Source organism: Campylobacter sp. CNRCH_2016_0050h (genome assembly GCF_025772605.1).
GTDB classification, from domain to species: Bacteria; Campylobacterota; Campylobacteria; order Campylobacterales; family Campylobacteraceae; genus Campylobacter_D; species Campylobacter_D lari_D.
In genome coordinates this window covers 1-56,687 of record NZ_JAKMSK010000010.1, presented here as the reverse complement: position 1 = coordinate 56,687, position 56,687 = coordinate 1, and the positions used below count along the sequence as shown (strand labels likewise).

At 29.3% G+C, this 56,687-nt stretch carries 63 protein-coding genes and 1 pseudogene; 45 read left to right on the top strand and 19 right to left on the bottom strand.

What is annotated here, in order from left to right:
• The first annotated feature begins 111 nt into the window (after window positions 1–111).
• Window positions 112–1,818, top strand: a complete 1,707-nt coding sequence (locus L8X28_RS06215; RefSeq protein WP_263665830.1) for a flagellin A — start codon at window positions 112–114, stop codon at window positions 1,816–1,818.
• 27 nt (window positions 1,819–1,845) lie between these two features.
• Here L8X28_RS06215 and L8X28_RS06210 read toward each other — a convergent pair whose 3' ends face one another.
• From L8X28_RS06210 to pseI, 4 genes are all read right to left on the bottom strand, one after another.
• Window positions 1,846–3,726, bottom strand: a complete 1,881-nt coding sequence (locus L8X28_RS06210) for a motility associated factor glycosyltransferase family protein (protein WP_263665829.1) — start codon at window positions 3,724–3,726, stop codon at window positions 1,846–1,848.
• Window positions 3,727–3,758: 32 nt separating this feature from the next.
• Complete coding sequence (locus tag L8X28_RS06205; protein ID WP_263665828.1) at window positions 3,759–5,606, bottom strand: motility associated factor glycosyltransferase family protein; 1,848 nt, start codon at window positions 5,604–5,606, stop codon at window positions 3,759–3,761.
• A gap of 2 nt (window positions 5,607–5,608) precedes the next feature.
• Window positions 5,609–7,345 carry a motility associated factor glycosyltransferase family protein gene (locus L8X28_RS06200; RefSeq protein ID WP_263665827.1) on the bottom strand — a complete coding sequence of 579 codons (1,737 nt, stop codon included), beginning with the start codon at window positions 7,343–7,345 and terminating at the stop codon, window positions 5,609–5,611.
• Window positions 7,346–7,427: 82 nt separating this feature from the next.
• Window positions 7,428–8,462, bottom strand: coding sequence for a pseudaminic acid synthase (pseI, locus tag L8X28_RS06195; protein ID WP_263665826.1), 1,035 nt, complete (start codon window positions 8,460–8,462; stop codon window positions 7,428–7,430).
• 119 nt (window positions 8,463–8,581) lie between these two features.
• Here pseI and L8X28_RS06190 point away from each other — a divergent pair, with 119 nt between their 5' ends.
• Genes L8X28_RS06190 through L8X28_RS06180 form a run of 3 tightly spaced genes read left to right on the top strand, consistent with a single transcriptional unit; the run spans window position 8,582 to window position 10,052 of the window.
• Entirely contained in the window at window positions 8,582–9,004 is a 423-nt protein-coding gene (locus tag L8X28_RS06190; protein WP_263665825.1) for a chemotaxis protein CheX, read from the top strand.
• On the top strand, window positions 9,001–9,297 hold the full coding sequence (gene fliN / locus L8X28_RS06185) for a flagellar motor switch protein FliN (RefSeq protein WP_133319684.1): 297 nt from the start codon (window positions 9,001–9,003) through the stop codon (window positions 9,295–9,297). Before L8X28_RS06190 ends, fliN begins: the two co-directional genes overlap by 4 nt.
• Window positions 9,294–10,052 carry a hypothetical protein gene (locus L8X28_RS06180; RefSeq protein ID WP_263665824.1) on the top strand — a complete coding sequence of 253 codons (759 nt, stop codon included), beginning with the start codon at window positions 9,294–9,296 and terminating at the stop codon, window positions 10,050–10,052. The genes fliN and L8X28_RS06180 overlap by 4 nt, the downstream gene beginning before the upstream one ends.
• On the opposite strand, the gene L8X28_RS06175 is transcribed toward L8X28_RS06180, so the two are convergent.
• The 5 genes from L8X28_RS06175 to plsY all read right to left on the bottom strand — a co-directional run bounded on the left by L8X28_RS06175 (window position 10,049) and on the right by plsY (window position 13,575).
• The gene (locus tag L8X28_RS06175) at window positions 10,049–11,545 is read right to left on the bottom strand and encodes a Ppx/GppA phosphatase family protein (protein WP_263659707.1); all 1,497 of its coding nucleotides are present in this window, start codon (window positions 11,543–11,545) and stop codon (window positions 10,049–10,051) included. The genes L8X28_RS06180 and L8X28_RS06175 overlap by 4 nt on opposite strands.
• Window positions 11,545–11,790, bottom strand: coding sequence for a YfhL family 4Fe-4S dicluster ferredoxin (locus L8X28_RS06170; RefSeq protein ID WP_012660922.1), 246 nt, complete (start codon window positions 11,788–11,790; stop codon window positions 11,545–11,547). The genes L8X28_RS06175 and L8X28_RS06170 overlap by 1 nt, the downstream gene beginning before the upstream one ends.
• A 119-nt stretch (window positions 11,791–11,909) precedes the next feature.
• Complete coding sequence (gene hsrA / locus L8X28_RS06165) at window positions 11,910–12,584, bottom strand: homeostatic response regulator transcription factor HsrA (RefSeq protein WP_133319681.1); 675 nt, start codon at window positions 12,582–12,584, stop codon at window positions 11,910–11,912.
• 77 nt (window positions 12,585–12,661) lie between these two features.
• Window positions 12,662–12,979 carry a dihydroneopterin aldolase gene (locus L8X28_RS06160; protein WP_133319680.1) on the bottom strand — a complete coding sequence of 106 codons (318 nt, stop codon included), beginning with the start codon at window positions 12,977–12,979 and terminating at the stop codon, window positions 12,662–12,664.
• Window positions 12,964–13,575, bottom strand: coding sequence for a glycerol-3-phosphate 1-O-acyltransferase PlsY (plsY, locus tag L8X28_RS06155; RefSeq protein ID WP_263665823.1), 612 nt, complete (start codon window positions 13,573–13,575; stop codon window positions 12,964–12,966). Before plsY ends, L8X28_RS06160 begins: the two co-directional genes overlap by 16 nt.
• A gap of 198 nt (window positions 13,576–13,773) precedes the next feature.
• Between plsY and L8X28_RS06150 the strand changes: the two genes are divergently transcribed.
• The 28 genes from L8X28_RS06150 to recO all read left to right on the top strand — a co-directional run bounded on the left by L8X28_RS06150 (window position 13,774) and on the right by recO (window position 34,608).
• Window positions 13,774–14,808 carry a cytochrome-c peroxidase gene (locus L8X28_RS06150; RefSeq protein WP_263664993.1) on the top strand — a complete coding sequence of 345 codons (1,035 nt, stop codon included), beginning with the start codon at window positions 13,774–13,776 and terminating at the stop codon, window positions 14,806–14,808.
• Between the two features lie 150 nt (window positions 14,809–14,958).
• Entirely contained in the window at window positions 14,959–15,267 is a 309-nt protein-coding gene (gene rplU, locus L8X28_RS06145) for a 50S ribosomal protein L21 (RefSeq protein ID WP_263659711.1), read from the top strand.
• A 10-nt stretch (window positions 15,268–15,277) separates the two neighbouring features.
• Window positions 15,278–15,532, top strand: a complete 255-nt coding sequence (rpmA, locus tag L8X28_RS06140; RefSeq protein ID WP_039649045.1) for a 50S ribosomal protein L27 — start codon at window positions 15,278–15,280, stop codon at window positions 15,530–15,532.
• Window positions 15,533–15,627: 95 nt separating this feature from the next.
• A complete protein-coding gene (obgE, locus tag L8X28_RS06135; RefSeq protein WP_263665822.1) occupies window positions 15,628–16,671 on the top strand; it encodes a GTPase ObgE in 1,044 nt (347 codons plus the stop codon).
• The gene (locus L8X28_RS06130) at window positions 16,671–17,138 is read left to right on the top strand and encodes a DUF6194 family protein (RefSeq protein WP_263665821.1); all 468 of its coding nucleotides are present in this window, start codon (window positions 16,671–16,673) and stop codon (window positions 17,136–17,138) included. The genes obgE and L8X28_RS06130 overlap by 1 nt, the downstream gene beginning before the upstream one ends.
• Window positions 17,135–18,046 carry a methionyl-tRNA formyltransferase gene (gene fmt / locus L8X28_RS06125; RefSeq protein WP_263665820.1) on the top strand — a complete coding sequence of 304 codons (912 nt, stop codon included), beginning with the start codon at window positions 17,135–17,137 and terminating at the stop codon, window positions 18,044–18,046. The genes L8X28_RS06130 and fmt overlap by 4 nt, the downstream gene beginning before the upstream one ends.
• The gene (locus L8X28_RS06120) at window positions 18,027–18,662 is read left to right on the top strand and encodes a biotin--[acetyl-CoA-carboxylase] ligase (protein WP_220566507.1); all 636 of its coding nucleotides are present in this window, start codon (window positions 18,027–18,029) and stop codon (window positions 18,660–18,662) included. The genes fmt and L8X28_RS06120 overlap by 20 nt, the downstream gene beginning before the upstream one ends.
• The gene (locus L8X28_RS06115) at window positions 18,659–19,441 is read left to right on the top strand and encodes a ParA family protein (RefSeq protein WP_012660935.1); all 783 of its coding nucleotides are present in this window, start codon (window positions 18,659–18,661) and stop codon (window positions 19,439–19,441) included. The genes L8X28_RS06120 and L8X28_RS06115 overlap by 4 nt, the downstream gene beginning before the upstream one ends.
• Window positions 19,442–19,444: 3 nt before the next feature.
• A complete protein-coding gene (locus L8X28_RS06110; RefSeq protein ID WP_263659714.1) occupies window positions 19,445–20,296 on the top strand; it encodes a ParB/RepB/Spo0J family partition protein in 852 nt (283 codons plus the stop codon).
• Between the two features lie 63 nt (window positions 20,297–20,359).
• Complete coding sequence (locus L8X28_RS06105; RefSeq protein WP_133319671.1) at window positions 20,360–20,785, top strand: FoF1 ATP synthase subunit B'; 426 nt, start codon at window positions 20,360–20,362, stop codon at window positions 20,783–20,785.
• Window positions 20,786–20,794: 9 nt separating this feature from the next.
• Window positions 20,795–21,307, top strand: a complete 513-nt coding sequence (locus tag L8X28_RS06100) for a F0F1 ATP synthase subunit B (protein ID WP_263659715.1) — start codon at window positions 20,795–20,797, stop codon at window positions 21,305–21,307.
• Window positions 21,307–21,828: a F0F1 ATP synthase subunit delta gene (locus L8X28_RS06095; protein ID WP_133319669.1), complete on the top strand. Its 522-nt coding sequence runs from the start codon at window positions 21,307–21,309 to the stop codon at window positions 21,826–21,828. Before L8X28_RS06100 ends, L8X28_RS06095 begins: the two co-directional genes overlap by 1 nt.
• A 9-nt stretch (window positions 21,829–21,837) precedes the next feature.
• Window positions 21,838–23,343 carry a F0F1 ATP synthase subunit alpha gene (gene atpA / locus L8X28_RS06090; RefSeq protein WP_133319668.1) on the top strand — a complete coding sequence of 502 codons (1,506 nt, stop codon included), beginning with the start codon at window positions 21,838–21,840 and terminating at the stop codon, window positions 23,341–23,343.
• A gap of 9 nt (window positions 23,344–23,352) precedes the next feature.
• Window positions 23,353–24,237, top strand: a complete 885-nt coding sequence (gene atpG, locus L8X28_RS06085; RefSeq protein WP_263665819.1) for an ATP synthase F1 subunit gamma — start codon at window positions 23,353–23,355, stop codon at window positions 24,235–24,237.
• Between the two features lie 14 nt (window positions 24,238–24,251).
• A complete protein-coding gene (atpD, locus tag L8X28_RS06080) occupies window positions 24,252–25,649 on the top strand; it encodes a F0F1 ATP synthase subunit beta (protein WP_263665818.1) in 1,398 nt (465 codons plus the stop codon).
• Window positions 25,650–25,651: 2 nt separating this feature from the next.
• Window positions 25,652–26,044: an ATP synthase F1 subunit epsilon gene (atpC, locus tag L8X28_RS06075; protein WP_133319665.1), complete on the top strand. Its 393-nt coding sequence runs from the start codon at window positions 25,652–25,654 to the stop codon at window positions 26,042–26,044.
• A complete protein-coding gene (locus tag L8X28_RS06070) occupies window positions 26,044–26,604 on the top strand; it encodes a MotA/TolQ/ExbB proton channel family protein (protein ID WP_220566504.1) in 561 nt (186 codons plus the stop codon). The genes atpC and L8X28_RS06070 overlap by 1 nt, the downstream gene beginning before the upstream one ends.
• Window positions 26,605–26,994, top strand: coding sequence for an ExbD/TolR family protein (locus L8X28_RS06065; RefSeq protein ID WP_133319663.1), 390 nt, complete (start codon window positions 26,605–26,607; stop codon window positions 26,992–26,994).
• Window positions 26,995–26,997: 3 nt separating this feature from the next.
• Window positions 26,998–27,774, top strand: a complete 777-nt coding sequence (locus L8X28_RS06060) for a TonB C-terminal domain-containing protein (RefSeq protein ID WP_133319662.1) — start codon at window positions 26,998–27,000, stop codon at window positions 27,772–27,774.
• A complete protein-coding gene (gene tolB / locus L8X28_RS06055) occupies window positions 27,774–28,973 on the top strand; it encodes a Tol-Pal system protein TolB (RefSeq protein ID WP_263665817.1) in 1,200 nt (399 codons plus the stop codon). The genes L8X28_RS06060 and tolB overlap by 1 nt, the downstream gene beginning before the upstream one ends.
• Window positions 28,974–29,039: 66 nt before the next feature.
• Entirely contained in the window at window positions 29,040–29,525 is a 486-nt protein-coding gene (gene pal, locus L8X28_RS06050) for a peptidoglycan-associated lipoprotein Pal (protein ID WP_133319660.1), read from the top strand.
• An 11-nt stretch (window positions 29,526–29,536) separates the two neighbouring features.
• Window positions 29,537–30,529, top strand: a complete 993-nt coding sequence (locus tag L8X28_RS06045; protein ID WP_263661934.1) for a tetratricopeptide repeat protein — start codon at window positions 29,537–29,539, stop codon at window positions 30,527–30,529.
• A gap of 13 nt (window positions 30,530–30,542) precedes the next feature.
• Window positions 30,543–31,127, top strand: coding sequence for an FKBP-type peptidyl-prolyl cis-trans isomerase (locus L8X28_RS06040; protein WP_263660726.1), 585 nt, complete (start codon window positions 30,543–30,545; stop codon window positions 31,125–31,127).
• Complete coding sequence (gene fabD / locus L8X28_RS06035; RefSeq protein ID WP_263665816.1) at window positions 31,127–32,047, top strand: ACP S-malonyltransferase; 921 nt, start codon at window positions 31,127–31,129, stop codon at window positions 32,045–32,047. The genes L8X28_RS06040 and fabD overlap by 1 nt, the downstream gene beginning before the upstream one ends.
• A complete protein-coding gene (locus tag L8X28_RS06030; protein WP_263665815.1) occupies window positions 32,044–32,730 on the top strand; it encodes a 5'-methylthioadenosine/adenosylhomocysteine nucleosidase in 687 nt (228 codons plus the stop codon). Before fabD ends, L8X28_RS06030 begins: the two co-directional genes overlap by 4 nt.
• A complete protein-coding gene (locus tag L8X28_RS06025) occupies window positions 32,727–33,488 on the top strand; it encodes an ATP-binding protein (RefSeq protein WP_263665814.1) in 762 nt (253 codons plus the stop codon). Before L8X28_RS06030 ends, L8X28_RS06025 begins: the two co-directional genes overlap by 4 nt.
• On the top strand, window positions 33,481–33,993 hold the full coding sequence (locus tag L8X28_RS06020; RefSeq protein WP_220566498.1) for a cysteine hydrolase family protein: 513 nt from the start codon (window positions 33,481–33,483) through the stop codon (window positions 33,991–33,993). The genes L8X28_RS06025 and L8X28_RS06020 overlap by 8 nt, the downstream gene beginning before the upstream one ends.
• The gene (gene recO, locus L8X28_RS06015) at window positions 33,994–34,608 is read left to right on the top strand and encodes a recombination protein RecO (protein WP_133319653.1); all 615 of its coding nucleotides are present in this window, start codon (window positions 33,994–33,996) and stop codon (window positions 34,606–34,608) included. It abuts the gene before it with no gap.
• On the opposite strand, the gene L8X28_RS06010 is transcribed toward recO, so the two are convergent.
• The 7 genes from L8X28_RS06010 to bamA form a co-directional block, all read right to left on the bottom strand.
• On the bottom strand, window positions 34,592–34,912 hold the full coding sequence (locus L8X28_RS06010) for a hypothetical protein (protein WP_133319652.1): 321 nt from the start codon (window positions 34,910–34,912) through the stop codon (window positions 34,592–34,594). The two genes, recO and L8X28_RS06010, sit on opposite strands and share 17 nt — an antisense overlap.
• 61 nt (window positions 34,913–34,973) lie before the next feature.
• Window positions 34,974–35,900 carry a tRNA dihydrouridine synthase gene (locus tag L8X28_RS06005; protein ID WP_133319651.1) on the bottom strand — a complete coding sequence of 309 codons (927 nt, stop codon included), beginning with the start codon at window positions 35,898–35,900 and terminating at the stop codon, window positions 34,974–34,976.
• On the bottom strand, window positions 35,897–36,880 hold the full coding sequence (locus L8X28_RS06000) for a hypothetical protein (protein ID WP_220566495.1): 984 nt from the start codon (window positions 36,878–36,880) through the stop codon (window positions 35,897–35,899). Before L8X28_RS06000 ends, L8X28_RS06005 begins: the two co-directional genes overlap by 4 nt.
• Window positions 36,877–37,233, bottom strand: a complete 357-nt coding sequence (gene dksA, locus L8X28_RS05995) for an RNA polymerase-binding protein DksA (RefSeq protein WP_133319649.1) — start codon at window positions 37,231–37,233, stop codon at window positions 36,877–36,879. The genes L8X28_RS06000 and dksA overlap by 4 nt, the downstream gene beginning before the upstream one ends.
• An 8-nt stretch (window positions 37,234–37,241) precedes the next feature.
• Window positions 37,242–37,697, bottom strand: a complete 456-nt coding sequence (locus L8X28_RS05990) for a 23S rRNA (pseudouridine(1915)-N(3))-methyltransferase RlmH (RefSeq protein WP_263665813.1) — start codon at window positions 37,695–37,697, stop codon at window positions 37,242–37,244.
• 2 nt (window positions 37,698–37,699) lie between these two features.
• Entirely contained in the window at window positions 37,700–38,542 is an 843-nt protein-coding gene (gene accD, locus L8X28_RS05985) for an acetyl-CoA carboxylase, carboxyltransferase subunit beta (protein WP_263660733.1), read from the bottom strand.
• A gap of 50 nt (window positions 38,543–38,592) precedes the next feature.
• Window positions 38,593–40,809, bottom strand: a complete 2,217-nt coding sequence (bamA, locus tag L8X28_RS05980; protein ID WP_263665812.1) for an outer membrane protein assembly factor BamA — start codon at window positions 40,807–40,809, stop codon at window positions 38,593–38,595.
• Between the two features lie 77 nt (window positions 40,810–40,886).
• On the opposite strand from bamA, the gene L8X28_RS05975 reads away from it, so the two are divergent.
• The 12 genes and pseudogenes from L8X28_RS05975 to L8X28_RS05920 all read left to right on the top strand — a co-directional run bounded on the left by L8X28_RS05975 (window position 40,887) and on the right by L8X28_RS05920 (window position 52,790).
• Window positions 40,887–41,714, top strand: a complete 828-nt coding sequence (locus L8X28_RS05975) for a prephenate dehydrogenase (protein WP_133319645.1) — start codon at window positions 40,887–40,889, stop codon at window positions 41,712–41,714.
• 76 nt (window positions 41,715–41,790) lie between these two features.
• Window positions 41,791–43,170 carry a M23 family metallopeptidase gene (locus L8X28_RS05970; protein ID WP_263665840.1) on the top strand — a complete coding sequence of 460 codons (1,380 nt, stop codon included), beginning with the start codon at window positions 41,791–41,793 and terminating at the stop codon, window positions 43,168–43,170.
• Window positions 43,171–43,172: 2 nt separating this feature from the next.
• Entirely contained in the window at window positions 43,173–44,057 is an 885-nt protein-coding gene (lpxC, locus tag L8X28_RS05965) for a UDP-3-O-acyl-N-acetylglucosamine deacetylase (protein ID WP_263660735.1), read from the top strand.
• Window positions 44,058–44,098: 41 nt separating this feature from the next.
• The gene (locus L8X28_RS05960) at window positions 44,099–44,506 is read left to right on the top strand and encodes a tRNA threonylcarbamoyladenosine biosynthesis protein TsaB (RefSeq protein WP_263660747.1); all 408 of its coding nucleotides are present in this window, start codon (window positions 44,099–44,101) and stop codon (window positions 44,504–44,506) included.
• 8 nt (window positions 44,507–44,514) lie between these two features.
• Window positions 44,515–45,393: a homoserine kinase gene (thrB, locus tag L8X28_RS05955; protein WP_263659729.1), complete on the top strand. Its 879-nt coding sequence runs from the start codon at window positions 44,515–44,517 to the stop codon at window positions 45,391–45,393.
• 24 nt (window positions 45,394–45,417) lie between these two features.
• The gene (locus tag L8X28_RS05950) at window positions 45,418–45,684 is read left to right on the top strand and encodes a DUF448 domain-containing protein (protein WP_133319640.1); all 267 of its coding nucleotides are present in this window, start codon (window positions 45,418–45,420) and stop codon (window positions 45,682–45,684) included.
• Window positions 45,665–48,283: a translation initiation factor IF-2 gene (gene infB / locus L8X28_RS05945; RefSeq protein ID WP_263665811.1), complete on the top strand. Its 2,619-nt coding sequence runs from the start codon at window positions 45,665–45,667 to the stop codon at window positions 48,281–48,283. Before L8X28_RS05950 ends, infB begins: the two co-directional genes overlap by 20 nt.
• Window positions 48,280–48,642 (top strand): 30S ribosome-binding factor RbfA, encoded by a 363-nt coding sequence (gene rbfA / locus L8X28_RS05940; RefSeq protein ID WP_220566486.1) that lies wholly within the window; start codon window positions 48,280–48,282, stop codon window positions 48,640–48,642. Before infB ends, rbfA begins: the two co-directional genes overlap by 4 nt.
• Window positions 48,632–49,054 carry a ribosome maturation factor RimP gene (rimP, locus tag L8X28_RS05935; RefSeq protein WP_263665810.1) on the top strand — a complete coding sequence of 141 codons (423 nt, stop codon included), beginning with the start codon at window positions 48,632–48,634 and terminating at the stop codon, window positions 49,052–49,054. Before rbfA ends, rimP begins: the two co-directional genes overlap by 11 nt.
• 72 nt (window positions 49,055–49,126) lie before the next feature.
• A complete protein-coding gene (locus L8X28_RS05930; protein ID WP_263660738.1) occupies window positions 49,127–49,414 on the top strand; it encodes a hypothetical protein in 288 nt (95 codons plus the stop codon).
• Between the two features lie 11 nt (window positions 49,415–49,425).
• On the top strand, window positions 49,426–51,423 hold the full coding sequence (locus L8X28_RS05925; RefSeq protein ID WP_263665809.1) for an McrB family protein: 1,998 nt from the start codon (window positions 49,426–49,428) through the stop codon (window positions 51,421–51,423).
• A pseudogene (locus tag L8X28_RS05920) lies at window positions 51,423–52,790 on the top strand (McrC family protein). Before L8X28_RS05925 ends, L8X28_RS05920 begins: the two are co-directional and overlap by 1 nt.
• On the opposite strand, the gene L8X28_RS05915 reads toward L8X28_RS05920, so the two are convergent.
• Window positions 52,787–53,260, bottom strand: coding sequence for a BspA family leucine-rich repeat surface protein (locus tag L8X28_RS05915; RefSeq protein WP_263665808.1), 474 nt, complete (start codon window positions 53,258–53,260; stop codon window positions 52,787–52,789). The pseudogene L8X28_RS05920 and the gene L8X28_RS05915 overlap by 4 nt on opposite strands.
• 288 nt (window positions 53,261–53,548) lie before the next feature.
• On the opposite strand from L8X28_RS05915, the gene ribD reads away from it, so the two are divergent.
• Window positions 53,549–54,541, top strand: a complete 993-nt coding sequence (gene ribD, locus L8X28_RS05910) for a bifunctional diaminohydroxyphosphoribosylaminopyrimidine deaminase/5-amino-6-(5-phosphoribosylamino)uracil reductase RibD (protein ID WP_263665807.1) — start codon at window positions 53,549–53,551, stop codon at window positions 54,539–54,541.
• Here ribD and sppA read toward each other — a convergent pair.
• Window positions 54,538–55,431 (bottom strand): signal peptide peptidase SppA, encoded by an 894-nt coding sequence (gene sppA / locus L8X28_RS05905; RefSeq protein WP_263665806.1) that lies wholly within the window; start codon window positions 55,429–55,431, stop codon window positions 54,538–54,540. The genes ribD and sppA overlap by 4 nt on opposite strands.
• A gap of 24 nt (window positions 55,432–55,455) precedes the next feature.
• Window positions 55,456–56,687: autotransporter outer membrane beta-barrel domain-containing protein (locus tag L8X28_RS05900; protein ID WP_263665805.1), on the bottom strand; the 1,232-nt coding region annotated here is incomplete at its 5' end.

Sequence of the window (56,687 nt, the reverse complement as noted above, 5' to 3'; positions counted from 1 at the left end):
TCTTTAAAACACTCTTTAAAACACTCTTTAAAACACTCTTTAAAACACTCTTTAAAATTTGGAACATTTATTGCTTTAAAAGTTCTAAGCAATATTTTGAAAGGATTTAAAATGGGTTTTAGAATAAACACCAACATAGGTGCAATGAATGCACATGCAAATTCAACTATCACAGCAAGAGAGCTTGATAAGTCTTTATCAAGACTTAGTTCAGGTCTTAGAATCAATTCCGCAGCAGATGATGCTTCAGGTATGGCTATAGCAGATAGCTTAAGATCACAAGCTGCAACTTTAGGTCAAGCGATAAATAATGGTAATGATGCTATAGGTATTTTACAAACAGCTGATAAGGCTATGGATGAGCAGCTTAAAATCTTAGATACTATCAAAGTAAAAGCTACTCAAGCAGCACAAGATGGACAAAGCACTAAAACAAGAAATATGCTTCAAGCTGATATTAATCGTTTGATGGAAGAACTTGATAATATAGCTAACACTACAGCATTTAATGGCAAGCAACTTTTAAGTGGAAACTTTATAAATCAAGAATTCCAACTAGGTGCACAGTCAAATCAAACTGTAAAAGCTAGCATAGGGCCAACTCAAAGTTCTAAAATAGGTGTAACTAGATTTGAAACAGGCTCACAAGCTAAAGATAGCGGTATAGCTCAACTTACTATTAAAAATTATAATGGAGTAGATGATTTTAAATTCCAACCTGTAGTGATTTCTACTTCAGTAGGAACAGGTATGGGAGCTTTAGCTGAAGAGATTAATAGAGTAGCTGATATTACGGGTGTTAGAGCAAATTTCTTAGTTGAAACTACAGGTGTTGGCCCTATAAAAGCCGGTGCTACAAGTGATGATTTTAAGATTAATGGTGTAACCATAGGTAAAATAGAATATCAAGATAGTGATCAAAATGGCTCTTTAGTAGCTGCTATAAATTCAGTTAAAGATAGCACAGGAGTAGAAGCCTCAAGAGATGCTAATGGTAGACTTGTATTAACTTCAAGAGATGGTAGAGGGATAAAAATAGAAGGTAGTATTGGCGGTGGTTCTGGTATATTGCGAAAGGATTATGAAAATTATGGTCGTTTGTCTTTAATTAAAAATGATGGTAAAGATATCTTAATATCAGGAAGCAATCTTTCTACTATAGGTATGGGTGCAACTCAAATGATCTCTCAAGCTTCTGTATCTTTAAGAGAATCAAAAGGAAGAATTGATACCAATGTGGCTGATGCTATGGGCTTTAATGCTTATAAAGGCGGTGGTAAAATGATTGTTACACAATCATCTGTTTCTACTCTTATGGGTGCATCAGGTAGTGGTATGAGTGAAGGTTCAGGATTTTCAATAGGTAGCGGTCATGAGTATTCTAAAATTTATGCAGATAATGTTGTTTTTGCAACAGCATTTTCGGTGGCATTTGGTGTTGGTTCTGCTGCAGTTGCTGGTAATACTCAATTTGTTAATTTTAAGGCTTCTATGAATATAGCAGCTAATGATCAAACTCCAGGTGTTACTACACTTAAAGGTGCTATGGCTGTGATGGATATAGTAGAAACTGCTACAGCAAATCTAGATGCCATTAGAGCTGATATTGGTGCGGTGCAAAATCAAATCACAGCTACACTAAATAACATCAGTGTAACCCAAGTAAATATCAAATCAGCTGAATCAAACATCAGAGATGTAGACTTTGCAGCAGAAAGTGCAAATTTCTCTAAATACAACATCCTAGCTCAAAGTGGATCTTATGCTATGAGTCAGGCTAATGCTGTGCAACAAAATGTTTTAAAACTCTTACAATAAATCCAAATAATATAAGGCAGTTTTGCCTTATATTAAATTTCTTTTTTCTAAAATATCTTGTAAAGGTATGATGGCTATTTTTAAGGCTTTTTCTTGAACTAAAGCTAACTCGCTGATTTCTTCTAACCAAGATTTATGTGCTGTAATCCAAGCAACAAGTTTATTTTGTTTATCGCTATCATTGTGCATAGGGTTAACATAAATTTTTGAAAAATTGCTTTCAAGATGAAATAAAGAAGGACTTAAAACTTCTCTTAAGAAAATGTATTTATTACTTTCTATAGTCTCTTTTAGTTGATCTATTTTTGTATTTAACTCATGTAAAGTATAATGTGTTTTGCTTTGATAGTTTAATTCTTTATGTAATTTTTTACAAATTTTTAAGAATTTTTCATTAGCTTTTATATTTTGTTTGATTTGTTTGTAAGCTTTTAACATAAGCTCTTGGCTATCTTTGCGTTTTGGTGGATTTAGTTTTGGAAAAGGTTTTTTTACCTCATCTTTTAAAAGCTCTTTACAAATTTCTTTAAAAGGTTTTTCTATAGTTCCTTCTATCCTTGCCCCACCTTCTGTGGCATTGTAAATTTTTGCTTTTGTTTGTTTATGAAATAAACTTTCAAAAATTTGCTTAAATAACATCCAAACTTCTGAACTTTGCACATAAGTTTTTCCACCATAAGCTAAGGTTTCAAATTTTCCATGATCGCGTTCAAAATCTCCTTCGTGATAACTTTCATGTAAAAATCCTTCACTATGAGATTTTCCATCATCACTATAAGCTAAATCTTGTCCTATTAAGACAATATTTTCATGCCCTAGTAAAAGTGCTAGTTCATAGTTTAAATGTGCTACACTCATTCCACCGCTTACATAGCCAAAATCATGTAATCCTAAAGAATAAGCAAAAGGCATTGATCTTGAAACTAAAATATATTTTCTTTTATTTTTTTCTAAAAATTTTATACTATCTTTATATACTAACGAAGCTAAAATAAAAGTAATGTCTTTATCAAATTCTTTAAAATCATTATCAAAGCATTTTGACACCACATCATCTCTTTCTAGCATACAAACATAATCAGGTTTTATACCTGCCTTTGCTAAGATAGGATAAGCACTATCAGCGCAAAATATAGTAGCTTTATTAGCATATTTTTTAAGTAAAGGAAGTTGTTTTTTTAAAGAAGGTCCAGTAGCTACCAATATAGCATTTTTGCTTTTATTTGATCTTTTTTTCTTAAATTCGTTAAAATTTGGATGTGTAAGCATTTTAGGTAAGTTTAGAACAAATTGCTCTATGCCTTGCATAGCATCAATTGGGTCATTTCCTCTTCTTAAGGCAATATTTTTAATAACTTTGGAATTTAAATCATTTATGTTTTTAATTTCTTCTTTTTGTTTTTCTTCATAAAATTCACAATGAATATGCAGAGTGTAAGTTTTTAAAAATAAATTTAAAAAAGAGCACAACGTATCAGCTTTTGTATAGTTAAATTCCTTTGTATGGATTAAAATAAATCTACCTTCTAAAAGTTCTTTGGAAAAATCTATCATATTAAAAACTAAAAATATCAACTCAATATCTTTTTCGTATACAATAACTCTTTTATGTTCTTTATTTGCAAGCAAACTTTTGTAAAATATACCATTGCCTAATCCATAGAAAAAAAGTATAGGGTATCTTAAGTATTCTTTATTAAATAGCTCAATTTTTTCTTGTAGTTCTTTTAAAGGATTTATATATAAATTTTTTATATTTTTATAGCATATATTACAATTTAAAGGATCTTTATCAAAAACATAAATATAATCTTTAACTTCTTTTATTCTACCTAATCTTCTTTTTAGCGTTTGATACTCACTTCCTTTTAAGGCTTTTAAATTTTTTTTAAAAATCTCTGTTTTCATTTTTATCCTTTTTGATTAAAAAAATAATATCGTCATTTTTTAATATATTTTTCTAAATTATTTTTAGTCAGAATGTCTTTTATAAAACATTTTTTGTTTAAAAGAATTATTTCTAATTTTTTTAGGGTAATAATAATGAGTTGAAAGTATTCTAAATGAGAGTTGATCCAAAATTTACTTTTTTCTTTTTGCATTTGTTGGCTTTTTGGAATTATTACAAAAATTTTTGCAAGATGAAAGCGTAGTTGATCTAAATAACAAGCGAGCAAAAGTCTTATTAAAGCATTATCTTTAAAATCATCAAGATCAAGCTCGTCTAGATATTGTAATGTAATATTTACATCAGATGAATTGTTGATAAAATTGATTATATTTTGATACTTTTTTAAGTATTTTTCTATATCTTCTAATAATTTAATTAATTTATGATAGGTCTTTAGTAAATATTCTTGTTTTTTATCCGGGGTAAAGTTTTCTAAAATGGGAAAATCTTTTTCAATTTTTTCTTTTAAAAACTCTTTGCAAATTTCTTTAAAAGGTTTTTCTATAGTTCCTTCTATCCTTGCTCCACCCTCTGTGGCATTGTAAATTTTTGCTTTTGAATTTGCGATTAAATATTCTAATGTTGTTTTAAACATATCCCATGCAATATGTGTTTTTACATAACCTTTGCCACCATAAGCCAAAGTATCAATTTTTTCCAATCGACTTTCATAAGTTGGACTATGTTGGTAGTTTGTAGGGTGAGAGTGTCCTAGATCATTAAAAGCTAAGTCTTGTCCTATAAAGAAAATATTTTTAAAATTTAATAGATTGGCAAATATAAAAGCTAAATGTGCAACAGAAATTGCTAAATCAACATAACCAAAAGCATTTAAACCAAAATAAGTTTCAAAAGTTTCTTTTGATATGCACATAAATTTTCTATTGTTTTGCTCTAGATAGTTAATTGCATTAGGATGAACTAATGAAGTTAAAATAAATAATGTGTTTTTATCAAAATTTTCAAAGTCATTATTAAAAAATTCCGCAGTAATTTCTCCTCTTTCAACCATAAAAACATAATCAGGCTTGATATTTTCTTGATATAAAATAGGATAAGCACTATCAGCACAAAAAATTACCACATTATCTTGATACTGTTTGAGTAAAGGTAGCTGCTTACTTAAAGATGGTCCCGTAGATACTATGATTGCATTTTTACTCAATGTCTTTCTTTTATTTAGCAATTCTTTTAAGCAAGGTTTTGAAAGCATTTTTAGAATATTTTCCATGAATTGTTCTATCCCTTGTAAAGTATCTTTAGCATCTGTTCCTTTTCCTACTGCAATAGATCTTATACAAGAGAGTATTTTTTGATTTAAATTTAAAATATCGTTTGTAAATCTTTCATAGTATCTAGAATGTATTTCTAAAAAATATGTTCTTATAAATTCTCTAAAAGGGTTTCTTGACATTAAAGAAAGCAATGTAGAATTTGGTATATTGCATTGTGCTAAAATTAGTTTATTTGTTTTTAATTCTTTTGAAAAATCTATATGAAAAAACAAGCTATAGATTAATTCCAAGTTGTCTTCAAAAACTATGATATGCTTTAAATTTGGATTTTGTAAAAGAGCTTTATATAAAATTCCATTTCCAAATCCAAAAAAATAAAGCACAGGATATAATTTATACATTTGATCATATTTTGCCAGCATAGTATTTAATTCTAAAATAGGATTTTCATAAATTATCTTTCCTTGTTTATCTTTAATATTAATATCTAAAGAATCGTTTCCTTGTATTATTTTATATGGTGTTTTTTTGATGTTTTTAAAAAGTTTTTGAAAAGATGGGTTAAGGGATTGGATATTTTTCTTAAAAAGCTCATGATTCATAATTATGCCTTTAAATTTTCTTTTATAGTTTTATTATAATTTTCAAGATATAAAATAATCTCATCAAAAAAATCGATTTGTTGTTCTAAGAAAGATTTTGTATTTTTTTCTTTTTCAACTTTGTATTTTAAAACCTCACATTCATTTTGAAAGCATCTAGCTTGTAAAATATCTGAAAAAAATTCACTTTTTGGGAGCTTAAGTCTCAGTTTTTCTAATCTTTCTAAGCTTTTATCTTTAATAGCTTTTTTACATTCATTGATAAAAATTTCACTTTGTTTTATTTGTTTGTTGAGTTTTTCTTTGCATTGTTTTAGTTTTTTTTGTGGATTTTTTGCTTTTGTTAAAATAATATTTTTTTCAATTTTTTCTTTTAAAAACTCTTCACAAATTTCTTTAAAAGGTTTTTCTATGGTCCCTTCTATCCTTGCCCCACCTTCTGTGGCATTATAAGTTTTGATTTTTAATATATCTCTAGCTAGAGCTATATCTTTTTCAAAACTTTTTAAAAACAAATACCATGTGAGTTGTGTCTTTACTTCTTTATTGCCTCCATATGCACAGATTGTTTTATAAACAACTTCTTCATCTCCTTGATCACCATATAAATGTTCTTTTGGGTGAGACTTTCCATCATCACTATAAGCTAGATCTTGCCCTATTAAAATAATATTTTCAAATCTTAAAGCTCCAGCTAACTCATAAGCCATATTAGCAACACTCATGCCATTTCCCAAAAAACCATATTCATTTAAGCCAAGTTTGCTTTCAAAAAACAAAGGTCTTAAAACAAGCATATAATTTCTATTATTTTTTTCTAAATATTCTATGGTTTTAGGATGAGTTAAAGAAGCTATGATAAATAATATATTTTTATCAAATTCTCCAAAATCATTATTAAAAAATTCGCTAGTAAAATCTACTCTTTCTAGTGAAAAGACATAATCAGGCTTAATTCCCTCTTTGGCTAAGATAGCATAAGAGCTATCAGCGCTAAAAATCACAACATTTTCTTGGTATTTTTTTAAAAGCGGAAGTTGTTTCATCAAAGAAGGACCTGTTGAAACTATAATGGCATTTTTTGCTTTTGCTTTTCTATCTTTTATTAGATTTTTAAAAGGCGTATGAGTGATGATTTTTTCTAAATTTATAATATTATGTTTTATTCCTAGCAAAGCATCTTTTGGGTCATTTCCACGAGCAAGCATTAGTGTTTTTATGAGATTTAATAAAATTTGCATCACATTTTGAGCATTGGGTGTATAAAAATTAATATAAAAATCATTATAAAAATGAAAATTGAAAATTTTCAGCGTATGTTTGATTTGCGGATAATTAAATAAAACTTTAAGTTGAGCGGTGTTGATATTTGGTGTAAAAAACAAAATAAGTTTTTCTTTTCTAAGAAGTGTGGTAAAATCAATCATATGAAAAGCTAGATATAAAATTTCTAATTCTTCTTCAAAAATAACAATATGTTTTAAATTCTGATTTTTTAAAAGTTCTATAAAAAATTTTCCATCGCCAAAACCATAAAAAAATAATACTGGATATAATTGAAATTTATCATAATCAAAAGAATGATTTTCATCTAAAAAAACTTGATTTTGCAAATCAAAAATTTTATTTTCTATGATTTTAAATTTATGATTTTGAGTGATTTTTCTCAACTCATAAGCTAGTATTTGATCTACTTCAAAAAGAGCTTGGGTGTTTTTTAAAAATAATTCTTTATTCATTTAAAGTCCAAATTTTTATTTTATTATATCAAAACATATTTTTTACTATCATGATTTTTAAACAAAATATGTTTTTCCATGATTATTCCTTGAAATGTTTTTCTTCTAAAGCTTTAGCAAATTCTATATCACAACTTGCTTTTTTACCAAGCATGATAGGTAAAAATTTAGGATGCAAACCTAGGCTTGGTCTTACGCTTTTTATATTTTCTCGTGTGAAAATATCACCTTTTTTGATGTCTTTACTTGCGTATAAACTTCTTGCAAAATGGCGGTTTTTTAAAGTTTTTTCATCCATGCTAAATTCTTTGTTTCCTAAAGCTTGCTCGCTTAAACGCACCATAGAACACATTTGCTTAAACTCCTCAAAATCAAGACTAAATTTAGCATCAGCGCTATTTAAAGTTTTGTCTAATATAAAATGTTTTTCTATGATTCTTGCGCCAAGAGCTACGGCTAAAGTTGGTGCTAAAAATCCCTCGCTATGATCACTTAAACCAACAATAGTGTTAAATTTTTCTTGTAAAGTTTTTATGACATTTAAATTTAAATCACAAATTTGTGAAGGATAAGCCGAGGTGCATTTAAGCAAAATTAAATTCGGATTGTTTTCTTCTTTAAAAATTTTAATAATCATTTCAAGTTCTTCTTCATAGGCTATGCCTGTAGAAACTAAAGTAGGTTTGTTTTCTTTTGCTACATAACGCACAAAATCATAATCATTTGCTTCAAAGGAAGCGATTTTATAAGCTGGGGGATTAAATTGCCTTAAAAAATTTACATCTTCTTTAGAAAAAGGACTAGAAAAGCAAATTAAACCTTCATTTTTAGCACATTCAAAAAGTTTTTCATGCCACTCATAAGGAGTTTTAGCTTCTTCGTAGAGCTCATATAGTTTGCGTCCATGCCATAAACCACCTTCAATAATAAAATCTTTTTTGTCAGAATTTAGTGTTAAGCTATCTGGGGTATAGGTTTGAATTTTTATAGCATTAGCTCCTGCTTGTTTGGCTGCTTGTATAGTTTTTAAAGCTATTTCAAGACTATTTGCATGATTGGCTGAAAGTTCAGCGATGATGAAAACTTTTTCATTTATGTTAAAATTTTCTATAAACATCAAAAAACCTTTTTTAATTTAAATAAAAATTTACTATATTTTATATTTTAATTATTAATTGTGATTAAAGGTTTATTTAGTAAAATAAATTTATTATAAAGTTATCTAAGGAAAAAACTATGACTAAAACACTAGAATATTCGATTTATCACTTTTGTGAACACATTTTAAAACTTAAAATTACACCAACAAGCGTGATTAGAGGGGAGCTTTATGGGGCTTCTATACCTTTGTATTTTAAAAATGAAGAATATAGTTTTTATCTGTTTTTTCAAAAAAAGGCTCTTAATGAGATTGCGCAATTTTTATTGCATGAAGAGTTAAAAGAAGATGATCTAGCAGATTTAGTAAAAGAAGTAGCTAATCAAATTATAGGTTATGCCAAAAAATTACTTAATGACACTAATGGCAAAGATGAGTATCGTTTGGGTGTTCCTGAATATTTAGGACGTATTGATGGATTTTCAAAAATCAAACTCAAAGAAAAATTTACTTATGAAATGAAAAATGCCCGTTTTAGAATAGGTTATAAAAAATTATGATAGAAGATCATTTAGGATTGTTGCAATCTTATGAAGATATTTTAGATATTAGCGTTGATTTTGTTAGTGAGCTTGGTACTACTAATATGAGTGTAAGAGAGCTTTTAAAGCTAGAAGTTGGTTCTGTGATAGACCTTGAAAAGCCAGCGGGTGAAAGCGTGGAACTTTATTTAAATAGAAGAATTTTTGGCAAAGGTGAGGTAATGGTGTATGAGAAAAACCTTGCTATAAGGATTAATGAAATTTTAGATTCTAAATCAGTATTGCAGTATTTCAAAAAAGAATTGCAATGAAATTTATTTGGATTTTACTACTTGCTTTACCTCTTTTTGGGGCAAAAATTCTTGATTACAATATTTATCCAAGAGAAGATAGGGTGGATATTACTTTTTCATTTGATGTTCCTTATAAAGAAGGTATTAGTCAAAAGAAAAAAGATGGTATTATTATTTTTACTTTAAATGCTAAAAGTGCAAAAGAGGAAGATAGAGCGTTAAATTCTGATATTATAAAAAAAATTAAAATTTTTTCAGAAGATAAAAAAACTTTTATAGCTTTAAATGTAGGTGATAAAATACAAATCACCGCTGATGCAATTGGCGAATATGGTTTAAGGTTGCGTGCTCAAAAAGAAGGTGTAAATTTAAGTACTAAAAAAAGCTTAGAAGAAAAAAACGAGGAAATAAAAATGCAAGAATATGATTTTACAAATTATATTTTAGTTGTAAGCGTTTTGATACTTTTGCTTGTTGGACTTTGGTTTTTAAAAATATATCTAAGACAAAAACACCCTTTAGATAGGAATTTTAATTTAATCTTTCAAAGACCACTTGATAGACACAATCAACTTGTAGTTTTTGAATATGGTTTAAAGCGTTATACTATGATTATAGGAAATTCCAATGTGGTATTAGAAACAAATGAAGCTTTGATAAAAAATGAAGAACAAAACAAAGCACCTCAAAAGCCAAAAGAAAAAGATTTTGACTCTTATTTTGAAGAAAATAAACAAAGATTGCAAAATTTACTTTTAAAACAAAATAATTAATTTTGCTGATTAAAAGCCAAAATGATAAGTTTTGGCTTTGAAATTTTTTTGATTTCTTCTTTTGAAAAATAAATTTGTTTTTTAGTCGAGTATATATACAAAGTATGATTTTTTAGCGTGAAATCAAGATTCTCATCAGTGTCTTTTGCAAGTTTTTTTGATAAAGCTAAAATAAAATTAAGCCAAGCTAATATGTGATTATTTGGTAGTAAATCTTTTATGTTTTCTATCGCAAATGGATTGATTTTTTTTCCATTGGCTTTTAAAATAGTAGAAATTAATAAAATTTCTTTATGTGAAAAACCAAAATGCAGGCTATTTAGAGCTATATAAGCACTATGTTCATTGGCAAAATAGAAATTAATTCTCTCGCCTATATGCGATAATTTTGCAGCATTTATAAGATCTTTTTTAAAAGCAAGATTAATTTTATGGATAGGCAAAAGAGTATCAAATAGTTTATTTGCAAAATAAGCACTTTTATCATTATAATCTATACTAAAACGATCTTGTATAGATTTTAAGCTTGGATTGAAATTCGGAGGAAATTTGGCATTAAATTTTGAAAAATCCGTTGTTTCGTTTTTTATTTTAGTATATTTTTGAAAAAGATTAGATAAAAATACACCTTCTCTAACACCCACTGCAGAGGTGATGATATTTTTAGCTTTTAAATTTTTTGCTAGTGCTAAAAATATCACACATCCTTCTTTTATAGTATCAAAACGATCTTTTTTTATGTTAAAATCATTTAAATTTTTAGCATTTTGAATTTTTTCTATGTGATTTTTTTCTTTTTCAAAACTATAACTAAAATTATGAATCATTTTTAACGGGTAAGAGTTTTTTTTCATTATAGAATTTGACAATGCCCTTAAACTTCCACCTATGGCAATGATATTTTCATTTTGAAAATGCTTTGGAACTTGTTTTAGTGCTTCTTGTATAAATTGATCTAGTGCATTAAATTTTTTTGTATCGTAAAAAATTTCTTTTAATCTTACTGTGCCAAGATCAAGTGAAATACAATCTACAATCTTACCTTCTTTGATTAAACAAAGCTCAGTCGATCCTCCACCTATATCTATAGTGGTGGCATTTTGAATATCTGATAGTAAATTTAGCGCAGCAAGCCCACCTAAAAATGACTCTGTTTTTCCATTAATACATTTTATATTTAAACCTACATTTTTTGCTATTCTAGCTATGAAATCTTTGGCATTGGGCGCATCTCTTAATGCAGAAGTTCCAACAGCAATAATTTTTCTACATTTTTCTTTTAAAGCTTTTTCCTTAAAATAAGTTAAAGCTTTTTCGGCTTTAAGCATGGCTTCTTCTTGAAGAATTTTATTATTATTGTAAGCATTTTCTCCAAGTCTTACTTTCTTTTTGTGCTCACTACAAATGAAAAAACCATATCTTGAGGTTTTTTCAAAAACTACCATACGAACGGAATTAGAGCCAAGGTCAATTACTGCTGTTTTTTTAGCCATTAAATATCTTTATTTTTATGTTTTAAACGAAGCTCATCAATGCTTTCTACATTATCAGGGTCAGGTATAATACAATCTACTGGACAAGCTACTATACAAGCTGGTTCTGAAAATTCATTCACACATTCAGTGCAAAGATCAGGATCTATGACATAAATTGGATCATTATCATAGATTGCTTCATCGGGACATTCTTCCCTACATGCATCACAGGATATGCATTCTCTAGTGATTAAAAGTGACATATTTTTTTCCTTTTTATAAGTAATAAAGCAAACTTATACTATATAAAAACTTATAGGTAATTTAAAATGAAAGAAAAAACAAAATCTACTTTTTAGAATGATTAAATCATTCTAAAATTTTAGTTAGTTTTTTTAGGAAAACAAAAACGATATCCTCTACGACGCACGGTTTCTATGGTAGAGATGTTAAGCGGTTTATCCATTTTTTGTCTTATTTGATTGATTGCAACCTCTATAACATTTGGAGTTACAAGTTCAGGTTCTTCCCAAATAGCATCTAAAAGTTGTTCTTTTGACACAATCTGATCTGAATGTCTAGCTAAATGAGTTAAAACTTCAAAAGGTTTTCCTTTTAATTCTATATCTTTTCCTTGATAAGTGATTTTTTCTTCATCAGGATCAATTACTAAATCATCGATTTTGATCACATTTGTTCCGCCAAATCTAAGTCTAGCTTCAATTCTCGCCATTAAAATTTCAAAATCTAAAGGTTTTTTTATATAATCATCTGCTCCAGCTTTCAAAGCTTTGATTTCATTTTCTTTATCTGCTTTTGCGCATATTGTAACTATAGCAGTTCTTGGAGATTTTTGCTTAATGGCATTAATTAAATCACTTGCGTCATTATTGCCAATAGTCCAATTTGATAATACTAAATCATAGTGTCTAATACCTATAAAATACTCAGCGTCTTTAAAATTTTCTGAAGTATCACTTTGGTAGCCAAACTCATTTAAGGTATTTGATAGAGTTTTATTAAGTGATGCTTCATCTTCTACAACTAAAATACGCATTTTATTCCTTTGAAGATAGTTTTAGTGCAAAAGTATAACACAAATTAAGCAAATGTTCAAAATTCTTTAAAAAAATTTTAATATTTTTTACTCAGACTAGCTCCAACGCATGCATTTTTGATAATATCAGGTTTGTAACAAGTGATATTTATAAATTTAAGCTTTTTATTATGTTTTTTAATATCTTTGCATATGTATTTTAAAGATTTTTCTATAGTTTTAAATTTTTTCTTTTTATAAATTTTTTCTATTCTAATACAAAGTTTTGCATAATCTAAAAATTTTTTACTTTTAGCTTCTAGTTCTATAATAACTTTTTGTTCTTGAATTCTTTCAAAATCCAAAAGCCCTATAATACATTTAAATTCTAAACTGACTTTTATATGACTTTGCATTCTTGTTTTCCAATAAGCCTTAAAATATTTGGTATATGTTTATAAATTACTATAAATGCAATAACAAAAATTGGTGCATGAGTGTTGATCATAGGCATGTCATAATGAAAAATAAATGAAGTAGCTATTAAAACAATTAAAGCTCCTAATGAAGCTAAGCTTGAAATTTTAAATACCTTTCCTATGATAAACCAAGCTAAAACCGCAGATATTATTTCAAAAGGTAAAAATACTGCTAAAACCCCAGCCCCTGTAGCCACTCCTTTACCACCTTCAAATTTTAAATAAGGAGAAAAGCAGTGCCCAAATACTGCTAAAACAGCCATAGTCCATAAGATATTTTCATCATAGTCCATAAATTTTGCCACTAATATAGGCATGATTCCTTTTAATGCGTCTAAAATAGCGGTTGCAATAGCAAGTATTTTAGCTAGTTTAGGATCGCTTTCTTTTACTACCCTTAAAACATTTGTAGCGCCTATACTTTTACTACCCATATTTTTAATGTTTGTTTTAGCAAAAATTTGAGCTAGTAAAAGCCCAAATGGTATAGCGCCTATAAGATAAGCTAAAAGATAGATTATTAAATTTTCCATTTACTTTTCCCTAAGATTTTTGTAAAACTCTGTAATAATAGCAAAAAACCCTGAAATAAATATTTAAGAGATATTTTATCCTATAATAATTTTTATTGTTAAATATAAATTTTTTATATTATTTAAAGAAAATTATAGATATATTTTCAATAAGTTTATTTTAAATAGGCTTTATTTTATCTTATTTAGGAGTAGATAATGAAAAAAATTTCATTATTAGTTGCATCATCATTATTAGTTGCATCAACTGCTTTTGCTAACGATAAAGCTTTGCTTGATGAAGCAAAAGCTGCAGGTTTGGCGCCTTTACCAAAAGATCAGACAGGTGTTGAAAAACTATTAAAAGAAATGGGTATTAAAGCTAGTAAATTCTCTAAAGAGAAAGCTAACCTTGGTAAAAAGCTGTATTTTGAGCCAAGACTTTCTAAAAGTGGTTTGATTTCTTGTAATACCTGTCATAATTTAGGTATGGGCGGTACTGATGGTATAGCGGCTGCTGTAGGACATAAATGGACAGCTAATCCTCATCATTTAAATTCGCCAACAGTTTATAATTCAGTTTTAAATTCAACTCAATTTTGGGATGGTAGAGCAGGAACTTTAGCAGATCAAGCAAAAGGGCCAATCGAAGCAGAACCTGAAATGGCAACTCCTGCCAAATTAGCAGTAGAAAAAATAGCTTCTATGCCAGAATATGTAAAAGAATTTAAAAAAGTTTATGGTAGCAGTGGAGTAACTTTTGATAATATTGCAGATGCTATTGCTACATTTGAAAGAACACTTTTAACTCCATCTAAATTTGATAAATTCTTAGAAGGTGATACAAAAGCTTTAAGTAAAAAAGAAAAAGAAGGTTTGAAAACTTTCATCGATAAAGGCTGTACAGCTTGTCATACAGGAGTAAATTTAGGTGGTAGTATGCAGGCTTTCCAAGTAGCAGCTAAATATAAATTTGCAAATGTAGGAGATTTTAAAGGTGATGCAAATGGCTTAGTTAAAACTCCAACCTTAAGAAATATTGCTGAAACTGCTCCGTATTTTCACAATGGTGCTATTTGGTCTTTACAAGAAGCAATTAAAGAAATGGGCAGTGTGCAACTTGGCATAGAAATTTCTGATAAAGAAGCAGCTTCTATAGAAACTTTCTTACATGCCTTAACAGGTAAAAAACCAAGCATTACTTACCCTCAACTTCCAAAAGCAACTGAAAAAACTCCAAAACCAGAGCTTTAATTTAAACCTTAAGACGCTTTTTGCGTCTTAAGCTTACTTTATATAAAATCAAGATATAATTACTGCTTTTAGCCATTAAAGCTTTCTAAAATTATGTTTATGCATAATGCTTTATGGTGCTACCAAAATATTTTAAGAAAGGATAGCTGTATGTATGCTATTATAAAACACAGTGGAAAACAATACAGAGTAAGCCAAGGTGATGAGCTTAAACTAGATCGTTTTGAAGCTGAAGCAAAATCAAGCATAGAAGTAAGTGAAGTTCTTGCTATATGCGATAAAGAATTAAAGGTAGGTGCGCCGTTTGTTGCGGGTGCAAAAGTTGTTTTAGAAGTGATTGCTCATGGAAAAGACAAAAAAGTTGTGATTTATAAAAAAAGACGTAGAAAAGACTCAAAATTAAAACGCGGTTTTAGAAGACAATTTACTCGCGTTAGAGTAGTAGATATTAAAGCTTAAGGAGTAAAGAATGGCACACAAGAAAGGTCAAGGTTCAACTCAGAATAATCGTGATTCTATAGGTCGTCGTCTAGGTGTTAAAAAATTTGGTGGAGAATTTGTTCGCGCTGGCAACATCATCATCCGCCAAAGAGGAACAGCAACTCATGCGGGTAATAATGTAGGCATAGGAAAAGATCATACAATTTTTGCTTTAATTGATGGTTTCGTAAAATTCGAAAGAAAAGATAAAAATAGAAAAAAAGTTTCTGTTTATCCTGCATAATTTTAAGGCTACTTTGTAGCCTTTTTCTTCTTTTTAATCTTAATATATTAAAAAAAATATAATATCATTTTAAAAATTTATATTTTGGTGATTGTATGTTTATAGATAATGTGAAATTAGTTTTAAGTTCAGGTAATGGTGGCAAAGGTGCTGTGAGTTTTCGCCGTGAAAAACATGTTCCACTCGGTGGGCCTGATGGCGGCGATGGTGGAAATGGCGGCGATATATATTTTATATGTGATAATAATACCCATACGCTAGCGCACTTTAAAGGTAAAAAAGAACTTAAAGCACAAAATGGCCAGCCAGGCCTAGGTCGTAATAAAAACGGCAAAAGAGGGGAGAGTTTAGAATTAATCGTTCCTCAAGGCACTCAAGTAATTGATGCACAAAGTGGGGAAGTTTTGCTTGATATGTTAGTAGAGGGCCAAAAAGAATTATTTTTAAAAGGCGGTAAAGGTGGTCTTGGTAATACTCATTTTAAAAACTCTACTAATCAACGCCCAGATTATGCCCAACCAGGCGTGGCAGGAAAAACCTTAAGCGTGCGCTTAGAATTAAAACTCATAGCAGATGTTGGACTTGTGGGCTTTCCAAATGTAGGAAAATCCACTCTTATAAGCGTAGTATCTAATGCAAGACCTGAAATAGCTAATTATGAATTTACTACTTTAACTCCAAAACTTGGTATGGTTGAAGTAGATGATTATAATTCTTTTGTGATGGCAGATATCCCAGGTATTATAGAAGGTGCAAGCGATGGTAGGGGTTTGGGACTTGAGTTTTTAAGACACATAGAAAGAACTTCTTTTTTGCTTTTTGTGCTTGATCCATTAAGAGATATGAGCTTAAAAGAGCAATTTTGTATTTTAAGAAAAGAATTGGAAAAATTTTCAAGCAAACTTTATGCAAGAAATTTTGGCTTAATGCTTTCAAAAAGTGATAGTTTAAATTTGGGTGAGGAATTTGCACAAAAAATGGAAGAAGATTATAATGAGCTAAAAGCTTATTTGCAAAGTCAAAATAATCCACAAAGTTTTTTTATTAAAGTATCAAGCCTTGAAAAAACTGGACTTAAAGATCTTAAATTTATGCTTTTAGAAGAAGTTAAAAAAATTAGAAGTCAAAATAATCTTTGATGAGTGAAAATTTAACTATAGATTTTATTCAAGAATATATCAAGTCTAATTTTAAAGGCTTGGTATATAAATTTACTTATAAAGAACATAGCTTTTTTTATAATCTCGATAAGGTTTTAAAAAACGGAGTTTATTTTTGCACTATTAAAGAAAATGATGGCATAAATGATAAAGCTTCGAATTTAAATAGAGAAGGTGTATTTCGTCTAAGTTGCTCTCTTTGTGATCAAGATTACCAAAATCTTTTTGGTAAAAAACCTAAAAAAGCTTTAAAGGGTGAGGTTGTTAGTTTAAATTATGATTTTTCTATGCTTGATTTTATCATGCTTCATCCAATTTATGCTTATATGGGATATATTTGCATCAACAACCCTTCTAGAAAAAATTTTGAAATTTTTAAAGATTATCTTGAGCTTTCATATCAAAAAGCTATAAAAACTTATAAAAAAAGGATAGTGGCATTATGAAAAATATCATTTTTATGGGAACTCCATCTTATGCAACTTGTATTTTAAAAGAGCTTGTTGATAAAGGGTTTAATATCCAAGCTTTATTTACCCAACCTGATAAACCTGTGGGTAGAAAACAAATTTTAACCCCAAGTGATACTAAAAAATTTGTTTTAGAAGATAATTTAAATATAGAAATTTTCACTCCAAAAAGCTTAAAAGATGAAAACATAACTAATAGAATAAAAAGCCTAAAACCTGATTTTATAGTTGTTGCTGCTTATGGGAAGATTTTACCAAAAGAAATTTTAGATATTGCTCCTTGTATCAATTTACATGCTTCCTTACTTCCTAAATATCGCGGGGCTTCGCCTATACAAAGTGCTATTTTAAATGGGGATAAAATAAGCGGGGTTTGTACTATGCTTATGGAAGAAGGGCTTGATAGTGGTGCAATTTTAGAAAGTATAGAATGTGATATAGAAGGTAAAAATTCAGCTGAAGTGTTTATTATGCTTTCAAATTTAGCTGCTAAACTTACTGTTTCTACACTTTTAAATTTTGAAAAAATTATCCCAAAAAAACAAGATGAAAATTTAGTTACACATTGTAAAAAAATCAAAAAAGAAGATGGCTTGATTGCTTTAAATAATGCAAATGAAATTTATCAAAAATTTTTAGCTTTTACACCTTGGCCTGGAATTTTTTTAGAAAATGGTTTGAAATTTTTAGATATAGAATTAGTCGATAGTGAAAAAACTCAAAAATCAGGTGTGATTTTACAAATAGAAAAGGAAGGCTTTTTGCTTTCATGTAAAAAAGGTGTTTTAAGGATTAAAAATTTACAAGAAAGTGGAAAAAAGGCTTTAGACGCTAAGACTTATTTAAATGGAAAAAGGTTAAAACTTGGAGATAGTTTATTTTGATGAGCTTGAATCAACTCAAATTTATTTAAGTGATAAAATTCGTAGTGGAGAAATTACTAACAATACAGCCATTTGTGCTTTTATCCAAAGTGCTGGTATAGGTAGTAGGGACAATACTTGGCAAAGTAAGCAAGGAAATTTACATGTATCTTTTTGCATAAAAACTCAAGAATTAGCGCAAGATCTTCCTTTGGCTTCTGCTAGTATATATTTTGCATTTTTAATGAAAGAAGTATTGCAAAGAAAAAATTCGAAAGTATGGATTAAATGGCCCAATGATTTTTATATAGAAGATAAAAAAATAGGCGGTCTGATGAGTTCTAAAATCAATGATTTTTTGGTTGTAGGAATAGGGATTAATCTTAAATATGCTCCATTTAATGCTGAAATTTTAGATATAGAAGTAGATATAGCAAAACTTTTAAATGAGTATTTTTCTTATGTAGATGAGAAAATTTTATGGAAGAATATTTTTAGCAAGTATATGCTAGAATTTGAAAAATCAAGAAATTTTTTTATACATAATGAAGGTAAGATTTTATCTTTAAAAGATGCTTTGTTGTATAAAGATGGTTCTATATTGTTAGATAATAAAAGGATATATAGTTTAAGATGAGTGAGATAATAACTATTGCAAATCAAAAAGGTGGGGTAGGTAAAACTACTACCGCTATTAATCTAGCGGCTTCTTTAGCAGTAGCTGAAAAAAAGGTTCTTTTGATAGATATTGATCCACAAGCTAATGCTACAACAGGACTTGGTTTTAATAGAAGTAATTATGAGTATAATATTTACCATGTTTTTATAGGCAGGAAAAAACTTTCTGAAATCATTTTAAAAACTGAACTTCCACAATTATACTTAGCTCCATCAAATATTTCTTTGGTTGGAATTGAACAAGAAGTAGTAAAAGAAAGCGGAGAATATAGAACGATTTTAAGAGAAAAAATCAAAGAAATTGCTAAAGATTATGATTTTATTATCATTGACTCACCTCCTGCACTTGGAAGCATTACGGTAAATGCTTTTGCAGCAAGCGATAGTGTTATTATCCCTATACAATGTGAATTTTATGCGCTTGAGGGTGTTGCGATGGTTTTAAACACCATAAAATTTGTGAAAAAAACTATCAACCCAAAGTTAAAAATAAAAGGTTTTTTACCAACTATGTATAGCTCGCAAAATAATCTTTCAAAAGATACCGTGGAAGATTTAAAGCAAAATTTCAAGCAAAAGCTATTTAGAACAGGTGATAATGAAGATGATTTTATCATCATACCAAGAAATGTAAAACTTGCTGAAAGTCCAAGTTATGGAAAACCTATTATACTTTATGATATAAAATCCCCAGGTTCAGTAGCATATCAAAATTTAGCACATTCTATATTAGGATAAAAAATGGCAAAAAAAAGTGCATTAGGAAGAGGTTTAAGTAGTATTTTGGCTGATATTGATGAGGTTTATGAAAAAGAATTAGGATCAAAAGAAGGCAAAATAGAAGAAATTGATATAGATTTAATTAGTCCAAATCCTTATCAGCCAAGGAAAAATTTTGATACACAAGCTTTAGAAGAGCTTGCGGGGTCTATTAAAGAATATGGTTTAATTCAGCCTATTGTAGTTTTTAAAAAAGATGAATTTGATTATATTATAATAGCTGGCGAGAGAAGATTTAGAGCATGTAAGCTTTTAGAAAAAGAACAGATTAAAGCCGTAGTTTTAAATGTGGATGATATAAAATTACGCGAGCTTGCTTTGATTGAAAATATCCAAAGGGAAAATTTAAATCCTATAGAATTGGCACATTCTTATAAAGAATTATTGGAAATTCATGACATAACTCAAGAAAAATTAGCAGATCTTATTCACAAGTCAAGACCACAAATTGCTAATACCTTAAGACTTTTAAATTTAAATGAGCAAACGCAAAATTTCATTATAGAAGGTAAAATTTCACAAGGTCATGCAAAAGTTTTAGTAGGACTTGAAAAAGAAGAAGAAAAAATGATAGTTGATACTATCATAGGTCAAAAACTTAATGTAAGAGATACAGAAAAACTGATTAAAAATTTTAAAAATTCAAATAATTTAGAAAAAAATACAAATTTAAATAAGCAAAATCAATCTATATTAAATTTAAAAGAAAAAATAGAATCTTTTGGATTTAAGACAGTGGTGAAAGATTTAAAAATTATTGTTAATTTTTCTGACGAAAATGAGATTTTAAAATTTTTAAAAATACTAGATTAAATATGCTTTTAGGTATATTTTGGTATAATTGCGCGTTTTATTTAGATTTATTTAGGAGTATTAATGTTTAATGATGTACATTTTTCCATCATGATAGCTACTGGTGTCATTTTTTTGCTCATGATAGCAATTTTAAATTCTATACTCTATAAACCTTTGATTAAATTTATGGATTCTAGAGATTTGACCATTAAAAATGACGAAGAAAAAATGAAAAAAAATTCTGATGATGTTTCAAATGTAGAAAATGAGTTGGAAAAAATTCATATACAAACAAGAGATGAGATTAATCAAATCAAAGCAAAAGCAGTAGAAGAAGCTAAAATAAAACAAGAAAAAGAATTATCAATAAAGAAAAAAGAATTAGAAGAACAAATGCATGTTTTTCTAAAAAGTCTAAGAGAAAAAGAAAAAGAATTAAAAGAAGAGATGCGGTTAAAAATGCCAGAATTTAAGCAAAGCTTTAAAGATAGCTTGAGTAAAATTTAAGGAAGATAAATGTTGAAAAAAATTACATTATTATTGGTGCTTCCTTTTTATGCTTTTGCAGCAGGTAATGGAAGTGGTGAGTATGATATTATCCCAAGAGCAGTTAATTTTGTTTTGTTTGCTGCTATTTTATATTATTTTATAGCAACACCTTTAAAAAATTTTTACCACGGAAGAATTGCAAAAATTGCCTCTAGGATGAATGAAATACAAGAAAAACTTATTGCAAGCAAAAATCATAAATTAGAAATGATGAAAAAACTAGATTTAGCTAAACAAGAAGCAATTAATGCAGTTGCTCTTGCAAAAAAAGAAGCAGAAATCATTACAGATAAAATAGAAGCTGAAACAAAAATGGAGATTAAGGCTTTAGAAAAAACTTATGAAGAGCATAAAGAATATGAAATAAGAAGAATGGAAAAAGAAGTTGTGCAAGCGGTTTTAGAAGAAATTTTTGAAGATCAAAGTTTACAGCTTCAGCAAAAAGAAATTTTAAATATCATGATGAAAAAGGTGTCTTGATGGAAAGTGTAATTGCAAAAACCTATGCAAAAGCTATATTAGAAAGAAAAGATTTTGAAAATTTTTATTCAAATTTATTACAACTTAGTTCAGCTTTTGCTTCTGATAAATTTGTAAGTATTTTAAATGCTTATGAGCTTAAACAAGAAAAAAAATTAGATTTTATACTTTCTTTATTAGATAATCCAAGTGATGCTTTTAAAAATTTTATGAGCTTAGTTGTTGGCAACAATAGAGAGATGTTAATTCCAAGCATTACTAAAGAATTGAGTGAACAAAAAGCATTAAAAGAAAATGAATTTTTAGGGCAAGTTTATTCAAAAGAAAAATTAAGTGAAGAAGAAATTAAAAATTTAGAAGAAAAACTTAGTCTTAAATTCAACGCAAAGATTAGATTAGATAGTAAAATAAGTGATAATGACAGTGTAAAAATTAGCTTAGATGGACTTGGTTATGAAATTTCATTTTCAATGCAAAGCTTAAAAGCTAAAATGAATGAATATATATTAAAAGCAATTTAAGGAGACTTGATGAAATTTAAAGCAGATGAAATTAGTTCTATTATAAAAGAAAGAATTGAAAAATTTGATTTTAATCTTGAAATAGAAGAAACCGGTAAGATTATTTCAGTTGCTGATGGTGTTGCTAAGGTTTATGGTCTTAAAAATGCTATGGCCGGTGAGATGGTTGAATTTGAAAATGGCGAAAAGGGAATGGTGCTTAACCTTGAAGAATCAAGTGTTGGTATTGTTATTTTAGGAAAGGGACTTGGCTTAAAAGAAGGAAGTTCTGTAAAAAGATTAAAAAAACTTCTAAAGGTTCCAGTTGGTGATGCATTGATAGGCCGTGTTGTAAATGCTTTAGGTGAGCCAATTGATGCTAAAGGAGCGATTGAAACAAGTGAATATCGCTTTGTGGAAGAAAAAGCAAAAGGTATTATGGCTAGAAAAAGTGTTCATGAACCATTACATACGGGTATTAAAGCTATTGATGCTTTAGTTCCAATTGGTAGAGGACAAAGAGAGCTAATTATTGGTGATAGACAAACGGGTAAAACTACTGTTGCAATAGATACGATTATTAGTCAAAAAGGTAAAGATGTTATTTGTATTTATGTGGCAATTGGTCAAAAACAAAGCACAGTGGCTCAAGTAGTTAAAAAGCTTGAAGAATACGGCGCAATGGATTATAGTATAGTGGTAAATGCAGGTGCTTCAGATCCTGCTGCATTGCAATATCTTGCTCCATATACAGGTGTAACTATGGGTGAGTATTTTAGAGATAACTCAAGACATGCGTTGATTGTTTATGATGATTTGAGTAAGCATGCTGTTGCCTATCGTGAAATGTCTTTGATTTTGCGTCGTCCTCCGGGTCGCGAAGCTTATCCAGGGGATGTATTTTATTTACATTCAAGATTGCTTGAAAGAGCAAGTAAATTAAGTGATGAGCTTGGCGCAGGAAGCTTAACAGCATTACCTATTATTGAAACTCAAGCAGGGGATGTTTCAGCTTACATTCCAACCAATGTTATTTCAATTACCGATGGTCAAATTTTCTTAGAGACAGATTTGTTTAACTCAGGTATTCGTCCTGCGATTAATGTTGGTTTATCTGTATCTCGTGTTGGTGGTGCTGCACAAATTAAAGCAACAAAACAAGTTTCAGGTACCTTAAGACTTGACTTAGCTCAATATAGAGAATTGCAAGCTTTTGCGCAATTTGCAAGTGATTTAGATGAAGCAAGTAGAAAACAACTTGAGCGTGGACAAAGAATGGTTGAAGTTCTAAAGCAGCCTCCATATTCTCCGCTTTCAGCTGAAAATCAAGTAGTGATGATTTATGCAGGAACTAAAGGATATTTAGATGATATTGCAGTTTCAAAAATAGGAGAATTTGAAGCAGCCTTATATCCATTTATTGAAGCTAAATATCCAGAAATTTTTGAGCAAATTAGAACTAAAAAAGCTTTAGATAAAGATTTGGAAGAAAAATTAGCTAAAGCGTTGAGTGAGTTTAAAGCAAACCATATATAAGGTTTTTAAATGTCTAATTTAAAAGAAATAAAAAGAAAAATAAAAAGTGTCCATAATACACAAAAAACAACTAATGCAATGAAGCTTGTTTCTACTGCCAAATTAAGAAAGGCAGAAGAGGCAGCTAAAAAGTCAAAGATTTTTGCTCAAAAAATTGATGAAGTTTTATCTGAAATTGCTTTCAAGATTAATCAAAACGAAGGTCTTGATGATAAACTTCCATTTTTTAGAAAAAAAGACAATATTGAAAAAATGGATATTATTTTCATTACTGCTGATAAAGGCTTGTGTGGCGGTTTTAACATTAAAACTATTAAAACAGTAAATGAAATGCTCGAAGATTGTAAAGCAAAAAAAATCAAGGTAAGATTAAGAGCTATTGGTAAAACAGGTATTGAGTATTTTAATTTTCAAAATATTGAAATTTTAGAAAAATATTTAGACACAAGCTCTAGCCCTGATTATGAAAAAGCTTGTGCTATTATTGAAAATGCAGTTGATGATTTTATAAATGAAGTTACAGATAAGGTTGTAATTGTACACAATGGCTATAAAAATATGATTTCGCAAGAAATTCGTATTAATGAATTATTACCAGTGCAAGCTATTGCGAGCAAAGAAGAACAAGAGTCTCAATCTTTAATGGATTTAGAACCTGAAGATGAAGAAATTTTAAATGATTTATTAAAAACTTATTTTGAATATAATATGTATTTTTCTTTAGTTGATTCTTTGGCGGCTGAGCATAGTGCAAGAATGCAAGCTATGGATAATGCAACCAATAATGCAAAAGCTAGAGTTAAACAACTCAATTTAGCTTATAATAAAGCAAGACAAGAATCTATTACCACCGAATTGATAGAAATTATCAGTGGTGTTGAGTCAATGAAATAAATTTAGGAGTGATGATGCAAGGTTTTATTTCTCAAGTTTTAGGACCAGTGGTTGATGTTGAATTTAAAGAATATCTTCCACAAATTAACGAAGCTATAATCGTAAATTATGAATTAGAAGGAAAAGAATGCAAGCTAGTGCTTGAAGTAGCTGCGCATTTGGGTGATAATAAAGTAAGAACTATCGCTATGGATATGACTGATGGTCTTGTTAGGGGTTTAACGGCTGTTGCGACTGGAAACCCAATTAGCGTTCCAGTGGGCGAAAAAGTACTTGGAAGAATTTTTAATGTAACAGGTGATTTGATTGATGAGGGTGAAGAGATCGATTTTGATAAACATTGGTCAATCCATAGAGATCCACCTCCATTTGAAGAGCAAAGTACAAAAAGTGAAATTTTTGAAACAGGTATTAAGGTAGTTGATTTGTTAGCTCCTTATGCAAAAGGTGGTAAAGTAGGACTTTTTGGTGGTGCAGGTGTTGGTAAAACCGTTATTATTATGGAGTTAATCCACAATGTTGCATTTAAACATAGCGGTTATTCTGTTTTTGCAGGTGTTGGTGAAAGAACTCGTGAGGGTAATGATCTTTACAATGAAATGAAAGAAAGTAATGTTTTAGATAAAGTTGCATTATGTTATGGTCAAATGAATGAACCACCAGGAGCAAGAAATCGTATAGCTTTAACAGGTCTTACTATGGCTGAGTATTTTAGAGATGAAATGGGACTTGATGTGTTGATGTTTATTGATAATATCTTTAGATTTTCACAATCAGGTTCTGAAATGTCGGCACTTTTAGGAAGAATTCCTTCAGCTGTTGGCTATCAACCAACTTTAGCTAGCGAAATGGGTAAATTCCAAGAAAGAATTACTTCAACTAAAAAAGGTTCTATTACTTCAGTTCAAGCGGTTTATGTGCCAGCAGATGATTTAACAGACCCTGCTCCTGCAACTGTTTTTGCGCATTTAGATGCAACTACGGTTTTAAATAGATCAATTGCTGAAAAAGGTATTTATCCAGCTGTTGATCCACTTGATTCTACTTCAAGAATGCTTGATCCACAAATTATTGGTGAAGAGCATTATAAAGTAGCTCGTGGAGTGCAATCAGTACTTCAAAAATACAAAGATTTGCAAGATATTATTGCTATTTTAGGTATGGATGAATTGAGTGAAGAAGATAAATTGATCGTTGAAAGAGCAAGAAAAATTGAAAAATTCCTATCTCAACCATTCTTCGTTGCTGAAGTATTTACAGGAAGTCCTGGTAAATATATTAGTTTAGAAGATACAATAGCAGGTTTTAAAGGTATTTTAGAAGGAAAATATGACCATTTACCTGAAAATGCTTTCTATATGGTAGGTGGAATTGATGAAGTTATTGAAAAAGCAGAAAAACTTAAGGCTTAATAATGGATAATTTAATACATATAGAGGTGGTAACGCCTCTTGGTATGATTTACAATGATAATGTAAAATCTATTGTTCTTCCTGGAAGTGAAGGTGAATTTGGTGTTTTAAAAGGACATGCATCTTTAATTTCTTCTTTAAGGGCAGGGATTATAGATATAGAAAAATCAGATTCTACCCATGAGTTAGTTGCTATTGATTCAGGTCATGCAAAAGTTTCTGAAACGAAAGTAAGCGTTTTAGCAAAAGGTGCTGTGTGGGTTGGAGGAAATAGTGATAGTGAAATAGCAAAAAGATTAGCAGATGCAAAAGATTTAATCAAATCTATGAGTAGTGATAGTGTTGCTTTAGCTTCTACTTTTGCTAAGATGGATAATAATGTAAGGCAAAAATAGTGGATTTTCAATCAATTTTTCATTTTTTTGAAAATACAAGCTTAATTACTTATATTGTATTAGCTTGGCTTTCGGTGTATTTTATACTTAGTTTTAGTATTTTATTTTCAAGATTAATGCTTATTAATAAATGGATGCAAGATGAAAGTCAGGCTTTAGAAGCTTTGATGAGAGGAGAGAGGGATTTAAGCCAAAGTGCATCAATTTTAAAAAAATGTATTGAGATTGATGAAACTAAGATGAATATTTATAAAAATTCTGTTGAAAAAAAAGCCACAATTGGATTAACTTGGCTTAGTATTATTGCTTCAACCTCTCCTTTTATAGGTCTTTTTGGTACAGTTATTTCTATACTTGAAACTTTTGGTGGTTTAGAAATGCAAAATTCTTTGAGTATTATTGCACCAAAAATTAGTGAAGCTTTGGTAGCTACAGGTTGTGGAATTTTAGTGGCAATTCCTGCATATAGTTTTCATTTGATTATCAAACGCAAAGCTTATGAACTAATTAATATTTTAGATAGTGAGATAAAAGTATTAGTAAGTTCAGCAAAGGTTTAATTGATGTTTTTAGAAGAAAAACCCGAACTAAATATTACACCTTTAGTGGATATTATGCTTGTATTGCTTGCTATTTTAATGGTAACAGCACCAAGTATTACATATGAAGAAAAAGTTCAACTTCCTCAAGGTTCACAAAAAACTTCAAGTGCTCCAAATATCAAAAGTTTAATTATAACAATTAATGCAAAAAAAGAAATTTTTATAGGAAAAGATAAATTTAATTTTTTAAGTTTTGCGGATAATATGAATGCATTAAAAGTGCAATATAATACTCAAGAAACAGTTTTCATTAGAGCGGATAAGAATTTAAAATATGATGATGTAATGAGTGTTTTAAGAACAATGAAGCATTTGGGTTTTCAAAAAGTTGCTTTGCAAACTGAGTAAAAAATGGAAGAAAATTCTACATATAATTTTAAAGCTTTTACTTATGCGATTTTAGTTTATTTTTTTGTTGTTTTTTTAGTATTTTTTAAGTTAGTCGAATATAAGCCAAAAGCTATTGAATATACTAATGATCCCAATAGTTTTATTAATATAGAACTTGGAGATAGTATAAATCAAAATCAAGTAAATATGATACAAGAGCTACAAAAGGAAAATTTGCAAAGTTTATTTGAAGAGAATCTTTTGCAAAAATACACTACAAATAAAAATGTTAATACTCAAAATGTAGAACAACAAGCTAGTGTTTTCAATGAGTTATTTGGCAAAATAGAAGACTATCAAGAAGAAAAAACTACAAAAGTACAATCTTCAATGCCATCGAAAAAACCTACTTTTACTCAAAGAGAAAAAATCAATGATTTTTCTAAGCAATTAAATGAAAATCTACAAATTAATCAAGAATTAGGACAATCTGTTATAGAACAAAAAATAGGAGTTTATGATCAATTTTTAGGTGCTGTTAGAAAACATCTTGAAGATAGATGGAGAATATACAATCCTAGTGGTAATTTAAGTATAGAAGTAGAATTTGTAATTGATAATAACGGATATTTTTATTTGTTAAGTACCACTAGCGCACATAGTGATAATTTTGATAAAAAGGCAAAAGAATTTTTACAAAATTTAGAAGGAAAATACATAACTTTACCTCCAAATGGTAAAATAAGAAAAATTAAAATGAAACTTAGTGATATAATTGAGTTTAAAACGGAGAAGTGATGAGAAAAATATTAGCGTTTTTATTTTTTTGTTCAGTATTATTTGGGCAAGATGCGACAATATCTGTTGTAAATAAAGGTATGCAATTACCTAAAATTTATATTAAAGATCAATCAAGATTGAATGATTTAGATCTTAAAAAAAGCTTTTATAATATGCTTGTTAATGATATAAAAGTGAGTTCAAATTTTGAATTAACTCAAGATGAAAAACAAGGTGATTATATTTTTTCTTATGTTTTAAATAAAAATGGTAAGCTTTTGGATATTGATGTTGAAATTTTAGCTGCAAATGAAACAAAAACGAGATTTTATGAGCAAATTCTTTCCATTGAAGAATATCCATTTTTAGCACATAGAAGTGTCGCTCAAATGAATAGAAAATTAGGTTTTGCACCAGTTGATTGGATGGATCATAAAATTTTAATAGCTAGAACTCAAGGTAATAAGCAAAGTGATATTTTGTTAGCAGATTATACTTTAACTTATCAAAAGATATTAATATCAAAAGGTTTAAATTTATTTCCCAAATGGGCAAATAAAGAACAAGATGCATTTTATTTCACTGCTTATGAGGATGAAATTCCAACACTTTATAAATATAATATGAAAAATAAAAACATCACAAAAATCATTGCTAGTAAGGGTATGATGGTTGCTTCTGATGTTAGCGATGATGGTAAAAAAATTTTACTTACTATGGCGCCAAAAGATCAGCCAGATGTGTATTTGTATGATACAGATACAAAAGATTTAAAACAGATCACAAATTATACGGGTATTGATGTAAATGGCAACTTTGTAGATGATGATAAAAAAATCGTATTTGTATCAGATCGTTTAGGTTATCCAAATATTTTTATGCAAAATTTAGATTCTAATTTAACAGAACAAGTAGTTTTTCATGGTAAAAATAATTCTTCAGTTTCTACCTATAAACATTATATGGTTTATTCTAGCAGGGAGGTAAATCAAAGTGGGGTTTTTAATCTTTATTTAATGTCAACCCAGAGTGATTATATAAGACAACTCACTGCAAATGGTAAAAATCTTTTTCCAAGATTTTCAAGTGATGGAGAAAGTGTAGTATTTATTAAATATTTAGGTTCACAAAGTGCCTTAGGAGTTATTAGAATTAATGCAAATAAAGCCTTTCATTATGGTTTAAAGGTGGGTAAAATTCAATCAATTGATTGGTAAAATATCAAAATTGTATTTTTTTTGTTATAATTAAACATGATTTTTAAATAAAAAAGGGGAAAAGCAATGAAAAAAATCATTTTTGCTTCAATTACTGCGTTTGCTGTTATTGTAAGTGGTTGTGCTACAAAAAATACTAGTGTAAGCAGTTCAAGTAGTGTAGATGGATCAAAAGGTAGTGGTGGTTCTGATAGATTTGAAAATCTTGAATCTTTAAATTCTATTGCAAATGTGTATTTTGATTTTGATAAATTTAATGTTAGAAAAGATATGCAAAAAGTTGTTGCAGATAATGCTGAAATTTTCAACAAAGAAGCCGCGAATGCTGCAATTGTAGTTGAGGGAAACTGCGATGAATGGGGAACTGATGAATACAATCAAGCTCTAGGTTTAAAAAGAGCTAAAGCTGTTAAAGAATCTTTAGTAGCTCAAGGTGTTAGCGCAGATAGAATAAGCGTAAAAAGTTATGGAGAAACTAATCCTGTATGTACTGAAAGAACAAAAGCTTGTGATGCGCAAAATCGTCGTGCAGAATTTAAATTATCAAAATAAGTTTTAAATAAATGAAAATCAAATTATTATCAGTAGCTCTTTTAGGAGCTACTTTTTTATACGCTGAAATTTCAGCATTTGATGCAGGAAAAGTAGATACAAAAACACCTTATGGCTTAACTCAAAATGAAAAATTACAATACGAAAATCAAGAACGCTTAAAAGCTTTAAATGAATATTATACTAATTTGACTAGTAAGATAAATACTGCTGTAGAAAATATAGAAGGTTTACAAAGTGTAACCGAGGGTTTAAATGCTCAATATTCTAAAGCGAATACAAAATTACTTTCACTAGAAGAAAACTATCAAAATTTTGATGCAAATATCACAAAAGAAATTCAAAATTTAAGAGCTTATGTAGAAGAAAATAGGCAAATTCAAGAAAAAAATCACCAAGAAATTCAAAAAGTATTGAGCGAAATAACAACTTTGATCAATAAAATTAATGATGATTATGTTTCTAAAGAAGATATGAACCAAACCATAACTTTTTTTCAATCGGAAATAGCTAGAGTGCAAAATCAAACAAATAATATCCAAGTTGTTCCTATTGCTAGCGAAAGCAATAAAACACAAGAAGTCATTAAAGAAACAAATACGACTTTGGAAAAAGAAATTGTTCAAGCGAAAGATGATAGTTGGAAAAAACTGCAATCTAGCGAAATTTTAAAAAAAGCTATTGATGAAACCAATAAAAATCAATTTGATGATGCAAAAGAAAAATTTGAGCATTTAATTAGTATCCATTATAAACCTGCTAGATCTACTTTTTGGCTTGGAGAGATAAGATATAAACAAAAAGATTATGCAGGCGCTTTGGGATTTTACAAAAAAAGTTCTGCTATAAGCACCAAGGGTGATTATGTGCCAAAATTACTTTATCATACGGCTATTAGCTTAGATAAAGTTGGGGATCCAAAAAGTGCTAATAAATTTTACAAAGCTTTAAAGACAGCTTATCCTGATAGTCCTGAAGCAAAAGTTTCGCCAGATAGAAAATAAAAAAGGAGATAAAATGGCTATAGAAAAAAATAGTGTAGTTTCAATGTTTTATGAGTTAAAAGATGCAAACACAAATGAAGTTTTAGAATCAAATATTTATGCTGAACCCATTTCTTTTATTTTAGGTAAGGGTCAAATTTTAGAAGGACTAGAAGAGGAAATTCAAAAACTTGATGCCCCATGTAATGCCGATATTGTGATAAAAAAAGAAAATGCTTTGGGTGAATATGATGCAAATGCATTGCAAACTTTACCAAAAGAACAATTTGCAGGGATTGATTTGCAAGTTGGTATGGAGCTTTTTGGCGAAGGCGAAGATGGTAATACAGTAAGAGTAATTGTTAGAGAAATTACTGAGAATGAAGTTACTATTGATTATAATCATGCTTACGCAGGAAAAGACTTGTTGTTTTCAATTAATATTGTAGATGTTAGAGCTGCAAGTGAAGATGAAATTTTAACAGGAATTATTGCAGGTAGCAGAAGTTGTGGATGTGGTGGTGGAGGACATCATCATGATCATCATCACGGACATGGTGGTGGCGGATGTTGTGGTGGCCACGGACATGGTGGTGGCGGTTGCTGCGGTGGACACTAATGAATAGTGCATTTATTTTCCCAGGCCAAGGCTCTCAAAGTGTTGGCATGGGGCTTAGTTTTTATGAGAATTCACTTAAAGCAAGAGAATTATTAGATTGTGCAAGTGATTATTGTAAAATTGATTTTAAAAATTTGCTTTTTAAGGAAAATGAAAATTTAAATAAAAGTGAATTTACACAAATGGCCATAGTGTTAAACTCACTAATGGCTTATGAAGTTTTAAAAGAGCAAGCTGGTATAGAAGCTAAGTATAGTTTAGGCCATTCACTAGGAGAATTTAGTGCTTTAGCGACTCAAGGTGCATTTGACTTTTTAGATGTTATAGCACTTGTTAACAAGCGTGGCCAATTTATGCAGGAGGATTGCTCTAAAATCGAAGCTGGTATGATGGTGGTTTTAGGACTTGAAGATAAAGTAGTAGAAGAACTTTGTCAAAAGGCATTAAGTGAGCAAAAAAGTATTTTTGCAGCTAATTATAATTGTGAAGGACAGATTGTAGTAGCGGGCTTAAAGCCTGATTTAGCTTCTTATGAGAGTGAGTTTAAGAATGGAGGAGCCAAAAGAGCTATGCTTTTGAATATGAGTGTTGCAAGCCATTGTCCATTATTAAAAAATGCGTCTTTAAAACTTACAAAAGAACTAGAGCTTGTGTTAAAAGATGATTTTAAAAGTGTAGTTTCAAATGTAAATGCAAAAATATATAGTGATAAAACTCAAGCTTTAACACTTTTAAGCGAGCAACTTATAAAGCCTGTTCTTTATAAACAAAGCATTAAAACAATAGATAATGAAGTGGATTTTTATATAGAATTTGGTGCGAGCGTGCTAAAGGGCTTAAATAAAAAAATCACTCAAAAAGAAACTTATGCTTTAAGTAAAATAGAAGATATTGATGAAATTCTAAAGGTGATTAAATGAAAATAGCTATTTTAGGAGCTATGCCCGAAGAGGTTACTCCTTTACTCGAAACATTAAAAGAATATCAAACAATTGAATATGCAAATAATACTTATTATATTGCAAAATACAAAAATCATGAATTAATCATCGCTTATTCTAAGATAGGGAAAGTAAATTCCACTCTTAGCGCGACTATTATGATAGAAAAATTTAAAGCTGAACTTATGCTTTTTACAGGAGTGGCTGGTGCTTTTAATCCTAGTTTGGAAATAGGGGATTTAATCTATGCTACAAAATTAGTTCAATATGATTTAGATATTACAGCTTTTGGACATCCGCTTGGTTATGTTCCTGGTAATGAAATTTTTATAAAAACAGATGATAAGCTTAATAATCTTGCCATAGAGGTTGCTAAAGAACTTGGTGTTAAATTACAATCAGGTATTATCGCTACGGGTGATGAATTTATTTGTGATGAGAATAAAAAAGCAAAAATTAGAGAAATTTTTAATGCAGATGCTTGTGAAATGGAAGGAGCTAGTGTGGCTTTGGTATGTGATGCTTTAAAAATTCCATGTTTGGTTTTAAGATCAATGAGTGATAAGGCAGGTGAAAAAGCTGAATTTGACTTTGATGAGTTTGTAGAAAAATCCGCTAAAATTTCAGCTAATTTTGTTTTAAAAATTTGTGAGAAATTATGATAAATCTTAGCAAAAGACTAATCAGAGAAGTTGCAAAAGCAAATGCTAAGTTTTCCTTAATAGGAGATAATGATAAAGTTTTATTAGGACTTAGTGGTGGGAAAGACTCTCTAGCTCTAACTCATCTTTTAAAGCGTATGCAAGCACATGCACCTTTTAAATTTGAACTTAAAGCAGTAACTTTAAGTTATGGCATGGGTGAAGATTACACCAAACTTCATAATCACTGCAAAGAACATGGTATTGACCATGAGGTTATTGATTCTAATATTTATGAAATTTCAGGTGATACCATTAGAAAAAATTCAAGCTTTTGTAGCTATTTTTCAAGAATGAGGCGTGGTGCTTTATATACTTACGCTTTAGAAAATGGTTTTAATAAATTAGCCATAGCTCATCATTTAGATGATGCAGTAGAGAGTTTTTTTATGAATTTCATTTATAATGGTGCTCTTAGAAGTTTAGCGCCAAAATATAAAAGTAAAAGAGGTATAGAAGTCATCCGTCCTTTGATTTTTGTAAGAGAAAGACAATTAAGGGAAAATGCTATTAATAATGAATTAGAAGTAATTGGTAATGAATTTTGTCCTGGTATGAAATTAAGTGAAAAAAATGTAAAATTTCCTCATGCTAGAGAAGAAGCTAAACAGCTTTTAGCAAATTTAGAAAAAGAAAATCCAAAATTATTTACGAGCTTAAAAACTGCATTTGAAAATATCCACACGGATAGTTTTTTCATGGTTAAGGATAATGACTAAACTTTTAATTATAGTTGATTATCAAAATGATTTTATCGATGGTAGCTTAGGTTTTGAAAAAGCTACCAAGATAAAAGATAATATTCTTACTCTTTTAAAAAATCATCAAGGTGATGTTGTTTTTACTTTTGATACGCATGATGAGAATTATTTAAAAACCCAAGAAGGAAAAAAACTACCTATTTATCATTGTATTAAAGATACTTTTGGTTGGCAAATGCCAAGCGATTTTGATGTGTATTTAAAAAATGCAAAAAAAATCTTTTATAAGAATGCTTTTGGTAGTTTAGAATTGGCTAATTTTTTAAAACAAAATCATTATGAAAGTATAGAATTTTGTGGCTTAGTTTCGCATATTTGTGTATTTAGTAATATTATTTTAGCTCAAAGCGCCACGCCTAATTCTAAAATTATTTTACATAAAAATGCTACTGCAAGTTTTAATGAATCTTTAGAAAATAGTGCTTATGAAATTTTACAAGCTTATGGCATAGAGCTTTTATAGATGCAAGGCTTTATTTTGCACACTCAGAGCGTAAAAGATGAGGATTTGATTGTTTATCTTTTAAGTGCCAAAAAAGTTATTAAAAGTTATAGATTTTACGGAATGAGACATTCTAATATTCTAAATGGATATAAGATTGATTTTGAACTTGAAGAAAGTTCTAGATTTTTACCGCGCTTAAAAGATGTTTTACACATTGGATTTTCTTGGGTTTTAGATAGAGAAAAAATGTTTTTTTGGCAAGAATTTATCAGGCTTTTTTATTGGCATTTAAAAGATGTTGAGGAGATTGATAGTTTTTATTTTGAGCTTTTAGAAGATTGTGCTAAGCGTTTTGAAAAACAAGATTGCAAGCGTGTGATTGTGGATGCTTATTTAAAGATTCTAAGCTTTGAAGGACGCTTGCATAAGGATTTTATTTGCTTTTTATGTGATGAGTGTATAAAAGAAGATGTTGTATTGATAAGGGCTTTTTTGCCTGCGCATAAAAAATGTGCTTTTGGCTATGAGTTTAAAGCTAAAGATCTTGTGAGGTTTTATGAAAATTTTAATTCATCGCATTTTAGCGATGAATATATTGATAATTTATATAAAATCATTAAAGAGGGTTTTTAAGAGTAATATCATACATCATAATAGCCTCTTGTCTTAATTTTGCGATGATATTTGCACTATCAATATGTGTATTTTTTATAATAGCTTCCTTGCTATTTTTAATATCTTCAAGCAAATTTCCAAGTTGTTTTTGGGAGCTTTGTAAGCAAGTGCTTATACATTTTGGTTGTGTTTGTTGTAAAACTTGCTCGAAATTTAAACTATGATTGTTAAGCTTTGAAGCATGTGCTGCTAGATTATTTGCACTTGTTCTAATGCCACCTAATGCTTTGTAAATCCCTTTTGAATTGATATGAGCTGCCATGAACCTTCCTTGTTTTATGGTATCTCTTCATTCATATTGCTTAGAATTTTACAAGCAAAAATCATTCCTTATTGAAAAATTCTTGCATATATTTTCGCATAATTTCTGCATCATTAATGCGATTAACACAATCTCTAAAATTTGAAGCATCTTCATAGCCTTTAGAATATTCATGTAAGTGCTTTCTAAATATGCTTATACCTTGTTCTTTATAATGTTTTAGCATTTCTTCAAAATGCGTAAAGATGATTTTGTTTTTTAAAGTTTTATCGATTTTTTTACCAGTTTTTACCTCGTGAAATATCCAAGGTTTTCCTATGCTTGCACGCCCTATCATCAATGCATCGCAATTTGTTATTTTAAAAACTTCTTTAGCATTTTCTGTGCTAATATCGCCATTTGCAACTAAAGGAATTTTGATATTTTCTTTAGCTAAAGCTATAGCTTCATAATCAGAATTTCCGCTATACATTTGTTTTCTAGTGCGACCATGCATACTGATAAAATCTACCCCAGCATTTTCACATGCTTTAGCAATGATAATAGGATCTTTTTTTTCAAACCCTAATCTTACTTTGACACTAGTTAGCTTTTTATTGCTTGTTTTTTTGATAAGTTCTAAAATTCTTTGCAATTTATCAAGATCTTGCAAAAGAGCACTACCTGCACATTGTTTTATAACTTTACTTACAGGACAGCCGCAATTAAAATCAATCCCATCTATAAAATCAAAACGATTTAATATTTCTACCGCCCTTTGAATCACACTTTCATCCGAGCCTGCAATTTGAACTATATAAGGATTCTCAAGTTCAGCTTTTTCCAACATTTTAAGAGTTTTTGAGCTTTCATACACTAAAGCATTAGAACTTATCATCTCACTAATTGTTACATCAGCCCCAAATTGTTTAACTAAATTTCTCAAAGGCAAGTCTGAAAAACCTGCCATAGGAGCTAAAAACAAAGGTTTTTTACTAAAATCTATCATTGTATAAATTTTTCGAGTTCTATTTTTTTATTATGTTCTCTTAAAAAGAGCAAGAGTCTAAAATCCTTATGTTCGTTTTGATCATTTCCTAATTCATTAAGCAATTCATCATACATACCAAATTCTGCTAAAGTATAAAGATAAGCTCTTAAAGCTTGAGAATGACTATCTTTTAACTTTTTAAATAAAGCAATTAATATTTGAGGCTCTATTTTTTTACAAAGTATTTTTGTGCATTGTAAATATGACTTATCATCTAAGGTATTCATGCTAAGCAAAACTTCGATTTCAGCATGATTTAATTCCAAATTTTCTTTTTCAAATCTATCCAAAAGTAATAAAATATCATCTTGATTTTTTTGTATTTTTAGTGTTTTAATTTGGCTATAAGGTGCATTATCTAATACCATTTTATAAGCAAAATTTTCTAATTCATTTGTCAGAGTTTCTTTATTTTTAATAAAAGAAAAAGCATAGTCGCTATCTTTTTGGAAATGATTTTTTTCATTTAAAATGAAAATTTCATTATGTGGATCGAGTTTGTATTTTTTTAATTCCACAAATTCCTTTTTGTCTAACTGCTCTAAAATATTTATAATATCATCTATTTTTGTATTTTGATTTTTTTCTTTAAAATAAAGAGCTTGAGTGTTTTTGGCTATATCTTGAAATTCTTGAGTTTTAAATTTAATTTTGCTTATTTTTTTCAAAAATACATCAATTAAAAAATTTTCATAATTTTTGCTGTCTTTAATAAGATTTTTGTATTGTAAATGTTTTAAAAAGCCATAAAAACTCATATGCAATAAAGCTAAAACCATCAAAATAAATGCAGGTAAAATTACCCACAAGCTGATAGGTAAATTTAGCTCAAAAGTAGAAATTGTGAAAGTGTAATTTCCCAAATTTAGATTATAAACTAAGGCTGCTACGATTAAAAGATAAACTAAACTTGCAAAGAAAAATAATTTTACTTTCATAATTCTTTCCTTTTTTCTAAGTTTTCACGACAATTTATACAATATTTTGCGTGAGGTTTTACTTTGAGTCTTTCAGGATGTATATCTTCATCACAATACTCACAAATTCCATAAGTATTGTTATCTATTTTGCTTAATGAATGTTTAATTTCTTCTAATTCTGTTTTTAAATTTTCGTTGATTTTTAAGTCAATATGTGAGCTGTTGTCAATTTGTTGTAAATCAACTTCATCTCTTGGTTCACTATCTTGCAGATCATGGATATTGTCTATATTGCCTTGAAGTTCTTGTAAAATTTCTTTTTGTCTTTGAAGTAATATATTTTTAAATTCTTCAAGATTTAACTCTTGCATAAATGCTCCTATTTGTGGTATGGATGATTTGTATTAATGCAAAATGCACGATAAATTTGTTCTAAAAGCATAGTTTTAGCAAATTTATGCACTAAAGTCATTTTGCTAAGAGCTATGCTTGTATGCATTTGTGCGATGAATTCTTTTTCAAGGCCATAAGCACCGCCTATAAAAAAAGAAATTTCATTTTTATCTTGTAATAATTTAGCAAATTCTACACTTGTAAGCTCTTTACCCTTTTCATCTAAAGCTATGCAAAAACCTTTTTTATAAGGATTTAGCGCGTTTGTATAAGATTTTTTTGCTTCTATGGTATTGGTATTTTGTGCTAAATTAATTTTATTGTTAAAAATACAAATATCATTAAAATTGCAAAATTTTTTGATGAGCTTGGTGTAGCGCTCATCTATTTTACTAAATTCATTATTATTATTTTTTTGAATGCTTAAAAGATTAATATGCATTTTTAATTTTTAGAAAAAAATCTTAAAAAATCTGCTATAAATTTTTTATGTTCACTTCTTTCTACAATAGCATCAATTAATCCATGTTCAAGTAAAAATTCGGCCTTTTGAAAGCCTTCTGGTAAATCAGCACCTATAGTTTGTTTGATAACTCTAGCTCCTGCAAAGCCTACTAGGGCGCCAGGTTCAGCCATAATGATATCTCCAAGCCAAGCAAACGATGCACTCACTCCACCCATAGTTGGATCAGTTAAGACAGAAATATAGGGAAGCTTTTCTTCTGCTAATAGCTTTAATGCTGCACTTGTTTTGCTCATTTGCATTAAAGAATAAGTGCTTTCTTGCATTCTAGCTCCACCACTTGCGCTCACTATAACAACAGGAGTTTTTTTCTCAATTGCCCTTTCAATAGCTCTAAGAATTTTTTCACCTTCTACTGAGCCCAAACTTCCACCCATGAAAGAAAAATCAAAAACAACTAATTGAGTTTTAATGCCATCTATATTGCACTCGCCGCTTATTATAGCGCTTTTTCTCCCTGTTTTTTCTTCATTTTCTGCTAATCTTTTTTTATATGATTTACTATCAACAAATTTAAGCGGATCAATCGCATGTAAATCTTTATCCATTTCTACAAAAGTATCTTCATCACTAAGTAGCTCGATGCGTTTTAAAGGATTTAATCTCATATGAAAATTACATTTAGGACAAACATTATAACAAGTTTCTATTTCTTTATAATACATTAACGCATGACAAGAATTACATTTTACCCAGTGATTTGGAGCTTCGCTTGGAGCGGCTTGTTTGCGTCTTATACTAGAAAAAATATCTAAAAAATTCATTATCTCTACCTAAAATAAAATTTCAAAATTATAGCAAGATTTTAGTATTTTTAAAATCTTGCACCCAACATAAACTCGAATTTGCTTAAGTCGTCTTTTGAATTAGTGTTAAATGGTTTAGCAAAAACTAAATTTAAAGCACCTAGTGGGGTTAGCCACTCAAAGCCAACACCTGTGCTCCATCTTTGAATTTGACTTAAAGAACTTTCTCCTATGGCACCATAGTCAAAAAACACACTTCCTCTTAGTTTGATTCTATCAAAGATTGGAAAGCTAAGCTCTACAGAGTTAGCAAAGGCAACTGTACCACCTGTTTCATCACCCCATTCGTTTTTAGGACTCACGCTTCTTCTATCAAAACCTCTAATAGTTCCTATGCCTCCAAGGTATAATTTTTCATTGATAGGTAAATAACCTTGATCCCATACCTTATAAAAACTTGCTTTATAGCGATAAATCAAATCCCAACCTATAAATTCTTCTAAGCCTTGATAATAATTAAATTTAGTAGTAGAGCTTATAAATTCTTGATCTCCACCTAAGCCTGCATATTCAAGTGAGGTTGAAGCGATAAAACCTGATCTTGGTAGATAATAATCATCTGTATTGTTAAATACTATTGAAGGAGTGATAGAACTTTTGTAAGTTTTACCAAGTTTATATCCTTGAGCGATTAAGCGATCACTCAAATGATAAATATCACTTTGCTCAAGATTGTAGGTTAAATCTATGCTTGTATATCTTCCCAAAGTTTTACCAACACTTATATCAAAACCATAGTTTCTCTCATCATAACTATCCCATTCTAAACGATCTGAATATAATGATCCTCCAAGAGAATAATCACTATCATTTACTCTAGGATTTCTTAAAGATATTCTACCTGAAAGTGTATCATCGCCTTTGTCTATACTTACACTTCCTTTCATGCCAGAGCCTAAGATATTTGCATCAGATAATGAAGCACTAAGTAAAATTCCATCACTAGTTCCATAACCAATACCACCTGAAATAGCTCCAGTTGAAGCTTCTTTGACTTCTACTATCAAATCAATATGTGTATCATCTACTCTTTGTTCTTTAATATCTACATTTTCAAAATATGCAGTTCTTCTTAGAGCATTTCTTGAGTCTATTAAATCAGTTCTATTATAAAGATTGCCTTCGGTTAGATAAAGCTCTCTACGAATAACCCTATCAACTGTTTTAGTATTACCTGAAATTTCAACATTTCTAACATATACTTTTTCATTAGGTATGACTTTAAAAATAATCATAGCTTCATGGTTTTCTTTATCTTTTTGTATATCAGGTATAACCTGTACAAAAGCATAACCCAAATCAGCTGTCTTTGTTTCTATAGTTTTTATATCTTCTCTTAGTTTTTCTATATTAACTATTTTTCCAACACTTAATTTTAAATCATTTGCTAAAGCTTCATTTTCTTCATCACTAAAAATAGGATTAAAAATTTTAATTCCTTTAACTTTATAAACCTCACCCTCGTTGATAAAATAAGTTAAATCAGCTTGATAAGTATCTGTGTAAGTATTTAAAAAAGCAGGAGATACGCTCACATCAAGATAACCTTCTTTTAAATATACATCTGAAATTCTTGAGCTATCATTTGCAAGATCAAAGATTTTAAGCTTACCATCATTAAAGCCCCACATCCAGCCTAGGGCTTCTCTTTGTTTATTTGCTACCGCAGGTTCAATATCTGAATAACTTAAATTTTTTGCACCACTTAAATGTACTTTTTCTATGATGATATTTTCCCCACGATTTACAACAAAAGTAAGTTTTAATGAGCTTGAATTACTTAATTTTTCATCTTTGATTTCTACAACAGTATCATAAAAACCTTTGGCTTGATAAAAAAGTTTGATTTTTTCAGCTGCGTCTTTAGCTGAATTTTCATCATATAAAATTCCAGGTTTTAAACCAACAAGACTTTCTATTTGTTTTCTATCATTACTTGCTATACCTTGAATGTCTATTTTTCCAATGGAAGGTTTTTCTATTACTTTAAAAATTAGCACCCCATTTTTTTCTTCTACTACTATATCTTTGAAATAATTTCTATCAAAAAGATTTTTAATCGCTATGTCTATACTAGCAGGATTGATTTTTTGTCCTATTTTTAATTTAGAAATCGCAATAGCACTTTCTTTAGAAAGTTGCGATAAGCCTTCAAATTTTATATCTTTAATCGTAGCTGCACATAAAGAACTTGAGAGTGCAAAGAAAACAAACCATTTTTTCATCATTTTACCTAAATTTTTATATACAAAATCGTTATAATACCAAAATATTTTTAACTAATGCTTTTTAAGGAAAATTTATGAAAGTAGGTATAATCGGACTTGGCTTAATAGGTGGATCTTTGGGCCTTAGCTTGAGAGAGAATAAATTAATAGATTTAGTTTGCGGATATGATATAAACAAAGAATTTGAACAAATCGCGCTAGAGCGAAAATTAATAGATAAAATTGTTTCGTTTGAAGAGTTAAAAAAATGTGATGTGATTTTTTTAGCTATCCCTGTAAGAGCTATTGTAAAAATTTTAAAAGAATTTCAAGATATTTCTAAAGATTGTACTATCATTGAGCTTGGAAGTACAAAAGAAGAAATTATTAAAAATTTACCATCTGATTTACAAAGTCAATTTATCGCGGCTCATCCTATGGCAGGAACTGAAAATAGTGGTCCAAATGCAGCTATAAAAGACTTGTATAAAAATGCAGTTTGTGTTTTATGTGATGTGCAAAATGCTGATCATATCCATCAAAAAAGAGCTATAGAAATTTTTTCAGATTTAGGAATGAAGCTTGTATTTATGGATAGTATTTCACATGATCATCATGCTTCTATCATTTCACACTTACCGCATGTGATTAGTTTTTCTTTGGCAAATTTTGTAATGAAAGAAGAAAATAAAAAAAATATAGCCCACCTAGGAGGTCCTTCTTTTAAAGATATGTGTAGAATTGCAAAATCAAACCCTCAAATGTGGAGTGGTATTTTTGAACAAAACAAACAAAATTTATTAAATTCTATTGATTTATTTCAAAAAGAATTACAAGAGTGTAAAAAAATGATAGAAAAATGTGATATAAATGAACTTGAAGCTTGGATTAAAAGTGCAAATAAGTTAAGAGAAATTTTGTAAAATTTTTTATAATTTACTCTTAATTTGCTAAAGCATAATATATTTTTACAAAAATTATACAATGAAAGTGGAGAATATGGTTTTTACGCGTAAAAGATCAAATAAAAAATGGATTTTTCTAGTTTTTTTAATACTTTTAGTCTTTGGGGTTTTTGTGTTAAATACAAAGCTGTTTGAAAAAAATCCTCCATTAATCCAAACAAAATCAGATATTATTTATAGCAATTTAACAGATCCTATATCTATAGAAATAAGCGATGAAAGCGTTTTAAAAGATGTTAAAGTCACACTATTTAAAGCAAATAAATTAAATGGTGAAATGCTTGTTAATGAACATGTTAAAGGTAATAAAAAAAGTGTCTATTTTGATTTAAAACTACCAAAACCAGCTTATAAAGAAAATGTTGATTCTTATAAGCTTGTAATAGAAGCAAGTGATAGTAGTTTTTGGAATTTCTTTTTAGGAAATCAAGCGCTTAAAGAAGTGAAAGTTATCATTGATACCAAAAAACCATTTGTAGAAATTTTAGACAATTCTTATCAAATCGAACAAGGTGGAGTAGGTAGTGTGGTATTTAAAGCAAGTGATGAGAATTTGCAAGAAGTTTATATCATAACTGATAAAGATAAAATTTTTAAAGCAACTCCTTATGTGAAAGAAGGATATTATGCTGCTTTGATTCCTTGGGAGGCAACTGATGAGCATTTTAGAGCTTATGTAGTGGCAGTAGATAAAGCAGGTAATGTAAACAAACAAAGAATTAGATATTATTTTACCAATAAAAAATACCGAGTATCTAATATAAAAGTAAGTGATAGATTTTTAGATGGAAAGATTGAATTTTTAGCACAAAAATATGCTCCAAAAGATAGAGAGTTAAGCAGGCTTGAAAAATTTAAATTTGTTAATGAGGACTTAAGAGCTTCTAATGAAGTTATCATTCATGATATTACGAGTAAAGTTCCTGATACTATGATTAATAATTTTAAAGTCAATCTTTTCAAGCCTTTAAAAAATGGCCAAAAAGTAGCTGATTATGCTGACCATAGGTTTTATTCTTATAATAATCAAGCATTTAGTAGCTCTTATCACATGGGGCTTGATTTAGCAAGTGTAAAAGAAGCGCCTATCATTAGCAATAATGATGGTGAAGTGGTATTTGTACAAGAAAATGGAATTTATGGACTAAATATTATTATTTATCATGGTTTTGGGATTTATACTCTTTATGGACATTGCACTAATGTGGATGTAAATGTGGGCGATAGAGTTAGAGCAGGTGATGTTATAGGCACTACAGGCACTACAGGCTTAGCGCTTGGAGATCATGTGCATTTTGGTGTTTTGGTGCAAGGTGTTGAAGTGCGTCCTGAGCAATGGCAAGATGCAAAATGGATAAAAGAAAATATCTATAATGTATTAGAATCAAGCAAAAAAAGAATTTTGAGTGAATAAAAATGAATCAAACAACAATAGCAAAAGAAGTTAAAGGTGTTGGTATAGGTTTGCACAAGGGTGAGCCTATTAGTATAAAATTAGAGCCATTAGAAGCTGGTAGTGGTATAGTGTTTTATAGAAGTGATTTGGGAATTTCTTATGAAGCAAAGCCTGAAAATGTCATCGATACACAAATGGCTACTGTAATAGGCGATCATAGGGGTTATGTTTCTACTATAGAACATTTAATGAGCGCAATTAATGCTTATGGTATTGATAATGTGCGTATAGTTTTAGACGCAAACGAAGCTCCTGTAATGGATGGTAGCAGTATAGGTTTTTGTATGATGCTTGAAGAAGCAGGTATAAAAGAGCTTGATGCGGCAAAAAAAATTTTAGTGATTAAAAAAAGTGTAGAAGTAAAAGAAGGCAATAAATTTGTGCGTTTAAGTCCTACGGATATGCCTATTATAAACTATACAATCGAATTTGATAATCCTATTATAGGCAAACAAAATTATTGTTTTGAATTTAGCAAACAAAACTACATAGAGCAAATAGCAAGAGCAAGAACTTTTGGATTTTTAAAAGATGTTCAAGCTTTAAGAGCTATGAATTTAGGTCTTGGTGGAAGCCTAGAAAATGCTGTTGTGATTGATGATAATCGTATTTTAAATCCTGAAGGTTTGCGCTTTAAGGATGAATTTGTGCGTCATAAAATTTTAGACGCTATTGGGGATTTAACCTTGCTTGGATGTAGAGTTTTTGGAGATTATACTTCTTATGCAGGTTCACACAAGCTTAATCATCTTTTAACTAAAGAACTTTTAAAAGATCCTAGTACCTATGAAGTGGTAAGCTTAGAAAAAAGCACACATAAGGTTTACGAAAAGGTTTTTGCATAAAAAAGGTTACTTTGCTTTTAAATGCCATAGTAAAACCTTTAATGCTTGGTATTTATGAAAATGATTTATTGCTAAATACCATTGAAAGTGATTTAAAAGTTAGCGAGGTTTTACCAAAAATATTGCAAGAATTACTTTCACAATATGAGTTTGAAAAGCTTATTTATGTACATGGGCCAGGTTCTTACATGGGTATAAAAATTTCTTATGTTTCTTTTGAGACATTAGCCATAGTCAAAAACATTCCTTTAAAAGCAATCAGTGCTTTTGAGTTAAATAACAACACTCCTATACCTGCAAACAAACATTTATGTTTTGTAAAAAAAGACAATGGTGAAATTATTTTAGAGAAGACACAAGCAGGAAGTTTTTTTATGCCTCAAAGTTTAAAAGGTTTAAATTTAAGCAAAGAAAATACACCTTTTTATGTTTTAGATGCAATTAATTAAGGTAAAAAATGAAAATTTTAGTTCCTGCGACAAGTGCAAATTTAGGTCCTGGTTTTGATTGTTTGGGCTTGAGTTTAAAACATTTTAATCAAACTATAGTTGAAAAATCTAAATTTTTTAGTATTAACATACATGGAGAAGGTGAAAATAATATCTATCTTAAAAAAAATAATACTTTTGTTAATATTTTTTATGAAATTTATCAAAGACTTAGCGGTAAAAAAGATAATTTTCGTTTTGTTTTTCAAAATAATATCCCTTTAGCAAGAGGTATGGGAAGTTCTTCTGCTGTAATAATTGGAGCTATTGCTTGTGCTTATGAATTAAGCGGATTTAAAGCAGATAAAAATATCATTTTAAATGAAGCTTTAAAATATGAAAATCATCCAGATAACATAGCTCCAGCAGCTCTTGGAGGTTTTGTGTGTGCATTAAATCACAATCAAAAAGTCTTAGCTATAAAAAAAGAAGTAGATAAAGACTTACAAGCTGTTATAACTATACCAAATGTAGCGATGAATACTCAAAAATCAAGAACAGTTTTAGCTAAAAAAATTAATCTAGAAGATGCTGTTTTTAATCTTTGTCATGCTTCATTTTTAACAGCTTGTTTTTTAGAAAAAAAATATGACATGTTGAAATATGCAAGTTTAGACAAACTTCATCAAAATCAAAGAATGAAACTTTTACCTGAGCTTTTTGAAGTACAAAAATTAGCTTTAGATAATAATGCTCTCATGAGCACGCTTTCAGGCTCAGGTTCGAGTTTTTTCACTCTAGCTTATAAAGATGATGCTAAACAAATCAAAGAAAAAATCAAAAATAAATTTGCTAAATTTAGAGTTGAGCTTTTAGAATTTGATGATGAGGGCTTTAAAATTTGCTAAAAATTCCAAAAAAAAGATATAATTTTGAAAAACCATATACCCATTAGAATGTGCATTGTTTGCAAAGGTCGTTATGAAAAGCAAAGTTTGCATCAATTTCAAATAAAAAATTCTCAAATTATCACTAAAGTGGAATTTGGTAGGAGTTTATATATTTGTAATCCATGTTTTGAAAAAGATGAAAAAACATTGCAAAAGGCTTTTATGAGAGCTTGCAAAGGCAATTTTTATGGCAGTATAAATCAGCAGGATTTAAAGGAGATATTTTTTAATGACAGATGTAAAGATTAGCGAAATCGCTCAAGAGTTAGGATATACTAGTAAAGAAATTATAGAAAAAGCCAATGAAATAGGCTTAGAGGATATAAAATCCCCTAACAAAAAAGTATCTTCTGAAATCGCAGAAGCGATTTATCAATATGTACAATCAGGTGAAATACTAGATGTGGTAAAAAAAGTGGCAAAGCCTAAAAAAGAAAGTGCGACTAAAAAAACTACTACTAAAAAAGAAGAAAGCAAAAAAGAAGAGAAAAAAACTACTAAAAAAGAAACAAAAACTCCTGTTAAAACAACAAATGAAAAGAAAGAAGAAAAGCAACCTGAAAATCCTATTAAAAATGAAGCATTAGAGGAAAAAAAAGAAGAAATTAAATTCGATGAAAAACTAGGCTCTAATTTAAATTTAGCTAAAAGAAGAGGTTTAGTTATCGTTAAAAAGAAAAAAGAAGAAAGTAAAGAAAACCAAATAAACAATGAAGAAAAATCTAATATACAAAATACTCAAGGTTTGAGCCTTAGTATGATTTTTTCAAATTCAGATGAGAATTTAAAAAGAAAGAAAAAAGAAAAGAAAAATCATCCTGCGACAAGTAAAAAAGAAAGCACTACTAAAATGGATCTTTTAGGAGATAAAGACTTTGCTGATATTTCTTTAGAAGATGATGATATGGTAGTTTTACCTGATTTTAGTGTAAAAGAAAACAAACCAGCACAACCAGCAAACAAAAAACAACCAAATATCTTAAAGCAATCTTTAAATAATTCTATCAATCCATTTGGCGAGGGTGGTATACAAAGAAGAAGTCGTAAAAAACCACCTAAAAAAGTAGAGAAAAAAGAAAGCGAAGCTATAACAAGTGTAAGTATACCTAAAGAAATTCGTGTGTATGAATTTGCTGAAAAACTTGGTAAAAACACCGGAGAAGTTATCTCTAAACTTTTCATGCTTGGCATGATGACGACTAAAAATGACTTTTTAGATGAGGATGCTATAGAAATTCTTGCAGCTGAATTTGGTGTGGAGATTAATATTATCGATGAAGCTGATGAGTTTGATTATGTAAAAGATTATGATGAAAACCAAACAGAAGAAAATTTAAGCCAAAGAGCTCCGGTTATCACTATCATGGGGCATGTGGATCATGGTAAGACTTCTTTGCTTGATTATATAAGAAAATCACGCATTGCAAGTGGCGAAGCAGGTGGGATCACTCAGCATGTTGGTGCTTACATGGTGGAAAAAAATGGTAGAAAAATCACTTTTATCGATACTCCAGGCCATGAGGCGTTTACTGCTATGCGTGCAAGGGGAGCTAGTATAACGGATATTGTTATTATCGTAGTAGCTGCAGATGATGGGGTAAAACCACAAACTAAAGAAGCGATCAATCATGCAAAAGCAGCTAATGTACCTATCATCATTGCTATTAATAAAATGGATAAAGAAAACGCAAATCCTGACATGGTAAAAACCCAACTAGCAGAAATGGACATCATGCCAGTAGAATGGGGCGGAAGCCATGAATTTGTGCCAGTTTCAGCTAAAAAAGGTGATGGTATAGAGGATTTACTTGAAATTGTATTATTACAAGCTGATATTTTAGAGCTTAAAGCAAATCCAAAAGCCCATGCTAAAGCAAGTATTATAGAATCTTCAGTGCAAAAAGGTAGAGGTCCTGTGGCTACTATCATCGTGCAAAATGGTATTTTAAGAGTAGGAAATACAGTCGTAGCAGGGGAAGCTTATGGTAAAGTGCGTGCTATGAGTGATGATCAAGGCAAAGCTTTAAAAGAAATAGGTCCAGGTGAGTGCGGAGTGATCATAGGTCTTAGTGAAGTAGCCGATGCAGGAGAAACTCTAATAGCCGTAGATAGCGATAAACAAGCAAGAGAATATGCTAATAAACGCCATGAATACAACCGCCAAAAAGAACTAAGCAAATCTACTAAAGTAAGTATAGATGAGCTTGGTGCAAAAATCAAAGAAGGCAATTTAAAAGCTCTTCCTGTGATCTTAAAAGCAGATGTGCAAGGTTCGCTTGAAGCGATTAAGGCGAGTTTAGAAAAACTCAAAAATGATGAGATCAAGGTTAATATCATCCATAGTGGGGTAGGTGGTATTACTCAAAGTGATATAGAGCTTGCAAGTGCGAGTGAAAACTCTATCGTTTTAGGTTTTAATATACGCCCAACTGGTGAGATCAAAGAACGCGCTAAAGATAAAGGCGTAGAGATAAAAACTTATAATGTTATTTATAACTTGCTTGATGATGTAAAAGCCTTACTAGGTGGTATGATGAGTCCTATCATCTCTGAAGAACAACTTGGTCAAGCTGAAATTCGCCAAGTGATCAGTGTGCCAAAACTAGGACAAATCGCAGGTTGTATGGTAACAGAAGGCACGATCAATCGTGGTGCGAAAATCAGGCTCATTAGAGATGGGGTTGTGGTATTTGAAGGTAATGTAAGCTCACTCAAACGCTTTAAAGATGATGTAAGAGAAGTTGCAAAAGGCTATGAATGCGGTGTAGGCATAGAAGGTTGTAATGATATGAGAGTGGGGGATTATATAGAAAGTTACAAAGAAGTTGAGGAACAAGTAAGCCTATGAACCCAGCCGAAATCAAAAAGCTACGCACAGAAAGCATTTTAAAAGAACTTATACCAGAAGCTTTAGCAAATTTAGACAACGAAGCTTTAAAAAATTTGTGCGTAGTGGATGTAGAGTGTAAAAAAGGCAGATACGATGCTTTTGTGTATTTAGATAAAATGTTTTTTAATACCCAAGAGCAAGAAATTATACTCAACCAACTCAAAAAAGCCGCCCGTGCTTTGCAAAATTACTGCATGAGTGAGCAAGGGTGGTATAGATGTCCGAATTTTCACTTTAAATTTGATGATAGATTAGAGTATCAAAACTATATGGATGCTTTATTTGAAAAAATCAAAAAGGAACAAAATGAATCTTGAAGCACTTTGTAAAGAAGCAGGGCTTAGCTTTTATGATGATGAGCTAGTAAGTGAAAATGGTAGAAAAATTTATAGAATTTATGTGCAAAAAGAAGGTGGAGTAGGGCTTGATGATTGCGCTAAGCTTAGTGAGATTTTATCACCTATTTTTGATGTAGAGCCACCTGTGAGTGGGGAGTATTTTTTAGAAGTATCAAGCTGTGGGCTTGAGAGAAAACTTAGCAAAATCGAACATTTTGCAAAAAGCATTAACGAACTTGTAAAAATCACAACTAGTGAAAAAGAAAAAATCGAAGCAAAAATCATCGCCGTAGATGATGAAAATATCATTTTAGAAAATTTAGAAACTCAAGAAAAAACTACTATAAATTTTAGCGACATAAGAAAAGCTAAAACCTTCATACAATGGTAAAAATTTAGAATTCTAAATTTTTACTTATTTTTTATATAATTAAATTTAAATACAAAAACAAAAAGGCGTATAATGCTTGAAAATAAATATGATTATAATATAAGCAAAAAAGATAAAAATGGCAATGTGTATTATCATTTTCCAAAAGATGAAGATGAATTTAAAGAAGCAGTTGTAAAAAATGGCGGCATGAGTGTATATGTTTATCAAGATGATAAATTAATAGATGAATTTCATACAAAAAGTCAAGGTTATAAATGGACTTCGCCTGTTTTTAATTATTTAAAAACTATGCATAAAGATAGTGAATATTTTTATAGATATTATAAAAATTGTAAATTTTTTGCAATTGTGGATTAAAGGAAAATAGTATGAATGTTGTTGAATTTCACTTTTCAAATGGAAATAAAATACAAGCACAAATAGAAAACTCAAACGAAAAAATTTTTAGAATATTTTTGGAAAAAAGATTAAAGACTGTTAATCAATATATCAATACAGCAAAATATGCAATTAAAGAATGCAAAAGATTAAATATTGTTAATAGAGATGATTTTGATACATTTCAAATAAACTCTATGGAAGTTTTAATAAATTTGTCATTTGAACTGAAAGATGGATTATTACAAGAATATAATTTTAAGAGCGGAAAAGGTTGTCCGCATGCTTGCATTAATTCTCACTATTTGGAATTTGTAAAATATGTCAATGCTTATAAAAATTATGTTTCAAAAGATATGGTTAAGTATTTGAAAACAAGAGGCGGCGAGAAAGAATTTAAAGTAGAAATAAAAAATCAAAAGATAAAAGTTATAACGAGTGCTGATGCTGTTGGGCTATATTCTTTAAATAGGTTTTTAGAATATAGTGTTTTAAGTAAAAATGAAGATGATTTATATGCTAAACCATTATTTGGAGATATATTAAGTAGCTCAAATCTTAGTGTAGTTAAGCAAAGTGAAAATGAAAAATTTTACAAAGAGCATTTTTTGAAAATGAAAAAAACACCAAATGAAAATCAAAATCCACCTTTAAATCAAATTCTTTATGGACCTCCAGGGACAGGAAAAACTTATCATACTATAGATAAAGCTTTGGAGATATTGGGTGAAAATTTAGCAAATAAAGATAGAGATGAGAAAAAAGCAAAATTTGATGAATATGTAAAAAATAGGCAAATAGTTTTTACTACTTTTCATCAAAGCTATGGATATGAAGAATTTGTAGAAGGTATAAAGCCTCATATAGATAGCAAAGAAAATTCTAAGGAAGTAGAATACGAAATAAAAGACGGAATTTTTAAAGAACTTTGTAAAAAAGCTTTGGATAATTATGAGAATAGTATCTTAAATATAGATGAGTTAAATAAAAAAATAGAATTAAAGGAAAAAGTTGAAAATTTTTTAAATTGGCTTTTGGAAACAAATGAGCCTATTGGTAAAACAAAGGGTGGAAATTTCTTTGTTGTTGATATCAATGATAAAACGGTTATGATTTATAGTGAAGGAGTAGAGAGATTTGATGGAAATTTTAATTTAAGTATATCTATATTTATGGAATTATTAAAACACAAAGATGAATTTAATAATGCTGCTGAAATGTTTAAAAAAGTATTTGATAGAGATTATGCCGATAGAACTCATACTTATTATTTTAATTTAGTGAAAAAATTTAAAGCATATGAAAAACAATCAACTGCAAAGAATGAAAATAAGAAAAACAACGATAATTCTTTAAAACCTTATATAATAATCATAGATGAGATTAATCGTGGTAATGTAAGTAAGATTTTTGGTGAGCTTATTACTTTAATAGAACCTAGCAAAAGAATAGGTAAAGAAGAAGAGTTAAAGGTAACTTTGCCTTATAGTAAAGATGAATTTGGAGTGCCTAAAAATGTTTATATCATAGGCACTATGAATACAGCTGATAGAAGTATAACTTCTCTTGATACAGCTTTGCGAAGACGCTTTGAATTTATCGAGATGATGCCTAAACCTAATGTTTTGTCAGATAATTGCGAAGGTGTTAATTTGCAAGAATTATTAAAAGCTATTAATACTCGCATAGAATACTTGCTAGATAGAGAAAAGACTATAGGGCACGCATTTTTTATAGGCATTGATAGTTTAGAGAAATTAAAAAATGTTTTTCAAAATAAAATTATCCCATTATTGCAAGAGTATTTTTATAATGATTATGCATTGATTGACGCGGTTTTAAATAAAAATGGTATGTTAGAAAAACAAGATATAAATAGTGGTTATTTGAAAAATATGACAGATTTTATAGAAAGTGATAAGGTTATTTATAAGTTTAGTGATAGTCAAAAATGGGATGAAGCTACTTTTAAAAAAATATATGAATAATGAAAACAATTAACACTTTTTCTATCATCGAATATCAAGCTTTTTCTAAAGAAGATTTAAAAGAAATTTTCAAAGAAAAGACTGAAATATTTTATAAAGAGCTAGAAGACTTTGCAAAAAATAATGAAAAAGTCTTCTAGGCTTTAAAAATAAAAACACCTTAAAAGCTAAAAATTATGTCGGCATTATACAGACTAAAAGTGGTGTTTTAGAGATCTTGCCAAAATGCATGAATTTGGAAAAATTAGAAGAAGATAAACTATCAAGTAAATGTAAAGAAAAATCAAAAGAAGATACTAATTCAAAACACGATAAAGAAAAATTAAAAAAAATACTACGAATTAGAAAATATCTCTAAAAATGATGATTTTTATAAAAAAGATTGTGAGATTAATCCTAGTATTCTTTTAATCAACATGCTAAAAACTTTAAAAAATTCTCCGTTTAAAAATAGCAATATCTCTTCTTTGCAAGTTTCTAAAATGTCTTTGTTTGAGATTTTTATCACGATGTTTTTAGATGAATTTGATAGTGTGTATAAAAAAGGTTTGATGAGATCTTATGTAAGTAGCGAAGAAAACAGAGCTTTCTTAAAAGGAAAATTACTATTCAATGAGCATATAAAATCAAATTTAATACACAAAGAAAGATTTTTCACAAGTAGCGATGAATTTGTTTTAGACATAGCACCAAATCGTTTGATAAAATCAACATTAAATTTTTTAAAATCCAAAACAAGCTTGAATAAATTTAAAATCATCAAAGCTATGCAAATGCTTGATGAGGTAGAATTTTCTAAAAATTATGAAAAAGATTTTAGTTTTAAAATTTCAAGACATTTTGATTATTATGAAAATATACTTTCTTGGTGTAAGATATTTTTACAAAATCAAAGCTTTGCTCCATATAAAGGTAAAAACGAAGCCTTTGCTTTACTTTTTCCTATGGAAAAACTTTTTGAAAACTATGTGGCTTATATGTTTAAACTTGCTAATCCTAGCAAAAATATAAAAACCAAAAGTAGTGGAAAGTATTTAATCTCAAAAAATGATGAAAAATGTTTTATGTTAAAGCCTGATTTATGTATAGAAAATAAAATGATTTTAGATGCAAAATGGAAAATTCCAGATGATAGTGAAGATGAGAAAAAGCATGGTATATCGCAAAGTGATTTATATCAAATGTTTGCTTATGCAAATAAATACGAGATAAAGGAAATTTATCTTATTTACCCTCTATGTGAGAGAACTTTTGACTTAAGAGAGAAATTAAAAACTAAAGATATTAAGTTTTTAGCACAAGGTTTTTTAAAAGCTTGTGATGAGCATGTAAAGCTTAAGGTATTTTTTGCACCTTTGCCTTTTTAAAACAAGTAATCTTGATCTAGTTTCCATTTTTGTGCAATGCTTTTGTCAAGTTTATGGCAGTTTCTAAACATTTTATGCATATAATCAACTTTACTTGTATCCCAATTAGATAAGTCTTGGTTAAAATTAACGCAATTTTCAAACATAAAATCCATATTTTTTACTTTAGAAATATCCCAACTCGATAAATCCTGATTAAAATTTTCACAACCTTCAAACATTGAAGTCATGCTTTTTACATTTGAAACATCCCAATATTTTAATCCTTTAAAATCACTTCTTGTAGAATTTTTAAATAATTCGCTCATATCTGTGATAAAGCGGGTGTCTATATCTTTTAAATTAATTTCATCTTCGATCAATTCTTTTAATTCATCTTTTGTTTTTGGGTGATAATTTTTTAAAGATAAAATTTTCGTGTAAATATAATATAAAATTCCTATGATTATTATTGTACATAGAGTAAACATTATAGGTATTATAAGATGCTCTCCAAATATTGCAAAAGCTAAAATAATTACAATTAAAAGAATATACCAAAAACAATAGTATATTAAAAATAAGATTCCAACTATAACTAATATTATTAATATTGGTTTCCAAAAAATACTGAATAAAAATATTGCAAATATTATATTTATAATAGTCCAAATCATATTATTCCTAATTAATTATATTAATTTTATTATATTGATTATTTATTGATTAGTGTTAATATATTTTGCTATATTTTAAAAAATAAAATTATAGAAGGTAATATGAATCACGAATTTTATATGAATTTAGCCATAGATGAAGCTTGGAAATATCAGCTTTTGACCTACCCCAATCCAGCCGTAGGTTGTGTAATCTTAGATAAAAATGGCAAAATTTTAAGTATAGAAGCGCATAAAGAAGCAGGTAAGGCTCATGCAGAGCTTGAAGCAGTGAGTAAAGCCTTAAAAGTGCTTAATCCAAATTTAGATTTACCACAAAATGCAAATGATTTGCATGAGTTTATTTGTCAAAATCATCAAGGGTTATTAAAAGGCGCTAGTGCTTATGTGAGTTTAGAACCTTGCAATCATCAGGGTAAAACCCCACCTTGTGCGAAACTTTTTAGCGCACTTGGTTTTAGTGAAGTTTTTATCGCTACTAAGGATGAGCATAAGCTCGCAAGCGGTGGAGCAGAGTTTTTAAAAGATCAAGGCATAAAAGTTCACATGGGAATTTGCGAGCAAAGAGCCAAAGAGCTTTTAAAGCCTTTTTTAAAATGGCAAAAATCAAGTTTTAAATTTTTTAAACTAGCCCTTTCTTTAAATGGCTCTGCTTATGGTAAAATAGTAAGTTCTAAAGCAAGTAGAACCTATGCTCACACATTACGCTCAAAGCTTGATTTGCTAGTAGTAGGTGGAGAAACTATAAGGCATGATAGGCCTATTTTAGATGCAAGGTTAGTTCAGGCTAAAGCACCAAATTTATGCATACTAAGCCGTCAAAATTTAGAAAGTTTTGATTTAAACATTCCTTTATTTAGCGTGCCCAAAAGAGAAATTTTTACAAGCATTCCTAGTGAAGCAAAGTTTATCATGTATGAGGGTGGGGAGAACTTTTTAAAAGCCTTTAAAGATGAGTTAGATATGCTTTTGATTTTTTCAAGCTCGAATTTAAATACCTTTGAAAATGTTAAGTTAGATTTAAAGCTAAAGCCTTTATACAAAGGCTTTTTAGAAAATGATACTTATGGATTTTATGAGATTATTAAATCTTAGTAGATTTTTTGTGAGCTTACTTGTGTGAAAAATTGCGCTAAAGTGTTAGCAAAAAAGCTAGCACTTTGCTCTTCTAATCGTTTTAAAAACTTATCTATAGCATCTTCTTTTTGCCAGATAGGGTTTTGCACTTTGGCTAGTTTTTCTAACTCTTTTTTGGCTTGTTCGTAATTGCCTATTTTATCAATGAGTTTTAATTTTAAAGCCTCATTTGCTAAAAACACTTTCGCATCAGCCCATGAGCTTGTTTGATTTAAATCTAGCTTGCGATTTTTAGCGACAAATTGCGTGAAAAGTTCATAGCTTTGATTAGCTAAATTTTGCAAAAAGTCTTTTTCATCTTTGCTCCATTTACGCATGAAAGTTCCTGCTTCTTTATAGCTTCCTGCTTTGATGGTTTGCTCATTTATACCAAGTTTTTGTGCAAGCTCACTTACTTCAAAGCCTTGCATAATTACCCCAATAGATCCTACAAAGCTAGCAGGATTAGCGATGATCATATCAGCTCCCACCGCGCTTAGGTAGCTTCCGCTTGCTATAGTTCCACCTGCATAGACTACCACAGGTTTTTTAGCTTTAAGATCTTGTATAGCTAAAGCTATTTCCATGCTTGGTGCAAAAGCTCCACCAGGGCTATCTATAAAAAGCAAAACTCCTTTTATAGCTTTATCGTCTTTGGCTTTGTAAATTTGTTCTAAAAGATTGCTCGCATCGCTAATTTCGCCTTTAAGATTAATTTGAGCTAGGTTTGCATTAGAAAGTTTGGCATTATCCCCGCTTGGAGTAAGGATTAAAAACACGATAAATAAAAACACAAAGGTTTTAAAATAAGTGTTGATATAAGAAATGGTTTTTCCAATTCCTTTAAAAAATGATTTTATAATCTGCATTCTTTTCCTTTTTAAGTTGTTTAATCAAAAATTAAATCCAAAATTTGACACCAAATTAACATTATATTGATTTTTATAAATTTCATTTAATAATTTTATATCAAAAAAGAATGTTTTATTTGGTTTGAAATTTAGTCCAAGGTTAATGTTGAGTAAGTTAGTATCTAAATCATAGTATTGTTTAAATTTTTGATTTTTAAAATCAATAAAATTTGCATTATTGCTTATCTTTTTTCCTGTTAATCTTTTTTCATACAATATAGAACCTGTTATAGTATTTTTATTTTCATCTAAATTTGGTAATACATAAGAAGAAGTAATCCCTAAAACTAAAGATGTGCTGTTGTGTTTTATGCTATCGTAAGATTTTGAAAAAATTCCACCGCTTTCACTAAATGCATTTTGTTGAAAATAATTGTAATTAAAATATACCAAAGGAGTTAAATTTAAATTTTTATTATAACTAAATTCTTTTGCTACACCTAATTGGGTAGAAGTTATCAATCCATTATATGTTCCTTTTAAAGTATCTGAATTTAGTATATATCTTTGCATGTTGCTTGAGTATAATCCTATGCCAATACCGCTTAAAATTTTAAAATTTTCTAAATTCAAAATATAATTGCTTGATAAATTTGCGTTTTTTGTTTTGATATTAGATGTTGAAAAATCAACATTAGAATATGAAGTACTTAAATGCGTTGCGAACATTGAAGAATTAATTTCTTTTCCTACGCTAAGATTGAGTCCATAGGAGCTTCCATGAAAATCATTACCATATATTTTTTTAAAATTAGGTCCCATTTGGAAGATATATGTTTGATTATCATAAAAATTGAAATTAGCTATATCACTTTGATATAATAAATTTGTCGGATAAGTATTACTAGCTAATCTAATATCCTCCATAGGTGTATTTATGAAAGTTGGATTAAGAGTTGAGAGCATGTTATTTTGTCCGAAATTACTGTAGGTGTTTAATAATTGGATTGAATTGGATAAATAATCATTTGATTCCAAGCTTTTTAGACTACTTTGAACGATTTTTTTATCTGCATTATCTAGTAAAATAAAATAATTTTTATAGTTTTCATTTAAGTTATCCATCATTCTAATGCTTCTTAATGCTTGTCCTATGGTGCTATTTTGAGTATTATATGCATTGTTTTTTATAATAGGCTTGACTATTATTTGAGAGTTATCATGTTCAGGTTTTGGTTCAGGTTTTGGTTCAGGTTTTGGTTCAGGTTTTGGTT

Excerpts from the sequence above, each read along its gene's own strand:
- L8X28_RS06215 (WP_263665830.1), top strand. The coding sequence starts at position 112 with ATGGGTTTTAGAATAAACACCAACATAGGTGCAATGAATGCACATGCA.
- L8X28_RS06210 (WP_263665829.1), bottom strand. The coding sequence starts at position 3,726 with ATGAAAACAGAGATTTTTAAAAAAAATTTAAAAGCCTTAAAAGGAAGT.
- L8X28_RS06205 (WP_263665828.1), bottom strand. The coding sequence starts at position 5,606 with ATGAATCATGAGCTTTTTAAGAAAAATATCCAATCCCTTAACCCATCT.
- L8X28_RS06200 (WP_263665827.1), bottom strand. The coding sequence starts at position 7,345 with ATGAATAAAGAATTATTTTTAAAAAACACCCAAGCTCTTTTTGAAGTA.
- pseI (WP_263665826.1), bottom strand. The coding sequence starts at position 8,462 with ATGTTTATAGAAAATTTTAACATAAATGAAAAAGTTTTCATCATCGCT.
- L8X28_RS06190 (WP_263665825.1), top strand. The coding sequence starts at position 8,582 with ATGACTAAAACACTAGAATATTCGATTTATCACTTTTGTGAACACATT.
- fliN (WP_133319684.1), top strand. The coding sequence starts at position 9,001 with ATGATAGAAGATCATTTAGGATTGTTGCAATCTTATGAAGATATTTTA.
- L8X28_RS06180 (WP_263665824.1), top strand. The coding sequence starts at position 9,294 with ATGAAATTTATTTGGATTTTACTACTTGCTTTACCTCTTTTTGGGGCA.
- L8X28_RS06175 (WP_263659707.1), bottom strand. The coding sequence starts at position 11,545 with ATGGCTAAAAAAACAGCAGTAATTGACCTTGGCTCTAATTCCGTTCGT.
- L8X28_RS06170 (WP_012660922.1), bottom strand. The coding sequence starts at position 11,790 with ATGTCACTTTTAATCACTAGAGAATGCATATCCTGTGATGCATGTAGG.
- hsrA (WP_133319681.1), bottom strand. The coding sequence starts at position 12,584 with ATGCGTATTTTAGTTGTAGAAGATGAAGCATCACTTAATAAAACTCTA.
- L8X28_RS06160 (WP_133319680.1), bottom strand. The coding sequence starts at position 12,979 with ATGCAAAGTCATATAAAAGTCAGTTTAGAATTTAAATGTATTATAGGG.
- plsY (WP_263665823.1), bottom strand. The coding sequence starts at position 13,575 with ATGGAAAATTTAATAATCTATCTTTTAGCTTATCTTATAGGCGCTATA.
- L8X28_RS06150 (WP_263664993.1), top strand. The coding sequence starts at position 13,774 with ATGAAAAAAATTTCATTATTAGTTGCATCATCATTATTAGTTGCATCA.
- rplU (WP_263659711.1), top strand. The coding sequence starts at position 14,959 with ATGTATGCTATTATAAAACACAGTGGAAAACAATACAGAGTAAGCCAA.
- rpmA (WP_039649045.1), top strand. The coding sequence starts at position 15,278 with ATGGCACACAAGAAAGGTCAAGGTTCAACTCAGAATAATCGTGATTCT.
- obgE (WP_263665822.1), top strand. The coding sequence starts at position 15,628 with ATGTTTATAGATAATGTGAAATTAGTTTTAAGTTCAGGTAATGGTGGC.
- L8X28_RS06130 (WP_263665821.1), top strand. The coding sequence starts at position 16,671 with ATGAGTGAAAATTTAACTATAGATTTTATTCAAGAATATATCAAGTCT.
- fmt (WP_263665820.1), top strand. The coding sequence starts at position 17,135 with ATGAAAAATATCATTTTTATGGGAACTCCATCTTATGCAACTTGTATT.
- L8X28_RS06115 (WP_012660935.1), top strand. The coding sequence starts at position 18,659 with ATGAGTGAGATAATAACTATTGCAAATCAAAAAGGTGGGGTAGGTAAA.
- L8X28_RS06110 (WP_263659714.1), top strand. The coding sequence starts at position 19,445 with ATGGCAAAAAAAAGTGCATTAGGAAGAGGTTTAAGTAGTATTTTGGCT.
- L8X28_RS06105 (WP_133319671.1), top strand. The coding sequence starts at position 20,360 with ATGTTTAATGATGTACATTTTTCCATCATGATAGCTACTGGTGTCATT.
- L8X28_RS06100 (WP_263659715.1), top strand. The coding sequence starts at position 20,795 with ATGTTGAAAAAAATTACATTATTATTGGTGCTTCCTTTTTATGCTTTT.
- L8X28_RS06095 (WP_133319669.1), top strand. The coding sequence starts at position 21,307 with ATGGAAAGTGTAATTGCAAAAACCTATGCAAAAGCTATATTAGAAAGA.
- atpA (WP_133319668.1), top strand. The coding sequence starts at position 21,838 with ATGAAATTTAAAGCAGATGAAATTAGTTCTATTATAAAAGAAAGAATT.
- atpG (WP_263665819.1), top strand. The coding sequence starts at position 23,353 with ATGTCTAATTTAAAAGAAATAAAAAGAAAAATAAAAAGTGTCCATAAT.
- atpD (WP_263665818.1), top strand. The coding sequence starts at position 24,252 with ATGCAAGGTTTTATTTCTCAAGTTTTAGGACCAGTGGTTGATGTTGAA.
- atpC (WP_133319665.1), top strand. The coding sequence starts at position 25,652 with ATGGATAATTTAATACATATAGAGGTGGTAACGCCTCTTGGTATGATT.
- L8X28_RS06060 (WP_133319662.1), top strand. The coding sequence starts at position 26,998 with ATGGAAGAAAATTCTACATATAATTTTAAAGCTTTTACTTATGCGATT.
- tolB (WP_263665817.1), top strand. The coding sequence starts at position 27,774 with ATGAGAAAAATATTAGCGTTTTTATTTTTTTGTTCAGTATTATTTGGG.
- pal (WP_133319660.1), top strand. The coding sequence starts at position 29,040 with ATGAAAAAAATCATTTTTGCTTCAATTACTGCGTTTGCTGTTATTGTA.
- L8X28_RS06045 (WP_263661934.1), top strand. The coding sequence starts at position 29,537 with ATGAAAATCAAATTATTATCAGTAGCTCTTTTAGGAGCTACTTTTTTA.
- L8X28_RS06040 (WP_263660726.1), top strand. The coding sequence starts at position 30,543 with ATGGCTATAGAAAAAAATAGTGTAGTTTCAATGTTTTATGAGTTAAAA.
- fabD (WP_263665816.1), top strand. The coding sequence starts at position 31,127 with ATGAATAGTGCATTTATTTTCCCAGGCCAAGGCTCTCAAAGTGTTGGC.
- L8X28_RS06030 (WP_263665815.1), top strand. The coding sequence starts at position 32,044 with ATGAAAATAGCTATTTTAGGAGCTATGCCCGAAGAGGTTACTCCTTTA.
- L8X28_RS06025 (WP_263665814.1), top strand. The coding sequence starts at position 32,727 with ATGATAAATCTTAGCAAAAGACTAATCAGAGAAGTTGCAAAAGCAAAT.
- L8X28_RS06020 (WP_220566498.1), top strand. The coding sequence starts at position 33,481 with ATGACTAAACTTTTAATTATAGTTGATTATCAAAATGATTTTATCGAT.
- recO (WP_133319653.1), top strand. The coding sequence starts at position 33,994 with ATGCAAGGCTTTATTTTGCACACTCAGAGCGTAAAAGATGAGGATTTG.
- L8X28_RS06010 (WP_133319652.1), bottom strand. The coding sequence starts at position 34,912 with ATGGCAGCTCATATCAATTCAAAAGGGATTTACAAAGCATTAGGTGGC.
- L8X28_RS06005 (WP_133319651.1), bottom strand. The coding sequence starts at position 35,900 with ATGATAGATTTTAGTAAAAAACCTTTGTTTTTAGCTCCTATGGCAGGT.
- L8X28_RS06000 (WP_220566495.1), bottom strand. The coding sequence starts at position 36,880 with ATGAAAGTAAAATTATTTTTCTTTGCAAGTTTAGTTTATCTTTTAATC.
- dksA (WP_133319649.1), bottom strand. The coding sequence starts at position 37,233 with ATGCAAGAGTTAAATCTTGAAGAATTTAAAAATATATTACTTCAAAGA.
- L8X28_RS05990 (WP_263665813.1), bottom strand. The coding sequence starts at position 37,697 with ATGCATATTAATCTTTTAAGCATTCAAAAAAATAATAATAATGAATTT.
- accD (WP_263660733.1), bottom strand. The coding sequence starts at position 38,542 with ATGAATTTTTTAGATATTTTTTCTAGTATAAGACGCAAACAAGCCGCT.
- bamA (WP_263665812.1), bottom strand. The coding sequence starts at position 40,809 with ATGAAAAAATGGTTTGTTTTCTTTGCACTCTCAAGTTCTTTATGTGCA.
- L8X28_RS05975 (WP_133319645.1), top strand. The coding sequence starts at position 40,887 with ATGAAAGTAGGTATAATCGGACTTGGCTTAATAGGTGGATCTTTGGGC.
- L8X28_RS05970 (WP_263665840.1), top strand. The coding sequence starts at position 41,791 with ATGGTTTTTACGCGTAAAAGATCAAATAAAAAATGGATTTTTCTAGTT.
- lpxC (WP_263660735.1), top strand. The coding sequence starts at position 43,173 with ATGAATCAAACAACAATAGCAAAAGAAGTTAAAGGTGTTGGTATAGGT.
- L8X28_RS05960 (WP_263660747.1), top strand. The coding sequence starts at position 44,099 with ATGCTTGGTATTTATGAAAATGATTTATTGCTAAATACCATTGAAAGT.
- thrB (WP_263659729.1), top strand. The coding sequence starts at position 44,515 with ATGAAAATTTTAGTTCCTGCGACAAGTGCAAATTTAGGTCCTGGTTTT.
- infB (WP_263665811.1), top strand. The coding sequence starts at position 45,665 with ATGACAGATGTAAAGATTAGCGAAATCGCTCAAGAGTTAGGATATACT.
- rbfA (WP_220566486.1), top strand. The coding sequence starts at position 48,280 with ATGAACCCAGCCGAAATCAAAAAGCTACGCACAGAAAGCATTTTAAAA.
- rimP (WP_263665810.1), top strand. The coding sequence starts at position 48,632 with ATGAATCTTGAAGCACTTTGTAAAGAAGCAGGGCTTAGCTTTTATGAT.
- L8X28_RS05930 (WP_263660738.1), top strand. The coding sequence starts at position 49,127 with ATGCTTGAAAATAAATATGATTATAATATAAGCAAAAAAGATAAAAAT.
- L8X28_RS05925 (WP_263665809.1), top strand. The coding sequence starts at position 49,426 with ATGAATGTTGTTGAATTTCACTTTTCAAATGGAAATAAAATACAAGCA.
- L8X28_RS05915 (WP_263665808.1), bottom strand. The coding sequence starts at position 53,260 with ATGTTTACTCTATGTACAATAATAATCATAGGAATTTTATATTATATT.
- ribD (WP_263665807.1), top strand. The coding sequence starts at position 53,549 with ATGAATCACGAATTTTATATGAATTTAGCCATAGATGAAGCTTGGAAA.
- sppA (WP_263665806.1), bottom strand. The coding sequence starts at position 55,431 with ATGCAGATTATAAAATCATTTTTTAAAGGAATTGGAAAAACCATTTCT.